The organism is Streptococcus sp. 4886, from assembly GCF_013276485.1.
In the GTDB taxonomy this organism is placed as follows: domain Bacteria; phylum Bacillota; class Bacilli; order Lactobacillales; family Streptococcaceae; genus Streptococcus.
Genome location: NZ_VMLD01000009.1, coordinates 229,750 through 276,000, shown reverse-complemented (window position 1 = coordinate 276,000; position 46,251 = coordinate 229,750). Strand labels below are relative to the sequence as shown.

At 39.1% G+C, this 46,251-nt stretch carries 43 protein-coding genes and 1 other RNA gene (1 of these 44 only partly in view); 12 read left to right on the top strand and 32 right to left on the bottom strand.

The annotated features are described in order from the left end of the window. Positions 1 to 92: 92 nt before the first annotated feature. From HT679_RS05685 to HT679_RS05645, 9 genes are all read right to left on the bottom strand, one after another. Positions 93 to 2,378, bottom strand: coding sequence for an SHIRT domain-containing protein (locus tag HT679_RS05685; protein ID WP_173213444.1), 2,286 nt, complete (start codon positions 2,376 to 2,378; stop codon positions 93 to 95). Positions 2,379 to 2,763: 385 nt separating this feature from the next. After that, positions 2,764 to 3,681: an N-acetylmuramoyl-L-alanine amidase family protein gene (locus HT679_RS05680; protein WP_173213442.1), complete on the bottom strand. Its 918-nt coding sequence runs from the start codon at positions 3,679 to 3,681 to the stop codon at positions 2,764 to 2,766. Between the two features lie 98 nt (positions 3,682 to 3,779). Further along, entirely contained in the window at positions 3,780 to 4,469 is a 690-nt protein-coding gene (locus HT679_RS05675) for a response regulator transcription factor (protein WP_173213440.1), read from the bottom strand. Between the two features lie 11 nt (positions 4,470 to 4,480). Next, complete coding sequence (gene gndA, locus HT679_RS05670; protein WP_050219820.1) at positions 4,481 to 5,905, bottom strand: NADP-dependent phosphogluconate dehydrogenase; 1,425 nt, start codon at positions 5,903 to 5,905, stop codon at positions 4,481 to 4,483. A 75-nt stretch (positions 5,906 to 5,980) separates the two neighbouring features. After that, positions 5,981 to 7,423: a cell division site-positioning protein MapZ family protein gene (locus HT679_RS05665; RefSeq protein ID WP_173213439.1), complete on the bottom strand. Its 1,443-nt coding sequence runs from the start codon at positions 7,421 to 7,423 to the stop codon at positions 5,981 to 5,983. Positions 7,424 to 7,435: 12 nt separating this feature from the next. Further along, positions 7,436 to 8,593 carry a class I SAM-dependent RNA methyltransferase gene (locus HT679_RS05660; protein ID WP_000711397.1) on the bottom strand — a complete coding sequence of 386 codons (1,158 nt, stop codon included), beginning with the start codon at positions 8,591 to 8,593 and terminating at the stop codon, positions 7,436 to 7,438. 84 nt (positions 8,594 to 8,677) lie between these two features. Next, positions 8,678 to 9,058: RNase P RNA component class B (gene rnpB, locus HT679_RS05655), an RNA gene on the bottom strand. Between the two features lie 20 nt (positions 9,059 to 9,078). After that, positions 9,079 to 9,420, bottom strand: a complete 342-nt coding sequence (gene gpsB, locus HT679_RS05650) for a cell division regulator GpsB (RefSeq protein WP_000146532.1) — start codon at positions 9,418 to 9,420, stop codon at positions 9,079 to 9,081. A 69-nt stretch (positions 9,421 to 9,489) separates the two neighbouring features. After that, the gene (locus tag HT679_RS05645; protein ID WP_050271159.1) at positions 9,490 to 10,017 is read right to left on the bottom strand and encodes a DUF1273 domain-containing protein; all 528 of its coding nucleotides are present in this window, start codon (positions 10,015 to 10,017) and stop codon (positions 9,490 to 9,492) included. Between the two features lie 66 nt (positions 10,018 to 10,083). Here HT679_RS05645 and recU point away from each other — a divergent pair, with 66 nt between their 5' ends. Further along, on the top strand, positions 10,084 to 10,680 hold the full coding sequence (recU, locus tag HT679_RS05640) for a Holliday junction resolvase RecU (RefSeq protein ID WP_000248777.1): 597 nt from the start codon (positions 10,084 to 10,086) through the stop codon (positions 10,678 to 10,680). After that, positions 10,677 to 12,833 carry a penicillin-binding protein PBP1A gene (gene pbp1a, locus HT679_RS05635; protein WP_173213437.1) on the top strand — a complete coding sequence of 719 codons (2,157 nt, stop codon included), beginning with the start codon at positions 10,677 to 10,679 and terminating at the stop codon, positions 12,831 to 12,833. The genes recU and pbp1a overlap by 4 nt, the downstream gene beginning before the upstream one ends. A gap of 163 nt (positions 12,834 to 12,996) precedes the next feature. On the opposite strand, the gene HT679_RS05630 is transcribed toward pbp1a, so the two are convergent. The 5 genes from HT679_RS05630 to HT679_RS05610 all read right to left on the bottom strand — a co-directional run bounded on the left by HT679_RS05630 (position 12,997) and on the right by HT679_RS05610 (position 22,532). Then, a complete protein-coding gene (locus HT679_RS05630; protein WP_173213435.1) occupies positions 12,997 to 14,976 on the bottom strand; it encodes a peptide ABC transporter substrate-binding protein in 1,980 nt (659 codons plus the stop codon). 234 nt (positions 14,977 to 15,210) lie between these two features. After that, positions 15,211 to 16,311 carry a UDP-galactopyranose mutase gene (gene glf, locus HT679_RS05625; protein WP_173213432.1) on the bottom strand — a complete coding sequence of 367 codons (1,101 nt, stop codon included), beginning with the start codon at positions 16,309 to 16,311 and terminating at the stop codon, positions 15,211 to 15,213. Positions 16,312 to 16,493: 182 nt separating this feature from the next. After that, positions 16,494 to 18,452 carry a peptide ABC transporter substrate-binding protein gene (locus HT679_RS05620; RefSeq protein ID WP_173213430.1) on the bottom strand — a complete coding sequence of 653 codons (1,959 nt, stop codon included), beginning with the start codon at positions 18,450 to 18,452 and terminating at the stop codon, positions 16,494 to 16,496. A 226-nt stretch (positions 18,453 to 18,678) separates the two neighbouring features. Continuing rightward, complete coding sequence (locus HT679_RS05615; protein WP_050222427.1) at positions 18,679 to 20,646, bottom strand: peptide ABC transporter substrate-binding protein; 1,968 nt, start codon at positions 20,644 to 20,646, stop codon at positions 18,679 to 18,681. Positions 20,647 to 20,921: 275 nt separating this feature from the next. Then, entirely contained in the window at positions 20,922 to 22,532 is a 1,611-nt protein-coding gene (locus tag HT679_RS05610) for an alpha-glucosidase (RefSeq protein WP_173213428.1), read from the bottom strand. A gap of 152 nt (positions 22,533 to 22,684) precedes the next feature. Here HT679_RS05610 and HT679_RS05605 point away from each other — a divergent pair, with 152 nt between their 5' ends. Further along, entirely contained in the window at positions 22,685 to 24,169 is a 1,485-nt protein-coding gene (locus tag HT679_RS05605) for a DUF1846 domain-containing protein (protein ID WP_173213426.1), read from the top strand. Between the two features lie 94 nt (positions 24,170 to 24,263). Beyond that, on the top strand, positions 24,264 to 24,746 hold the full coding sequence (locus HT679_RS05600; RefSeq protein ID WP_000032562.1) for an S-ribosylhomocysteine lyase: 483 nt from the start codon (positions 24,264 to 24,266) through the stop codon (positions 24,744 to 24,746). Between the two features lie 182 nt (positions 24,747 to 24,928). Here HT679_RS05600 and HT679_RS11305 read toward each other — a convergent pair whose 3' ends face one another. Then, a complete protein-coding gene (locus HT679_RS11305) occupies positions 24,929 to 25,273 on the bottom strand; it encodes a DUF6287 domain-containing protein (RefSeq protein ID WP_260662054.1) in 345 nt (114 codons plus the stop codon). A 24-nt stretch (positions 25,274 to 25,297) separates the two neighbouring features. Further along, positions 25,298 to 25,900, bottom strand: a complete 603-nt coding sequence (locus tag HT679_RS11300; protein ID WP_050568743.1) for a hypothetical protein — start codon at positions 25,898 to 25,900, stop codon at positions 25,298 to 25,300. A 183-nt stretch (positions 25,901 to 26,083) separates the two neighbouring features. Here HT679_RS11300 and HT679_RS05590 point away from each other — a divergent pair, with 183 nt between their 5' ends. Then, positions 26,084 to 26,410, top strand: coding sequence for a helix-turn-helix transcriptional regulator (locus HT679_RS05590; protein ID WP_173213424.1), 327 nt, complete (start codon positions 26,084 to 26,086; stop codon positions 26,408 to 26,410). A gap of 213 nt (positions 26,411 to 26,623) precedes the next feature. Here the strand turns inward: HT679_RS05590 and HT679_RS05585 are convergent, their stop codons facing one another. The 3 genes from HT679_RS05585 to HT679_RS05575 form a co-directional block, all read right to left on the bottom strand. After that, a complete protein-coding gene (locus HT679_RS05585; RefSeq protein ID WP_173213422.1) occupies positions 26,624 to 27,037 on the bottom strand; it encodes a hypothetical protein in 414 nt (137 codons plus the stop codon). Positions 27,038 to 27,045: 8 nt separating this feature from the next. Then, entirely contained in the window at positions 27,046 to 28,026 is a 981-nt protein-coding gene (locus tag HT679_RS05580) for a hypothetical protein (RefSeq protein WP_173213420.1), read from the bottom strand. Between the two features lie 291 nt (positions 28,027 to 28,317). After that, positions 28,318 to 28,764 carry a hypothetical protein gene (locus tag HT679_RS05575; RefSeq protein ID WP_173213419.1) on the bottom strand — a complete coding sequence of 149 codons (447 nt, stop codon included), beginning with the start codon at positions 28,762 to 28,764 and terminating at the stop codon, positions 28,318 to 28,320. 176 nt (positions 28,765 to 28,940) lie between these two features. On the opposite strand from HT679_RS05575, the gene HT679_RS11560 reads away from it, so the two are divergent. After that, positions 28,941 to 29,075, top strand: a complete 135-nt coding sequence (locus HT679_RS11560; protein WP_265327171.1) for a hypothetical protein — start codon at positions 28,941 to 28,943, stop codon at positions 29,073 to 29,075. A gap of 206 nt (positions 29,076 to 29,281) precedes the next feature. On the opposite strand, the gene HT679_RS05565 is transcribed toward HT679_RS11560, so the two are convergent. The 5 genes from HT679_RS05565 to rsmH form a co-directional block, all read right to left on the bottom strand. Continuing rightward, positions 29,282 to 31,387 carry an ATP-dependent Clp protease ATP-binding subunit gene (locus tag HT679_RS05565; RefSeq protein ID WP_173213418.1) on the bottom strand — a complete coding sequence of 702 codons (2,106 nt, stop codon included), beginning with the start codon at positions 31,385 to 31,387 and terminating at the stop codon, positions 29,282 to 29,284. A gap of 549 nt (positions 31,388 to 31,936) precedes the next feature. Further along, a complete protein-coding gene (mraY, locus tag HT679_RS05560; RefSeq protein WP_173213417.1) occupies positions 31,937 to 32,917 on the bottom strand; it encodes a phospho-N-acetylmuramoyl-pentapeptide-transferase in 981 nt (326 codons plus the stop codon). A gap of 1 nt (position 32,918) precedes the next feature. Then, entirely contained in the window at positions 32,919 to 35,171 is a 2,253-nt protein-coding gene (pbp2X, locus tag HT679_RS05555; RefSeq protein WP_173213416.1) for a penicillin-binding protein PBP2X, read from the bottom strand. A gap of 3 nt (positions 35,172 to 35,174) precedes the next feature. Then, positions 35,175 to 35,492 carry a cell division protein FtsL gene (gene ftsL / locus HT679_RS05550; RefSeq protein WP_000840840.1) on the bottom strand — a complete coding sequence of 106 codons (318 nt, stop codon included), beginning with the start codon at positions 35,490 to 35,492 and terminating at the stop codon, positions 35,175 to 35,177. A gap of 11 nt (positions 35,493 to 35,503) precedes the next feature. After that, positions 35,504 to 36,454, bottom strand: a complete 951-nt coding sequence (gene rsmH / locus HT679_RS05545) for a 16S rRNA (cytosine(1402)-N(4))-methyltransferase RsmH (RefSeq protein WP_173213415.1) — start codon at positions 36,452 to 36,454, stop codon at positions 35,504 to 35,506. A gap of 165 nt (positions 36,455 to 36,619) precedes the next feature. On the opposite strand from rsmH, the gene HT679_RS05540 reads away from it, so the two are divergent. The 5 genes from HT679_RS05540 to HT679_RS05525 are packed head-to-tail and all read left to right on the top strand — an operon-like array spanning position 36,620 to position 38,556. After that, entirely contained in the window at positions 36,620 to 36,814 is a 195-nt protein-coding gene (locus HT679_RS05540) for a helix-turn-helix transcriptional regulator (RefSeq protein WP_001082472.1), read from the top strand. Between the two features lie 15 nt (positions 36,815 to 36,829). Next, complete coding sequence (locus HT679_RS05535; protein WP_173213414.1) at positions 36,830 to 37,372, top strand: DUF3278 domain-containing protein; 543 nt, start codon at positions 36,830 to 36,832, stop codon at positions 37,370 to 37,372. A 10-nt stretch (positions 37,373 to 37,382) separates the two neighbouring features. Continuing rightward, positions 37,383 to 37,613, top strand: coding sequence for a hypothetical protein (locus HT679_RS05530; protein ID WP_088814955.1), 231 nt, complete (start codon positions 37,383 to 37,385; stop codon positions 37,611 to 37,613). 10 nt (positions 37,614 to 37,623) lie between these two features. Continuing rightward, entirely contained in the window at positions 37,624 to 37,965 is a 342-nt protein-coding gene (locus HT679_RS11295) for a hypothetical protein (protein ID WP_240149576.1), read from the top strand. Positions 37,966 to 37,977: 12 nt separating this feature from the next. Beyond that, positions 37,978 to 38,556, top strand: a complete 579-nt coding sequence (locus HT679_RS05525; protein ID WP_173213413.1) for a DUF3278 domain-containing protein — start codon at positions 37,978 to 37,980, stop codon at positions 38,554 to 38,556. Positions 38,557 to 38,826: 270 nt separating this feature from the next. Here the strand turns inward: HT679_RS05525 and HT679_RS05520 are convergent, their stop codons facing one another. From HT679_RS05520 to HT679_RS05485, 8 genes are read right to left on the bottom strand one after another with little or no spacing between them, the layout of a single operon-like run. Next, on the bottom strand, positions 38,827 to 39,828 hold the full coding sequence (locus HT679_RS05520) for a LacI family DNA-binding transcriptional regulator (protein ID WP_050086638.1): 1,002 nt from the start codon (positions 39,826 to 39,828) through the stop codon (positions 38,827 to 38,829). Positions 39,829 to 39,887: 59 nt separating this feature from the next. Then, complete coding sequence (locus HT679_RS05515; RefSeq protein ID WP_173213411.1) at positions 39,888 to 41,789, bottom strand: alginate lyase family protein; 1,902 nt, start codon at positions 41,787 to 41,789, stop codon at positions 39,888 to 39,890. A gap of 21 nt (positions 41,790 to 41,810) precedes the next feature. Next, on the bottom strand, positions 41,811 to 42,104 hold the full coding sequence (gene yajC, locus HT679_RS05510; RefSeq protein ID WP_000381733.1) for a preprotein translocase subunit YajC: 294 nt from the start codon (positions 42,102 to 42,104) through the stop codon (positions 41,811 to 41,813). After that, positions 42,104 to 42,922, bottom strand: a complete 819-nt coding sequence (locus HT679_RS05505; protein ID WP_000148015.1) for a PTS system mannose/fructose/sorbose family transporter subunit IID — start codon at positions 42,920 to 42,922, stop codon at positions 42,104 to 42,106. The genes yajC and HT679_RS05505 overlap by 1 nt, the downstream gene beginning before the upstream one ends. Then, positions 42,909 to 43,688, bottom strand: coding sequence for a PTS mannose/fructose/sorbose/N-acetylgalactosamine transporter subunit IIC (locus HT679_RS05500; protein ID WP_000026611.1), 780 nt, complete (start codon positions 43,686 to 43,688; stop codon positions 42,909 to 42,911). Before HT679_RS05500 ends, HT679_RS05505 begins: the two co-directional genes overlap by 14 nt. A gap of 14 nt (positions 43,689 to 43,702) precedes the next feature. Further along, complete coding sequence (locus tag HT679_RS05495) at positions 43,703 to 44,194, bottom strand: PTS system mannose/fructose/N-acetylgalactosamine-transporter subunit IIB (RefSeq protein WP_173213409.1); 492 nt, start codon at positions 44,192 to 44,194, stop codon at positions 43,703 to 43,705. 10 nt (positions 44,195 to 44,204) lie between these two features. Then, positions 44,205 to 45,395 carry a glycoside hydrolase family 88 protein gene (locus tag HT679_RS05490; protein ID WP_000592923.1) on the bottom strand — a complete coding sequence of 397 codons (1,191 nt, stop codon included), beginning with the start codon at positions 45,393 to 45,395 and terminating at the stop codon, positions 44,205 to 44,207. Between the two features lie 11 nt (positions 45,396 to 45,406). Further along, entirely contained in the window at positions 45,407 to 45,841 is a 435-nt protein-coding gene (locus HT679_RS05485; protein ID WP_000706828.1) for a PTS sugar transporter subunit IIA, read from the bottom strand. Between the two features lie 272 nt (positions 45,842 to 46,113). Between HT679_RS05485 and HT679_RS05480 the strand changes: the two genes are divergently transcribed. Beyond that, positions 46,114 to 46,251, top strand: partial view of a gluconate 5-dehydrogenase gene (locus HT679_RS05480; RefSeq protein WP_000185889.1) — the start only. It continues 678 nt past the right edge of the window; 138 of the gene's 816 nt are visible here — the first part of the coding sequence; the start codon lies at positions 46,114 to 46,116; its stop codon lies off the right edge, out of view.

Here is a 46,251-nt window from a genome sequence, read left to right as displayed (position 1 = left end):
TCGCATTTACTTTTGCTGTATTTTCATTCTTTTTTTGGTCTTTTGGTTTATATCCTTCTATTTCTGCTGGTAATGCTTTACCTTCTGTTCCACTAACTAATTTTTATGTTTCCTCCTTCCTTATTAGCTTCGAATACCCATGTTCCAATGAACTCCACATCTGCTTCATTTACTGCTTTATTTTCTGCATCGTATTTTTTAAATACCCATTTTCCATCTTCTTCTGCAACTGGGTACTCTTTTGTAGTTGGTTGAATCGCAGTTACATTAGCTGTATTTTCATACGTTTTTGGGTCTTTTGGTTTATATCCTTCTATTACTGCTGGTAATGCTTTACCTTCTGTTCCACTAACGAATTTGTATGTTACACCATACTTATTAGCTTCGAATACCCATGTTCCAATGAACTCCACATCTGCTTTGTTTACTTGTTTTTTAGCTTCATCATAACCTTTGAAGACCCATTTTCCATCGTTTTCTGCATCTATATACTCTGTAGTTGTCGGTTGTGTTGGTGTTACATTCGCTTCATTTTCGTAAGTAGCTGTATCTTTTGGCTTATAGTTTTCGATTACTGCTGGTAATACTTTTCCCTCTGTTCCACTTTGGAATCGGTAGGATACATTATAAAATGTAACATAACCTAGTTCTAAAACGTTAGCTTCTACTTTGTTAATAGGTAAATTTGTAGCTGAATCCAGGCTTAACCAGCCACTACCGATTCTACCTGCACTTGGATGAACATTACCCTCAACAGAACCTGTTACTTTTAGTACTGTATTTCCATTTGTATCTGCTAACTCTTTGGCTTTATCTTGATTAATACGAACAACCATCTGATTGATTTCTTCATCACTCTTATTAGGGAACAAGGCTTTAAGTTCTGTTGATGTAAGAGATCGAAGTATCATATTGCGCATAATTGTTTCAGCAATAGACTTACCTTCATCCGGTTTTACTACACTTTCAGCTATACGCTCATTTCGTTCATTTTCCGGTCTATTACTATCATATCCGTTTAAAGATCTAAGAATCATTCTAAATGTTATATTATGGTTACCTTTAGTTTCAACACCAAATGTGACTCTAGGGTCCGTATTACTAACGATTGAATTAAAGCTATCTTTTGTATTTCCTAAGGCTGTCCCTTCTTTTGAATACACATTTAGGATTTCCTTCGTTCCATCTTCCTTAATTCCAAGAGCATACAATGGTCTCCATGAGTAACCATTAAACTCTGCATATAATTTTTCCGGAACAACTAAATCTTTGTCTAAATTCACATTTAAGTCTACATAGGTGTAAGTTTTTTTCTTTTCATCTAATTTAAAGTTATTATCCTTGTATGTGTTGGATAAAACCGGACCAACATATCCTACATGAGGATTTCTATACACAGTCATCGCTGTAGTTTTATCCATTTCAAACTCAGCTTTTAAAACCACTTCATTCACTTTTGTAGTATCATTATTGTCCGGTTTATACTCATCAATGATACGGCGGGTATTTTTTTCTTTGTCTTTTGTTTCTTTATTTAAATTAGTATTAGGTAATACTTCTTCTGATTCTACATTCGTATCAATATGAACCTTATTATCATTAATGGCAAATTTATTCATTCCACCTATAACCGCAAATCCCATAGAAAATTTATCAGCAGGGAAAGGTGTATCTTGGTCATTTAGACTGGCATAAACACCATATAGCTTAGAATCAGCTGACAAGCCATTCGGAAAGGCTGTAGCTATAGTGTCTTCTGCCGAGAACAGTCTTGCACCATCTGCAATTTTCCCATTTACTGGCGGCATATCAGACCAACCAAGAAAAGTTTTTGCAGCGCCACGGAAAAGACCTGGATTAGACAAGGGACTCCCTAATTTATCTGTAGCATTCTTATATGTATTTTCAGTATCTTTTTTTTCGTGTGATTCACTTGTCCATTGACCAATAAGACTTACTTTACCATCATAATTTGCTGGTTCTGTTGCTCTTTCAAGCCCTCTAGGTTTCTCATTATTATTTCTTGCTTCAACATTATCTTCTGGCTTAATAGGCCCATTTTCTGTTAATGCAGCTCTATTATTTCCATTACTCTCAGTTGATGCAGATGTATTTGTATCTATATTTGTATTTTCTATTTCTGCATCACCAGTATTAGCACCAGAAGTGCCTAGTGTGCTTGTTGTACTTGGTGGGGCTGGTGTGCCTGATACTGGTTCGTCTGCTCCTGGTCCATCCGCTTGAACAGTCGCCACACCAGTTGCAAAAAATAATACGGAAGCCACTGCCACACTGGCTACTCCCAAATGATGTTTTCTAATAGAATAGCGTAAAACTTTTTTCCCGTTTTCTTCACATTTTCTTGACTTAAAGTTCATTTTCAACCTCATTTCTTTTTTACAAATGGGTACTTATACCCCCCCTTAAATATTTAAGTATTTAAAGAAGGTTCGATTTTTAAGCCTAAAATTGTAATTGTTATGGTGCTTTCAAAAAAACACTTGATATTACACTAACATTATATACCTTTTTCTAAAACATGTCATGTAAAACTGGGCAAAAACTCAATTTTGTTAAAAATAAGTAAATAAGTAAATAAGTAAATCTTTTCACAATAAACCGCATATTATCAAGTTTTTGCCAATTTTTTTGACGCCTGATAATATGCGGTTTTCTGATTTTAAAAACTTTTTATCCAGTACCACTTCGTGAAGCTGCACTCTTACTTAAAATTTATCTCAAATTACAAAATACTATCATTATTTATCGAACCCATTCGCCATTATAATTGACGGAATAGCCATCTACGGTCGTATTCACTGCCAAGGCACCTGAGCTATAAGTATAGTACCATTTACTACCGATCTGGAACCAACCTGTTGCCATAGCTCCTGATGAACGAAGATAGTACCACTTGTTACCAAGGTATTGCCAACCAGTTTTCATATCGCCATTTGACTGGTCTAAGTAGTACCAAGTTGAACCTTCCTGATACCAACCAGTTGCCATAGCTCCTGATGAACGGAGGTAGTACCACTTATTACCAAGGTATTTCCAACCTGTTTGCATTGCAGCACTTGTTGGATCCAGATAGTACCAAGTTGAATTATCATTGATCCAACCAGCACGTCTTTCACCCCCAAGGTAGTCTTTCCCTGAATAACCTATTTTTGCTAAGTAATACCAGTTAGACTGATCATAAAGCCAACCTGTTTTTAAAGAATGGTCTTGATCAAAGTAATAATTTGCTAATTTAAGAACTTCTGAGCCTTCAAAGCCTTCACCATATTTTTTGCCAACATTTAACGAATCCTTAACTTCTAATTGTTTCCATCCAACAAATTCTTGAAGAACCCCATCTTGGTTAAAGTAGTACCACTTCGGTTGAAGGGCAATTTCGAAAACTGGTCGATTATCAAATAAATCATCACGATAACCTGTCCCAGGGATTTCTAAGTATTGCCAACCGACTACCATTTCTCCACTATCACCGAAATAGTAGGTTTTACCGTCTATTTTATGCCAATAGATTGCTTTATGGTCATCTTTTATATAATATTTTCTATTATCCTTATCAACAAACTGTCCACCTGTAGTATCCGCCAATACTGCACTTGTTGCTAGCAAACCGAAGAAAAAGACTGCTAATGCGATTGGCATCAATTTTTTTATTATTTTCATTAGACCTATCCTCCATAACTGATTGTAGCAAAGACCCGACTGCATGTCAATATATAGAAGTCTTTCAAAAAAAGCAGTTACATAACTGCAACTGCTTTCTATTCTTGCATGGTGTAACCGACACCACGAACGGTTTTAATATAGCTTTTCTGACCTTTTACATCAAGCTTGCTACGTAGATAACGGATATAGACATCCACGATATTGGTTTCGGTCGCACTTTCATACTTCCAAACACTTTCCAACAATTGCTCACGAGTCAAGACCTTCTTGCTTCCCATGAGAGTAGCCAGAAGGTCATACTCACGACGGGTCAGAGCAATCATCTCCTCGCCACGATAAACGGTATGATGCTCTACATCCATACGCAGATTGCGGTAAGAGGTTGGAACCTTCATCTGACTACAGTGTTGGTCGATGAAGTCCCGACCTCGGAAAATCGCTGAAATACGAGCTACCAGATTCTCAATAATAACTGGCTTATAGATGTAAGAAACGGCAAAGCGTTGGATTGTCTCAATCTGATCTTGCAAATCTTCACGATGGTCCAAGACCATGATGACTGAAGCTGGCTTAGTCCGACTCAGCTTATCTGCAAAATCCTGGGCTGTCATATCCCCCAGATGAGCATTCAATAAAATCAAGTCATAGTCTGTCTGAAGAGCCATGGAGAGGGCTTTTTGCCCCTCCTCAACCTGATCAACTCGGTATTGCTCTTTTTGGAGTTCCAAACTTAAAAAATGAGCTAGATTTCGTTCTTTCTCAAGTAATAAAATCCGTTTCCCCATGGCAGACCTACTTATTTTTCGTCATACCAAGAGTAGTGGAAGGTTCCTTCTTTGTCTTTACGTTGGTAAGTGTGGGCACCAAAGTAATCACGTTGTGCTTGGATCAAGTTAGCTGGAAGGTCAGCTGAACGGTAGCTATCAAAGTAAGTAATCGCTGCTGAGAAAGTTGGCACTGGCACACCAGCTTGAACAGCAAGAGCTACGATATCACGCACTGCTTGTTGGTACTTAGCAGTAACATCCAAGAAGTACTCATCCAAAAGAAGGTTAGCAAGGTCTGCATCACGGTTGTAGGCATCTGTAATCTTTTGCAAGAAACGAGAACGGATAATACAACCATCACGCCAGATAGAGGCGATGTCTGCAAATGGCAAGTTCCAGTTGTTTTCTTTAGAAGCTACACGCAATTGAGCAAAACCTTGTGCATATGAAATGATTTTTGAGAAGTAAAGGGCTTGACGAATCTTTTCAATCAACTCAGCCTTGTCTCCTTCAAATTTGAAGGTAGCTGGTTTTGGAAGAACCTTGCTAGCATGCACACGTTCTTCTTTGTAAGTAGAGATGTAACGTGCAAATACTGACTCAGTGATGAGTGACAATGGCACACCAAGGTCAAGTGATGATTGGCTAGTCCATTTACCAGTTCCCTTGTTACCTGCAGCATCAAGGATGTAGTCTACGATTGGTCCATCTTGACCTTCATCGTCTTTACGGCTCAAGATATCAGCTGTGATTTCGATCAAGTAGCTGTCCAATTCACCCTTGTTCCACTCAGTAAAGATTTCAGCCATATCTTCTGCTGAAAGACCTAGCAAGTGTTGCATCAAGTCATAGCTTTCTGCGATCAATTGCATATCACCATACTCGATACCATTGTGAACCATTTTCACATAGTGACCAGCTCCATCAGGACCGATGTAAGTCACACATGGTTTGCCATCTTCTGGTGCTTTAGCTGAGATTTCTTCAAGAACATCCGCAACCAATTCGTAGGCTTCTTTTTGTCCACCAGGCATGATAGAAGGACCTTCAAGGGCACCTTTTTCACCACCAGAAACTCCAGTACCGATAAAGTTGATACCTGAGTTTGCCAATTCTTCATTACGACGGATTGTATCTTTGTAGAAAGTGTTTCCACCGTCAATCAAGATATCACCCTTGTCAAGGTGTGGAAGAAGGGCTTGAATTGTAGCATCTGTACCAGGTCCTGCTTGAACCATCAACATGATACGACGAGGTTTTTCGATTGAGTTTACAAAACTTTCAACATCATAGCTTGGTACAAAGTTCTTTTCAGGATGGCAAGCAATTACATCTTCAGTTTTTTCTTTACTACGGTTGTAAATAGCAACTGTGTAACCACGAGATTCAATATTAAGGGCAAGGTTACGACCCATTACGGCCATACCTACGACACCAAAGTTAGCTTTTGTCATTTGACACTCCTCTTGTTTGATTTGTTTTATTTTATCATTTTTACTTTTGAAAAGAAAGAATTTTGTAACGACTGCTTAGTAGTCCAAGTCATCCGCATGACCAGCGCCATTTCCGACAAAGTAGCCTGTCTTACAGTTAAGGGTAAAGAGATAGGTTCCATCTGGCTTGTAGAGGTTGTAATAACCATTGCCATTAACGATATTGACACGTTCAAGGATATATTGGTCTCCAGTGATATAGCCACGTGAACGTGAAGTCGCTAGAATTTGTTCCAAGACACCATCCGCAAAATCCCAAGCAGAGTTGTTACTATCATCAATAGCAGACTGATTATAGGCAACACGACTAGCACTTCTTTGAACAGCAACCCCTGCACTTGATACGCCCATATTGACTTCGCTACGAGAACTTCTAGTCTCATTTGAGGCAGCATTTGAACTACTTGGGCTTGTCTCACTAGTCGTATTTGAGCTTGCTTGACTTGAACTTGAGCTACTAGTTTGACTTGAACTTGAACTTGAGCTAGAAGTACTTGTTTGCTGACTCTTACCAAGGCTAATAGCCTTATCTAGCACTTTGTCAATCTCAGTATTGCCAGTTTTAATCTCTGTAAATTTAGCGTCCGATTTGGCTTTGGCATTGGTATCCAATACACCATTCACAATAGCTGGTTTTTCAAATTGTGCATTGACATCTTGAATGGCCTTGATTTGCGTTGCTAGACTATCATACTTCGATTTGGCAAGCGTATGTTCACGACTACCTTCCAGCTTATCAAGCAAGGTCTTAAGTTGACTCAGTTTATCAAACTGGCTATTTTTCAAAGCTGTTTTATTGCTGTCTGTGTAGAAGGCGTCGTATTGACTATTAAAATCTTCTAAAATAGGCTGAACATTCTGCTCGCTAGACGATGATTGAGAAGTTTGGATTTCCTGTGTTGAGCGATTCACTTGACGATAGACATAATATGCACTGACACAGATAATTACTGATACAAGCGCCAAAACGGTCAAAACAAAGCCTTTTTTGCTTTTCTTTTCTGAGTCTTCTTGTTCCAGACGAGAAAGACTCTGCTCCTCTTCCACTTCTTCAGTCATTTCTGTTGGATTTTCATCCTCTAGCAATAGAGGATCCAAGTCTTGCTCCTCATCGTCCAGAGGCAAGGGTGGTAAGATGTCTTCAGAAGATGGAACTTCCTCCGAAGAAGCTTCTGACTCTTCTACAGCCTCACGCACTTCTTGGATTAAATCATCCAGACTCTGAGTTTCAACTAGCTCCTCTTTTTTGTATTGACGAGTCGCAAACTTATCCGCCTCAATTTCATCTCTGTGTTGCTTAACATACTTGTCCAAAATGGAATCCTCAGGCAAGACTCCTGCTTCCACTTCTTCATTTTTACGAATAGCTTGACCAACTGTTAGCTCTTTTGCTTCATCAAAATCAAATCGCGGTTCTTGGTTTTCTTTTTGCGGTTCTTGGTTTTCTTTTTTATGACGATTTCGTCTTTTCTTACTCATGAGTATCCCTTTCTATTTTACCTCTTGGCGTTTAACACGCTGACCAAAATATTGATACAGATCCACTTTCAAGGTTCCGTTGTATAACTTACGCTTCTTATCTGCTTGGCTACCATACTTGCTTTCAAAGGCTTCATCACTAGTCAGGATAAATTTGCTCCAAGTTTTCAGTGGTGCAAATACTTGCCCCATCTCAGCATAGAGCTTGGTCACCCCTGCATCATCTGATAAACGCTCCCCGTAAGGCGGATTGGAAATAATCACACCATTGATTTTATCGGAACGCAAATCCTGCACGCGCATCTGCTTAAAGGTAATATCCCCTGCAACCCCTGCTGCCTGAGCATTGGCCTTAGCAATTTCCACCATACGTGCATCGATATCACAGCCCATGATATCCAGTTCCAGTTCACGATCCACTTTCTTAGCTGCTTCTGTACGCACTTCCTGAATCAAGCGATCGCTGACCCAGTTCCACTCCTCAAAGGCAAAAGAGCGACGAAGTCCTGGTGCCATCTTTCGAGCAATCATAACTGCCTCAATACAGAAAGTCCCCGAACCACAGGTCGGATCAATCAAAGGCTTATCTGGATACCAGTTAGAGAGTTGTAAAATGGCTGCTGCCATATTTTCCTTGATAGGAGCGCCTCCTTTTTCGGTACGATAGCCACGTTTAAAGAGACTGGAGCCTGTCGTATCAATCATGACAGTTGCCACATCTTTGAGAATAGAGACCTCAATCTTAAACTCTGGGCCATTCTCCATCAGTGGAACCCCTTCTGGGCGAGCATAGTGTTTCTGTAATTTCTTGACAACAGCTTTCTTAGAAATAGCCTGAACACTGGGTTCATTGTGAAGTTTAGATTTAACACATTTGGCTTTTGAAATCGGGAACCGAGCTCCAAGTGGTAAATAATTTTCCCAATCTAAAGCGAAAACTCCCTGAAACAGTTCCTCAAAAGTCTTAGCTGGGAACGTTCCTACGATGATCTTGATACGATCTGCTGCCCGAAGCCAGAGGTTGGTTTCGATAATAGCTCTCACGTCTCCTTGAAAACGAACACGACCATTTTCAACCTGACAATCGTAGCCCAACTCTCGCACTTCTCGTCCTACAACAGCTTCAAGACCTGCTGCCACAGTTGCAATTAAATTAAATTCTTTTTTCATGTTACAGTCTTGCAAGACCTTTCTATATGTCCACTTTAAAAAATGAGGTTGAGAAAATTTCTCAGCCCCAACCTATATGCAATTTTCTATAAGCCATGTTTTGTTCCAGAAGTGACTAGGACCACTTCCTTCGATAATCATCTGTCTACCACTAACAGCTCTAGCTGATAGCAGTCAGAATACTACGTTCGTTTCCGCGTACTCCATGCCCCGACCAAAATTTGGGTTGCTAGCTTGAGGGGTTTACCGCGTTCCACTCTCTCTGTTTCCAGAAAGACTCCGTCACTGTGGCACTTTCAAGCCTACTCTGACCTATCCAAGGACTTAGCCATTTCAACTGCCGTAACGATTTCTCGTCCCTAGGCTTATGGTTTCGCCTAGCACAAACACTACAGGCATCACAGCCTGTGCTAGCATGGACTTTCCTCATGAGAAGCAATTCTCCTCACGCGATTATCCAAAAATTGCATGTAACAAGACCTGAATTACAAATCAGTATTGTCTAAAATTTGTTTACCGAATACTTCTTTTTCAAGACGATTCAAGCGTTTCAAAATATCAAAATTCGTCATAGAAGATGAAGCAGCCACATCAATTGGATCTGGGTGACTAGGACTTGGAGCCGAACTCACTTGCGGTTTACGAGTTAATTCTTCCTTCAAATCCGCAATCTCCTGACGAAGTGACTTGACCAAGGCAGCATAGGTTTCATAATCCTTGATGACATCGTCTAAAAACTCATCAACTTCTACCTTGCTATACCCACGGACTTCACGTCCAAACTCTTGTTCAAAAATATCTTTCGCTGAAAAAATAATACTTGCCATGTCTCTCTCCATTCTCGCTTGCTAGTATTATTATATAAAAAAAGGCAAACAAAAATCAAGGTCAAAGCTTCAATTTTCGGAAAAATTTTCAGCCAGTTCATTTAATTGATCAAATGTTAATCTCTTTATAAAATAGTCCTCTTGATTTTTCATCTTTTGGTAAAAATAAGCTAGTTTCGTTTCATTTTCTTCATCATAAAAAAGATAGGAACTGTTCGTATTTTCCAGTAAAAACTGCTGGTAATCTCTTAACTGCCCCTTGTGTTCATAGCGAGGATAGGCATATTTGACAAAGTCTACCTGCTTAAAGCGGCTCAGTTTCATCTGATTGCTTTCATTCCAATTTTCCCCATGGGTTTCAAAAGCAAAAATGGTCGCCAACTGGAAACCGTACTCGGTTTTCATCTCCTGAGCAACCTCTAAAACCCAATATTCAAAGCCCAAAGTCCCTGTAAATACAAGCCAAGACACCCCATCTGCTGCCATTGCCTCTAAATCTTTACGTATCGCTTTTTTAATCAATTTAAGACGAGGATCCTTGTCAGAAAACAAACCTAAATCAAAAGCAGAATAGCCTAAAACCAAAGCTGTAGCCATTTTTAACCCTTTCTGTGCAAATTTATGGTATAATAGAGTGATGTTATTGTACCAATAAGGAGAATTATGGTCAACTATCCACATAAACTTTCATCACAAAAAAGACAAACATCTCTTTCTCAACCCAAAAATTTCGCAAATCGAGGAATGTCTTTTGAAAAGATGATCAATGCTACCAACGACTACTATTTGTCTCAGGGCTTGGCTGTTATACACAAGAAACCAACCCCTATTCAAATTGTACGAGTGGACTATCCACAGCGAAGTCGTGCCAAGATTGTTGAAGCCTATTTTCGACAAGCTTCAACGACGGACTATTCTGGCGTTTATAATGGATATTACATCGACTTTGAAGCCAAGGAAACAAAACAAAAACGTGCGATTCCGATGAAAAATTTTCATCCACATCAGATTCAGCATATGGAACAAGTCCTTGCCCAACAAGGAATCTGCTTTGTCCTTCTTCACTTTTCTTCTCAGCAAGAAACCTACTTATTGCCGGCATTCGATTTGATTCGCTTCTATCATCAAGATAAGGGACAAAAATCAATGCCACTTGGATATATTCGAGAATATGGATATGAAATCAAGGCTGGTGCCTTCCCTCAAATTCCTTATCTCAATGTTATCAAAGAACATTTATTAGGTGGTAAAACAAGATGAACAAACCAACGATTCTGCGCCTAATCAAGTATCTGAGCATTAGCTTCTTAAGCTTGGTTATCGCAGCCATTGTCTTAGGCGGAGGAGTTTTTTTCTACTACGTTAGCAAGGCTCCTAGCCTATCCGAGAGTAAACTAGTTGCAACAACTTCTAGTAAAATCTACGACAATAAAAATCAACTCATTGCTGACTTGGGTTCTGAACGCCGCGTCAATGCCCAAGCTAATGATATTCCCACAGATTTGGTTAAGGCAATCGTTTCTATCGAAGACCATCGCTTCTTCGACCACAGGGGGATTGATACCATCCGTATCCTGGGAGCTTTCTTGCGCAATCTGCAAAGCAATTCCCTCCAAGGTGGATCAACTCTCACCCAACAGTTGATTAAGTTGACTTACTTTTCAACCTCGACTTCCGACCAGACTATTTCTCGTAAGGCTCAGGAAGCTTGGTTAGCGATTCAGTTAGAACAAAAAGCAACCAAGCAAGAAATCTTGACCTACTATATAAATAAGGTCTACATGTCTAATGGCAACTATGGAATGCAGACAGCAGCTCAAAACTACTATGGTAAAGACCTCAATAATTTAAGTTTACCTCAGTTAGCCTTGCTGGCTGGAATGCCTCAGGCACCAAACCAATATGACCCCTATTCACATCCAGAAGAAGCCCAAGGCCGCCGAAACTTGGTCTTATCTGAAATGAAAAATCAAGGCTACATCTCTGCTGAACAGTATGAGAAAGCAGTCAATACACCAATTACTGATGGACTACAAAGTCTCAAATCAGCAAGTAATTACCCTGCTTACATGGATAATTACCTCAAGGAAGTCATCAATCAAGTTGAAGAAGAAACAGGCTATAACCTGCTCACAACTGGGATGGATGTCTACACAAATGTAGACCAAGAAGCTCAAAAACATCTGTGGAATATTTACAACACAGACGAGTACGTTGCCTATCCAGACGATGAATTGCAAGTAGCTTCCACTATCGTGGATGTAACAAATGGTAAAGTCATTGCTCAGTTAGGCGCCCGTCACCAATCAAGTAATGTATCTTTCGGAATTAACCAAGCCGTTGAAACCAACCGTGACTGGGGATCAACTATGAAACCGATCACAGACTATGCTCCTGCCTTGGAATACGGTGTCTACGATTCAACTGCTACTATCGTTCACGATGAGCCATATAACTATCCTGGCACAGATATCCCTGTCTATAACTGGGATAGGGGCTACTTTGGCAACATTACCTTGCAATACGCCCTGCAACAATCGCGAAATGTTCCAGCCGTGGAAACGCTAAATAAGGTCGGACTCAACCGCGCCAAGACTTTCCTAAATGGTCTCGGAATCGACTACCCAAGTCTTCACTACTCAAATGCCATTTCAAGTAACACAACCGAATCAGACCAAAAATATGGAGCAAGTAGTGAAAAGATGGCTGCTGCTTACGCTGCCTTTGCAAATGGTGGAACTTACTATAAACCAATGTATATCCATAAAGTCGTCTTTAGTGATGGAAGTGAAAAAGAGTTCTCTAATGTCGGAACTCGTGCCATGAAGGAAACAACAGCCTATATGATGACCGACATGATGAAAACAGTCTTGACTTATGGAACTGGACGAAATGCCTATCTTGCTTGGCTCCCTCAGGCTGGTAAAACAGGAACCTCTAACTATACAGACGAGGAAATTGAAAACCACATCAAGACCTCTCAATTTGTAGCACCTGATGAACTATTTGCTGGCTATACGCGTAAATATTCAATGGCTGTATGGACAGGCTATTCTAACCGTCTGACACCACTTGTAGGCGATGGCCTTACGGTCGCTGCTAAAGTTTACCGCTCTATGATGACCTACCTGTCTGAAGGAAGCAACCCAGAGGACTGGAATATGCCAGATGGCATCTATCGAAATGGGCAGTTTGTTTTCCAAAATGGAGCAAGACCGACTTGGACTGAAACAACATCCCAATCATCTTCAACCGAAAGCTCCTCAACAAGTACAGAAGGCTCTGCTAGCCAAGCACCAGCAACAAGTCCTGATGCTAGTCCTAATGGTCAAAACCAAGCACCAAATGCACCCGGAGCCAATCAAAATCCAGCTCCACAGACTCCTCAAGTTCAACCACAACCACAACAGTAAACGAAAAAATCCTGAGTTTAGAGTTCTCAGGATTTTGTCATTTTCAAAATGAAATACAGAGGTCAAGTACATTTTCCCACAATAAAACGCATACGATCAAGGCTTCATCACCTGACAATATGCGTTTTGCTTTTAAGGACTTTTTGCTCAGTCTCTTTTTGTTTTATTTCACATGTTTTGCAAGTTCTTCTTGCGCTTTTTTATTGGATTCTGCTTTTTCTTTCATCCATTTATCTTGAGCTTTTTGATATTCATCTGCTGTGACTGCCTTGTCTTGAAGTTCAAGGTATTTATACAAGACTGGGTCACTTGTACCTTTATTTCCTGACAATGCAAATGGTATTGTAAATGGTACCATCTTAGACAAGATTGGACGACCAGTTTTAGAAGTTGTTGGGATGATCAAAGCACTGTCGGTCAACCAAGCTTGGGCTGCAGCGTATTTATTATATCGTTTAGCAACATCTATAGTCTCATCACCAGCCTCAGTAACCAATTTTTCGTAGTCATATAGACCTACTTTTTTAGCAGCTACATTATCTTCCCCTGAGTCAAATCCTAAATATGTTTTAGTGCTTTCTCCTACAGATGGTTTGATAATATCAAGGTAGGTTGATGGATCGGCAAAGTCTGGACCCCAACCGACATTATCTGATAAATCCCAGTCTTCGCCAGCAGCATTTTCGGCAAATAGAGTTACATTAAGCAATTCATCTTTTTGCAATTGTTGGATATCAATAATGACATTATCAGTTCCTAAAGTTGCTTCCAAGGATTGTTTCATAGATTGGACACGTTGAACTTTTGTAGTTGCTGTCTGGTCAACTGGCATATCCAAATGAATTGGGAAAGTCACACCTTCTGCTTGTAAAGCTGATTTAGCTTTAGCAAATTCAGCCTTGGCTTTTTCTGGATTGTAGAGACCATCTTGTGAATCTGCAAGATTGACATCCTTCCATTCATCCCCATAAGTCACTAATTTCTCTTTGACCATATCGCCAAAGTTTTTCCCATCTGCTTGAACAAATGTTGGTGGAACAAAGAGATTACGCAAGATTTTGCTTGCTCCAGTTTCTCCATTCAACTGAGAGGCATAGGCTGTACGGTCAAAACCAAAGGCAATAGCCTGACGGAAATCCTTGTTTAAGAGAGCCTTTTTAGTTGAAGTCTTTTGTTCTTCGCTAGTCTTAGATGTGTGTTTATAAGATTGACGGTCAATATTTGTCCCTACTAGATAAGTCGTAGAGTCTTGTTGCGTATAGACGATATTGTCTTTCATACTCTTCTCAAGCTCTGCGAAACTTGCACTTGTTGGATAAAGACGAGCTGCTGTAAGGCTACCATCTTTAAAGTTTTCTGCTGGTTTGCTGGTATCTTGCCCATCCCAGAATGACAATTTGACCTTGTCAATATGCACATTGTCCTTATCCCAGTAGTTCGGATTTTTCGCAAATTCAACAGAGGATTTAGTCACAATGGATTTCAACAAATAAGGGCCGTTATACAAGAGACTACTTGGATCCGTAGCTTTGGCAAAATCATCCCCTTTTGAGTTCAAAAACTCTTCATTGACTGGCGCAAGCACACCCATGGTTGTTTTAGAATTCCAAAAAGTTTCAGGCTTGTTCAAGGTGTATTGGATTGTTTGGTCGTCAAGGGCTTTAATCCCGACTTGAGCGAAGTCTGTGATTTCACCTTTGGCATAGGCATCCAGACCTTTGATTGAATCCTGTACCAAGTAAAGGGCTTCTGCTTTCTTATCTGTTGCATATTTAAGTCCTGTTACAAAGTCCTGAGCCTTAACAGGAGCATACTCTTCTCCCTCAGATGTATACCACTTGGCATCCTGACGAATCTTATAAGTATAAGTCAAGCCATCCTTAGAAACTGACCAGTCTTCTGCCAATGAAGGAACAAGGTTCCCGTATTTATCATTTTCAAGCAATCCATCAATGACATTACTAGTAATCTCAGAAGTTGCTGCCTTACCAGTTGTCAAATAGTTGAGATTATCTGGATGTGTCTCGTAGGTAAAGGCAAAGGTTTTTTCACCTTGAGCACCTGAACCCCCAGAACAAGCAGCTAAAACACCAGCTGCTAATAAGGTTACTCCCGCAAGAGCCAATACTTTTCTTGTTTTCATAGTATTCTCCTTTGTTTTTTTATTCATTATAGACTCTTTTTCAAGTCCTGTCAATAGAATTTTCTGAATTTTAAGAGTTATTTGTTATATTTGATATATTCTGAAAAATAAAATTGTTCATTTATGCCAAAAAAGCCAACAGAGATTCTCTTCTGATAACCAGAAAAGAATCTTGTTGACCTTACTTCTAAAAATCTTAAGTAGCAAAGATTCTAAAATAACGGAATCCTTGCATCATTGTCCCAACTCTTCCTCGACTACTTCCAAAGCCCGTTCGATGACCACATGCATGTCATAGTATTTATAATCAGCCAAACGTCCACAGAAAATGACCTTATCATTCTGTGCTGCTTCTTCTTGATATTTAGCAAACAGGACATTGTTTCTCTCGTCATTGATTGGATAATAAGGCTCATCTCCTCGTTTCCAATCAGCTGGGTATTCACGAGTAATGACCGTTTTAGCTTGTGTACCATACTCAAAGTGTTTATGCTCAATAATGCGAGTATAAGGAATTTCTCGTTCTGTATAGTTGACAACAGCATTTCCTTGATAGTTTTCTTCATCAAGAACTTCATGCTCAAAACGAAGACTACGGTATTCTAACTCACCATGTTTATAATCAAAGTATTGATCAATCATCCCTGTAAAGACAACTTTTTCAGCAGAAGCTTCTAATTCCTGACGATTTGCAAAAAAGTCAACTCCAAGTTCTACTTCAACATCTTTCAGCATATTTTCGATGATAACGTTATACCCCCCAATCGGAATACCTTGGTAACGGTCATTGAAGTAGTTATTATCAAAAGTCAAACGAACTGGTAGACGTTTAATAATAAACGGTGGAAGGTCAGTCGCAGAACGTCCCCATTGCTTTTCAGTATATCCTTTAATCAACTTTTCATAAATATCTGGACCGATCAACTTGATAGCCTGCTCTTCCAAGTTTTTCGGTTCAACGTCCTTCATGTGAGCCGTTTGCTCAGCAATCTTATCTTTCACTTCTTGAGGAGTTTTTGTCCCCCACATAGCATAGAAAGTATTCATATTGAAAGGTAGATTATAAAGGCTACCCTTGTAATTAGCTACAGGCGAGTTGATATAGTTGTTAAATTCAGCAAATTGATTCACATAATCCCAGACTTTCTTATTAGAAGTATGGAAGATATGGGCACCATATTTATGAACATTAACTCCTTCTACATTCTCACAGTAGATATTTCCACCAATGTGGTCACGTTTATCAATTACTTTTACTTTTTTTCCACGCTTAGTCGCCTCATAAGCAAAAATTGCTCCAGACAAACCAGCACCAACGATTAGATAGTCGTACATAGTCTCTTCCTTATCATTTACCTCTCATCTCCTTAACTACAGTAAAAGAGAGGATCTTAGTTTCAATCTATTTTAGCACAAAACAAATCATTTCTTAGTTTTCAATAGCCGAGTGATTTAAAAAGACAAGCACCAAAACTGATGTTTGTCTTTATGATTTTGCTTGAAAAGGCTATTTCTAACTATTTAACATGTTTTTCTGCTTCTTTTTGAGCTTTTTCAATTGCTTTTTTGCTTTCTTGTTCCCATTTACTTTTAGCTTCTTCAAACTGTTTGGTCGTCACAGTGTCTTTTTGCAGTTTCATGTACTTGTAGTTATTGCCATCACCCTTGATACCAACCAATGAATAGCCTCTTGTAAATGGCGTCACTTTGGTTACAGATGCTGTGCCACCACTTGACATAGCTGACATAATGAGAGAATTGTCAATCATCCAAGCCTGTGCTTCAGCGTATTTTTCATAACGCTTGGCTACATCTTTGTTTTCACTATCTGCATCTTTGAGCATCTTAGTGTAGGTATCAAGACCTAGGCTAGTGATTTTTTCCTTGTCTTCCTTGGCATCTAGTCCAAAAATCTTAAGGTAGAATCCATCCTCTGCATTGAAAGGATTGAGATAAGTTGATGGATCTTGGTAGTCACCTACCCAACCATCAAAGTTCAAATCGTAGTCACGATCAGCTGCTGTTGGCGCTAAGAAGGCTACGTTATTAAAATCATCTGTTGAAAGTTGCTGAACGTCAATGACAATGTTATCAGCACCCAAAACTGACTCAAGGGTCTGCTTAACTGAGTTCATGCCTGTCACGGCATTTTTACTTGTCTGATCAACCGCCACATCCAAGTGAATAGGGAAAGTCACACCTTGACTTGTCAATTCTTTTTTAGCTTCCGCAAATTTTGCTTGGGCTTTTTCTTTGTTGAAATAGGCATCCTGAGCATCTGCTAGGTTCATACTTGCCCACTCTGTTCCATAGTTGACCAATTTAGAAGCGACTACTTCTCCAAAGGTCTTGTCTCCAACTTGGACAAATGTAGGAGGCACCAATGTGTTACGAAGGGTCTTGCTAGCCGCTTCTTCCCCATTTGACTGGGCAGAATAGGCTGTGCGGTCCAAGGCAAAGTTCACTGCTTGGCGGAAGTTCTTGTTCAAGACAGCTGTCTCAGTTGACTTCTTCTGCTCATCTGTCGTTTTAGCAGTGTGGTTATAGGCCTTACGATTGACGTTGAAATTGAAGTACCAAGAAGTCTTGTCCTGCAAGCTATAGACGATATTATCCTTATATTTCTCCTTGGTCTTGGCGAAGTTAGAACTATTTGGATAAACCCCAGCGATTGAATAAGCGCCACTTTCAAAGTTACGGATGGTCAATTCTTGGTCTGAGCCATCAAAATAAGCCAATTTCACATGTTCAATTGATACTTTATCATGATCATAGTAATGCGGGTTCTTCACATACTCGATCGATGATTTTGATGTGAAATCTTTTAACAAATAAGGTCCGCTGTAGAGAATACTATCTGGAGATAGGGTCCCAAAATCTTTCCCTTTTGAGTTTAAAAACTCTTCATTCACTGGGAAAAGAATACTGTTGGTTGTTTTTGAATTCCAGTAAGGTTCTGGGCGTACCAAAGTATACTCAACAGTCTGGTCGTCAATAGCCTTCACCCCAACCTTAGAGAAATCAGAATCCGCTCCTGTAATATAATCATTCAAGCCCTTGATCGAGTTTTGAATCAAGTCAATGGCCTGTGATTTATTGTCCACTGCATACTTGATACCTGTCACAAAATCTTGTGCCTTGACTGGGGCATATTCTTCACCGTCAGCCGTGAACCATTTGGCATCTTTTCTCAATTTATAGGTATAAGTCAGACCGTCGCTCGAAACAGACCAGTCTTCCGCCAAAGACGGAACTAGGTTTCCATGGTTGTCATTTTCAAGCAAACCATCAACTAGGTTGGTTATAATCGATGTATTATCGGCGTAGTAGTCTAGTAAATAGTTAAATGTAGTTGGATTTCCACTAAAGGTTGATGAGTAAGTTTTTGTATCTGAACCTGATTGTCCGCAAGCAGCTAAAAGCAAGGTAGCCGCAAAAGTCAGGCCTGCACTAAGGACACGCTTTTTTGTAGTCATCTTCTTTCTCCTTTATGTTAGTTTTTATAACATAAGTTTATTTTACCAAAATAGTGGGAATTTGTAAAGTTAATTGAATTTTGAGAATGAAAGTTTATAAACTTTAGTCATAAAAAAACAAAGGATTTCTATCTTTCATACAGTTCTCCCTTGTTTTTATACGATTTATCATTTAAATATCAATAAATTAACTGATAACCTAACGAAAGCAAGATTCTCATTCACATTATTTTATGTGCTTTTCTAAATCCTTTTGATACTGAGCATTCGATTCCAGTTTTTCCTTTTGCCACTTTTTGAAGGCCGCATCATACTCTTTAGTTGTCACAATATCATTTTGAAGTTCCATTCCTTTAAAAATAAATGGATCCCCCTTAATACCGACCTGTGAATAAGCTTTGGTAAATGGAACAGTACGACTAACCATAGGAGAGCCCCCTGAAGAAGCAACTGGAATAAGAAGTGAACTATCAGTAACCCAAGCCTGTGCTTTGGCATACTTTTCGTATCGTTTATCAAGATTACTTGTCTCAGAAGCCGCATCATCCAAGAGCTTCTTGTATTCATCCAAGCCAACTTTCGCCACAACTTCAGGATCCTTGCCCTTTGTTATACCTAGATGTTTCAAGGCAGAACCCTTCTTAGCATCTAAAATATTGAGATAGGTTGCTGGATCTTGGTAATCTGGTCCCCAACCTGTTCCGTTCAAATCATAATCTTTTTGGGTTGGAACTTTAGCTTGAGAAGTAATACTTTCCTTCTCATTATCTGTCATTTGAAGAACATCTATAATGACATTCTCCGTTCCAAGCGTTTCTTCAATTGATTGTTTTAGCGAATTGGTTTGTTGAACCGCAACTACATCTGTCTGTTCTACTGGCACATCCAAATGAATCGGGAAACTCACTCCCTTAGCTTGCAATTCTGACTTCGCTTTTTCAAATGCAGATTTAGCCTTTGTTGGATTGTAAATTGTATCCTTACCATCTGTGAGAGTCACATCTTTCCACTGTTCTCCATATTTCAGTAGTTCGTCCTGAGCCAGTTGTCCGAAGGTCTTCCCTGCTACTTGAACATAATTATCTGGCACTAGACTATTACGAATAATCTTATCCGCACCCTCTTCACCGTTTAATTGAGCTGTATAGGCGTGGCGATTAAATGCAAAATTAAGAGCCTGACGGAAGTTCTTATTGAGAAGAGCTTCTTTTGTTGATGTTTTTTGTGACTCATCTGTTTTAGCTGTTTTATTGTAAGACTGGCGGTTTACGTTCACAGTGAGGTAGTAGCTTGTTGCCTCTTGTGGACTATAGACAATCTTATCACCGTATTCCTTTTTAGTTGATTCAAAGTTTGAGCTTGCTGGAAAGAGACGAGCAGTTGTATAGGCACCTTGTGTAAAGCTACGAATTAAGGATTCTTGATCTGAACCATCATAGAATGTCAATTTAACATTATCAATTTTGACATTGTCCTTATCCCAATAGTTAGGATTTTTTTCATATTCAATCACAGATTTAGAAATCAAAGATTTCAAAAAATATGGGCCATTGTAAAGAATACTTGATGGAGTTGGCGCTCCGTAATCCTTGCCTGTTGCATTCAAAAATTCTTCATTTACAGGAAGCATGGTTGCTGTGGTTACTTTAGAGTTCCAAAAACTTTCCGGGTTATTAAGGGTATATTCTACCGTATAATCATCAAGAGCCTTTACACCTACAGTTGAGAAGTCGTTTGTCTCACCACTAACATAAGCCTCTAATCCTTTGATGGATTTCTCAACCAAAGAAAGACCATCAGACTTTCCATCTGCTGCATGTTTCAGACCTGTAACAAAATCCTGAGCCTTAACTTCTGCATACTCCTCTCCTTCAGAAGTATACCACTTCACCCCCTTACGAAGTTTGTAAGTGTAAGTCAAACCATCTTTAGAAACTGACCAATCCTCTGCTAGAGAAGGAATGAGATTCCCATATTTATCATTCTCTAAAAGACCGTCGACGACATTACCTATTACGTCAGAAGTTGAACTTTTACTTGTAAGGCTATAATCCAAGGATGATGGATCAACTGCATAAACATAAGAAAATGTTTTGGGAGCATCTGCATTCTTTTCACTTTTCCCACAAGCTGTTAAAAGGATGGCTGTGCTCAAGGTCACTCCTGCTCCTAAGAGCCACTTTTTTGATTGCATAAATAATCTCCTTCAAAATAGTATTTTCACTATTATACCCTATTTTTTTATAAATGCAAGAGTTCTTGTAGAATTTGTTAGAAAATTCTAACAAATATTTTTAAAAGAGTTTTTTATACAACTTTTAGCAAAAAGAGGCTGGAAAAAAAGTCTTTAAAACAAAAAACGCATAATATCAGGTCAGTACAATAAAAACCTTGGTACTATGCGTTTTATTGTGGGAAGATTTACTTCATTTTCTCCTGAAGTCGAGTTTTTGCCCACTCTCTCTCATTTTAGTCAGTCAATTCCACACAGAAAGCATCCCATGGAGCTAAGATTTGTTTTTCAAAGACTTCTTGAGCCGTGGTGTTTTCAATCAAGACAGATTTGACTGTTCCTTCTACTGTTAAGTCTTGCTCTTCATTGGACAAGTTGGCCACAACTAGAAAACGACGGTCGCCATCTTTACGGATATAAGCAAAGACCTTGTCAGCCGTATCAAGCAATTCAAAGTCAGCTCGAATCAGCCAGCTGTTCTCCTTACGGATTTGGACCAACTTCTGATAAGTATAGAAAATAGAATCTGGATTTGCCAGTGCTTCTTGAACGTTGATTGCTTGATAGTTTGGATTCACTGCTAACCAAGGTTGACCTGTTGAGAAACCAGCGTTTTTGCTCTCGTCCCATTGCATAGGGGTACGGGCATTGTCACGTCCAATGACACGGATACTGTCCATGATTTCTTCCAGCGGAACACCTTTTTCAAGAGCCTCACGCGCATAGTTAAGGGATTCAATATCTTCTACTTGGTCCAGCGTTTCAAATGGATAGTTGGTCATCCCAATCTCCTCACCTTGGTAGATATAAGGAGTTCCTCTCATGAGATGAAGTAAAATTGCAAAGGCTTTGGCAGATTTTTCGCGGTATTCCTGGTCATTTCCCCAGATTGAGACGATACGAGGAAGGTCATGATTGTTCCAGAAGAGCGAATTCCAACCGTCCTCAACTCCTAACTCTGTCTGCCATTTGTTGAAAATCTCTTTTAACTTAGCAATATTCAATTCTTTTTGATAGTGCCATTTAGGCTGACCTTCCTGATACTGAAGACCGATATGTTCAAAATGGAAGACCATAGACAATTCTTGCCCCTTTGGATCAGAGTAGAGCTTGGCAATATCTGGCGTTGCCCCCCAGGTCTCCCCTACCGTCAAGAGATTCTTATCTCCAAAGGTCGCTTGATTCATCTCCTTGAGATAAGGGTGGAGCATAGGACCATTATTGACTACTTTCTCGTCAGGAATTTTCCCAATCATGTCAATGACATCCATACGGAAACCACCAATCCCTTTATCAATCCAGAAGTTCATCATCTCATAAATTTTCTGGCGAAGTTTTTCATTTTCCCAGTTGAGATCAGGCTGTTTCTTGCTGAAAAAGTGGAGATAGTATTGACCTGACTTTTCATCGTATTCCCAGGCAGACCCACTAAAGATAGACTCCAAATCATTGGGCTCATCCCGCCAGATATAGTAATCTCGCTCAGGGCTGTCAGGATTTTCACAGGCCTCAACAAACCAAGCATGTTCATCTGAGGTATGATTGACCACCAAGTCCATGATGATACGGATATCACGCTTCTTGGCTTCCGCGATCAGTTGATCCATGTCCTCCATAGTCCCGAAAATAGCTGCAATCGCTTGATAATCGGCAATATCATAGCCATTATCATCCATCGGACTGTCATAAACGGGAGAAAGCCAAATCGCTGTAATTCCTAACTTAGCTAGATAGTCTAACTTACTGGTAATTCCTGGCAAATCGCCAATTCCATCTCCATTGCTATCCATAAAGCTCTTAGGATAAACTTGATAAACTACGGCATTGTGCCACCATTTTTCTTGCATCTTCTTACCTCATTATTTTCATAATCTATAGTCTATGATAGCGCTTTTTAGAATTTTGTGCAAGCGTTTGCCTAATCTTTTTGATTTCTTTTTTGACTCCATAGTTTCCTAACTTCCAATTTTTTATTATAATAGAAGTCAGAGGTAAAAAAATGAAAAAACAAGCTTTTAGTTCTGAACAATATTTGAATCTACAGCGCGACCACATTTTGGAGCGCATTAACCAATTTGACGGCAAGCTCTACTTGGAGTTTGGGGGCAAAATGTTAGAAGATTTCCACGCTGCTCGTGTTCTTCCTGGCTATGAGCCAGACAACAAAATCAAGCTCTTGCAAGAATTGAAAGAGCAAGTTGAGGTTGTGATCGCCATTAACGCTAGCAACATCGAACATTCCAAAGCACGTGGTGACTTGGGCATTTCTTATGACCAAGAAGTTCTTCGTTTGATTGACAAATTCAATGAACTGGGAATTTTTGTTGGCTCCGTGGTCATTACACAATACGCTGGGCAACCAGCTGCAGATGCCTTCCGCAATCAACTCGAGAAAAACGGAATTGATTCTTATCTTCACTATCCAATCAAAGGATATCCGACAGATATGGACCACATTATTTCTCCTGAAGGTATGGGGAAAAACGACTACATCAAAACCAGTCGCAACTTGATCGTCGTAACTGCTCCTGGACCTGGTTCTGGAAAATTGGCAACCTGTATGTCCAATATGTACCACGACCAAATCAATGGTATCAAGTCTGGCTACGCTAAATTTGAAACCTTCCCAGTTTGGAATCTTCCCCTTCATCACCCAGTCAATTTGGCCTACGAGGCTGCCACAGCTGACCTTGATGATGTCAACATGATCGACCCCTTCCATCTCCAAACTTACGGAGAGACCACTGTCAACTACAACCGTGATATTGAAATTTTCCCAGTTCTGAAACGCATGTTGGAACGTATCCTAGGAGAGTCCCCATACGCTTCTCCAACAGATATGGGAGTCAACATGGTTGGTTTTGCTATTACAGACAATGAAGCGGCTATTGAAGCCTCTAAACAAGAAATCATCCGTCGCTACTATCAAACAGTTCTTGACTTCAAAGCCGAAAAAGTTAGCCAAGCTGCTGTCAAGAAAATCGAGTTGCTTATGAACGACCTCGGTATCACACCTGCAGACCGTAAGGTTGCTGTCGTTGCCCGTCAAAAAGCAGAAGAAACTGGCGGACCAGCCCTAGCCCTTGAATTGCCAAATGGGGAAATCGTCACAGGTAAGAACTCAGAACTCTTTGGCCCTACAGCAGCTGCTCTTATCAACGCTATCAAGAAATCAGCTGACATCGCTAAAGAAGTAAAACTAATCGAACCTGAAGTTGTTAAGCCAATCCAAGGTCTTAAAATCGATCATCTCGGTAGCCGCAATCCACGCCTTCATTCAAATGAAATACTGATTGCACTTGCTATCACAGCTACAGAAAATCCTGATGCTGCTCGTGCTATGGAAGAACTTGGCAACCTCAAAGGAAGCGAAGCCCACTCAACCATCATCTTGACTGATGAAGACAAGAATGTCCTTCGTAAACTGGGTATCAATGTAACCTTTGACCCTTACTACCAATACGACCGCTTGTATCGTAAGTAACGATTTGAACCTCTCCACCCTCGGAGAGGTTTTCTCTCTGTCTCAGGAGCCAGCTTTATGTTATAATGAAGGAAGAAAACTGAAAGGATTTACCATGTCAAAAGAAGTTATTGTTGAAAGTTTTGAACTTGACCACACTATTGTTAAAGCACCCTATGTTCGCTTGATTGGGGAAGAAACAGGACCAAAGGGAGATGTCATCTCCAATTATGATATTCGCTTGGTACAGCCAAATGAAGACTCGATTCCTACTGCTGGCCTTCACACTATCGAGCACCTCTTGGCAAAACTCATCCGTACTCGCATTGACGGTATGATTGACTGCTCACCATTTGGTTGCCGCACTGGTTTCCACATGATTATGTGGGGGCGCCATACCAGCGCTGAAATTGCAGCAGTTATCAAGGATTCGCTCAAGGAAATAGCTGAGACTACTACTTGGGAAGATGTCCCTGGAACAACCATCGAATCTTGCGGTAACTACAAGGATCACAGCCTCTTTTCTGCTAAAGAATGGGCAAAACTCATCTTGGAACAAGGGATTTCAGATGATGCCTTTGAGCGTCATGTGATTTAAACGTAAAAAAGATACTGGAAAAAAGGCTTTAAAACCAGAAAAACGCATAGTATCAAGTGTTAAAACCTTGATATTATGCGTTTTATTGTGGGAAGATTTTCTAAATAAAGAACTAAACAAATCTAAACCACTTCATCTAATCCTCTTTTATGCCATTATTTTCAATCAAAGTTAATTTTGATTTAATCTGTTTTATAGTATACAGCTTTTTCATCAGATGGATGTGTTTGAGTAATGATAATTCTAGTTTTACTTTTATCAGTTGGGTCTTCGATTGATACCATTTGGTTATTCTCAAATCGTTTCATAGGTATACTTGTTCCAGGGGGATATATTCCCATTGCAGCTCCTATAGGTCCTGAGCTAACACTAAAACCTATGTGTCCATCGCTTCCCATGCCTGACTGAGCTATCTGTCCTCCTTTTATTAACCCATTCTTATTAAACACTATTTCATGTCCTAATTCATTCCTCCAAGTAGCAGCTATACTAGAGAAGTTGCCTTTTAGTATTGCCTGTGTATCAATTTCTTGTGTTACATTTTCTGTGTGCTATTCTTCTGTGGGAGTCGTGATAAGTGTGGCATCAGTAGCAACCCAGAATTGAAATTTTTCAGAGTCTTCCATGATTTTGATTGTGAAAGTAACGGTTGCTCCTTCTTGCCATCCCTTAATCATAGATTTCTTAATTTGTACTTGTACACCAGTTATAGGAGCATTATTAGCTTGTACCCAAATAGTATGGTATGTATCTAGAGCTTTAAAATGTCCTACGTACGATTCCCAAAACTTTTGGCGTGTTAGTTCTGCTGTGAAGCGGTATAGTTGACCAGTCTTTAATCTACCATCATTCTCCATATCTCGAAGCTCTTCGGCTGTCGTATCTATTATACTATCTTCAGTTGAGCTAGAGCTTGTGGTAGATGTGCTGGATGAAGTGCTGGATGAAGAACTGGATGATGAAGTAGAGGAAGAAGAACTAGACTGTTTAACTTGTGAAGACTGTTTGACGGAATCATTAGCCTTAGTTTGAACTTGTGAGTGTTTAGTGCTACCGCTAGTTAATAGTGTGAAGAACAAAATGAGGATAAGCAATAGTACAATACTACCTATAATCTTTTGTTCTTTGCTCAATTCCTTAAGCTTTTTAAGCATATATAACCTCCTGATATTTAACTTTATTTAATGAAATAAAAGAAATGTTTTCTAATAGTTATAATTATATCACACAAACTTTAACAATAGAATATATTTTTAACAAATATTAAACTATAGAGAATGTAAACCTGATTGTTTAATCTATAAGATAGATAGTAGATTTAACTTAGGGGTGAAGGAATGGATGATATATTAGAAAATATAAGTAATCAGATACGAGACTTACGAGCTTCAAAGAAGATTACACAGCAAGAATTAGCAGAAAAAACAAATCTAAGCGTTCCTTATATCAGTCAGATAGAAAATAATCACAGAAATATCTCTTTGGAAACTTTTGTGAAGATTGTTGATGCTTTAGAAGTTTCATTGAGTGATTTTTTCTTACCTTATTCTGTGCCACAAGATACCGAAATGATGGAACTGTTATTGAAGATTCAGAAACACCCACAGCATAGGATGATTGTTCATAAGGTGATGGAAATACTTGATTTAAGCCAAGATAGCTAGTGTAAAACAAAAAGCACCTAAAGTGTAATTTATACTAAATCTATCTAATCGTAGACGGTTACGTTATTCAGATAAGGAATGAGGTATAGGTTGTAATTTTAGAATGTTTTTTCTTTGTTGAAGAGGTCGATTAAAAAACAAAAAGAAAAAAGAAAGCACTGAATCTGAGTATCCAGTGCTTATCTATTTTCTTAAAAAACATGTTACCTCTTATCAGAACGTTAGAAGTACTCTAACGATTATTGATAGGAGTATAGCAAATATTGTTGCTCCTAATATCAAAGTAGCACTATCTTTCTCTCCTTTTTCTTTTAGAAGGCGATACATTACTGAAGGGATAACAGCAAAAACAGGGTGCCATACCAATATAGCAAAAACTCCAAGCCACGCATAAAGCTTAATATTTTTAACTGTCAGAAATCCTTTTTCTTCTTTTTTCTGTTCTGTGGAAACTTCACTAGACTTTTTAGTTATGATATAGGTTCCTTCAGATTGATATACCTCTACTATATCCCCTAGTTGTGGTACAAAATTAAAAGAAGTCTGTTCAACTTTCAGCAAAGTTCCGTCATCTTTACCTAAATAGATTAGAGTTTCTTCGATTTTAATAACTTTATAAGTATTCATAACTTCTCCTAATTGTCATACATGTAAGCCACCATATAAGGCAGTGTTTTTGTAGCTTTAAAGACCGTTTCATAACTTTGTCTTCCTTGTGCTAGTCCGTACAATGTTATATGGTCATCTTCAGCTATAACTCTATTATTGTACTCCGAAGGAATAGAAACTAAGATAATTTTATCATAGTCATCATTTATAGCTACACGAAGAGTATAGGCTTTCCTATCTTCCATAGCTTGTAAAACTTTCCCATATACTCTTACTTTAGTATTTACGGCTACTTCATCATGATTCCAACTATTATAATCCACTTCACCATAATTTGCTTTATCATTGTCTACAGTAATCTTAGGTTTTGATGGTGCTGAGGAAGATGAACTAGGGCTACTCTCTTTAGATGATGAAGGTGTAGTAGAGCTACTTGCCTTTGAAGATGATGAAGAGCTAGAACTATTCTTAGATGACGACGTAGAGGACTTAGAAGTGCTCTGTGATGTAGTCTTCTTTGAATTTGAAGGGGTATTATTTACATACTGAGCAAAAGCAATGGATAAAATAACAGTTAAAATACCTACAATAAAATACTTGATAGAACTTTCTTTATTAATTTCACTCTTCTTAATAGATGAAATAATAATAAATATAAGATTTAATACAATCATCAATACCGAAACTACAAAAAACAATATTGCTGTAGCTTTCAACATGCTTTCTCCCACATAGAAAGCAGCACTTAGGATTATCATAGCCAAAACTACAAATAAAATCAGGTTTATCTTGCTAACTAATGAAATTTTTTTAGCCTCTGATTTTTTAACTGGGCTACTCTCTTTACTACCTTCAACCTTTATAGCAATATCACCATAAACCTCTACATAATCCCCCATTCTAGGCTCAAATTCACAAGATTCAATGGCAATTTCCTTTAAACTTCCATCTTCATAACCTATGTACACTGTGTTCTCAGTTATCTTTAAAATTTTTCCTTTATTCATACTTTACCTTTTATCAGTGAAATTTGTCTTTATCTATCTGGTAAGGTCTTATATCTCCTTGTAGTCTCACTATATAATAATCTTCATATTCAACTACCTGTGAGACTATCCCTGTAACCTTAACAGATTCAAATTCTTCAGTATCTAAATTCTGTTCTACAGTCCAAAAATAGATTTCATCTCCAATTTCAATACGGTTTAGAGAACTTCTACATCCTGACAGCAAAATAAAAAATGTGATTACTAAAAGAAATTTTAATAACCTCTTAGCTTTTCCTAACTGTACTAACATTATTTATTTTGTATTCTAACTCCTGAATACTCTTTATATAGTGATTTTCTATGACTCTTGTTTAATGTATAAGTCATAGTAATAGTTATAGAGTCAACTTTTTTAGTTTTATCACTAGCTGTCCATTGTATCTTGTAAATAGATTTATCTTCAAGACCAATAGCAACAATAGCTTCATTTTCTTTTAATTCATTTTTATCAGCATTGTTTTGGAAATAATACTCCAGCTCACTTTTATTAAATTTGTCAGCGTCTTCTTTGAAATCTATATAACCAAACCCCTCAAAACCAACTAGTTTTTTATCTTTATCTATAGTTATAAGTCCTAAATCTGTATTATAGCTTCCCTCAATCATTTCAATTTTACTTAATTCTTTCTTGCTACAACCAGCCAACACAAAAAGAATAGACAATAATATAACTCCCAATATTTTCTTTTTATTCATAAAAAGCCTCCTGTTTTATATTTATGTTTAAAATATTGTTAAACACTACCCTAATTATACCACAAATAAATATACTTTAGTTAATCTTTTTTAAATTATTTTTAACTAAAGTAAATAAAAATATGTCCCCTTAACCTATAAGATAAATAGCGAGACTTATCACAGAGGTTAAAGCTATGGGAGATATTCTACATTCTGTGCCACAAGATACAGAAATGATGGAACTGTTATTGAAGATTCAGAAACACCCACAGCATAAGATGATTGTTCATAAGGTGATGGAAATACTTGAATTAAGCCAAGATAGATAAGCGTAAATAAAAAAACGAATAAACTAGTTTTCTGAAAATCAGAATTCTGTTTTATTCGCTTTTTTGTTTTATCTATTTATGCCCATTATTCTCAAAAATTGAAATTTCTATAATGGAGTCACTCTCTAGTTCTTATTTTGTTTTTATTGAGTATAAAATCCAAAATCTTTTATCCAGTCTCTTCTCTTTATCCTCAAAATCTTGATTTAGGCTTTTTCACGAATGACTAAAACGCCATCTTCCATATCTGCTTCCAGATGTTTAGCATCTAGGTGATCCAAGTGGAAGTCTGTGACTTTGTCACGGATTTGTTGTTCAACCACACGACGGAGTGGACGAACACCCATGACTTCATCGTAGCCTTCCTCAGTCATGTATTCTTTAGCAGCTTCGCTCACTGCCAAGTCAATGTCTTTCTTAGAAAGCGTCTTGTTAACTTCAACCAACATAAGGTCTACAATCTTAGAAAGATCTTCTTTGCTCAAGTGTGAGAATTCGATGACAGCATTGAAACGGTTAAGGAATTCTGGACGGAAGTAAGGTTTCAAACAATCCATCAATTCTGGTTTATCCGCATCTTCTGTCAAGTTAACTTCATAACCAAAGCCTGCGTTTGAAGTTGCGATAATCACCGTATTCTTGAAGTTGACAGTATTACCTTGACCATCTGTCAAACGACCATCATCCAAAACTTGAAGGAGAAGGGTGATGACTTGAGGGTCAGCCTTTTCAATTTCGTCGAGAAGGACGATTGAGTATGGATTGCGACGGACGCGTTCTGTCAAGGTATTGTTGTTGTCATCGTAACCAACATAACCTGCAGTTGTACCAATCAATTTAGATACGGCTGTGCGGTCGCTGTATTCTGACATGTCCAAACGGATGATAGCGTCCTTGGTTCCAAACATATCAAGAGCCAATTGTTTAGCAAGCTCCGTCTTACCAACCCCAGTAGGACCTACAAAGAGGAAGCTACCGATTGGACGGTTACCTTCATCAAAACCAGCACGGTTACGACGGATAGCTTTTGCTACTGCTTCAACGGCCTTATCTTGACCAATAACTTTCGTCTGCAAACGATGACCCATATCTTTCAAACGTTCGATGTCCGTAGCCCCCATTTGAGATACTGGAATACCGGTCATTCGTTCTACAGATTCAGCCACATCGTTAATACTTGCAGTCACTTTCATATCTTCTGTATGGTTTTCGATTTTCTTTTCCAATTCTGCGATGCGTGTTTTATAGTTTAGAGCTGCTTCAAAATCTTCTGACTCAACAGCTTTTTCTTGCTTGTCTTTTTCTACCTCAATTTCACGTTCAACAGCATGCACATCTGTTACAGGATGCTGAGCTGCCAAGTGAGCCGCCGTAACATCGACAAGGTCGATAGCCTTATCTGGCAAGCTACGTTGAGGAATGTATTGTACAGAATAATCCACTGCTGCTTTCAAAACTTCGTCTGGCAAGATGACATTGTGGTGTTGTTGATAGAGGTCACGAATTCCTTGAAGGATTTTATATGTATCCTCTGCTGAAGGAGCATTGACCTTGACTTCGTTGAAACGACGAGCAAGAGCTGCATTTTTCAAGATAGTATTACGGTATTCATCTTGAGTCGTTGCCCCAATCACTGTCAATTCTCCACGAGAGAGAGCTGGCTTGAGAATATCCGCAAGCCCTTTAGAACCACTGTCTCCACCAGTGCTACCAGCACCGAGAATTTGATGAATTTCATCAAAGAAGAGAATGATATTTCCCGCTTCTTTTACTTCATTGACTAAGTTTTGAACGTTTTCTTCAAAGCTACCACGATATTGAGTGCCAGCCTCAAGACCTGAGATATCAATGGAAATAATTTCCTTGTTCTTAATAGCAGCTGGAACATCACCGTTCACAATAGCTTGTGCCAAGCCTTCGACAACTGCTGTCTTACCAACACCTGCGTCTCCGACTAAAACAGGATTGTTCTTGGTACGGCGTGAAAGAATTTCAGATGTTTCTTGAATTTCCTTGTTTCGTCCGATAACTGGATCCAGCTTGCCCTCACGCGCTTCTGCAGTCAAGTTTCGACCTAGTTTAGCAAGGACACCGTCTTGTTTCATACCTGATGCCGGTTGTTTCATTTGTCCATCAGCTTCTGCATTTCCTGGCAATTGACCAGTTGCACGATAATGAGCAAATTCCTCAGGTGTGACTTCACGTCCATTAATCAAGTAACGACGATTTTCAGAACTGTATCCGCGCATACCACCCATCAATTGGTTAAATAAATCATCCATGTTGTTAAAATTATTAAAGTTGTTGTTCATATTCTTTACCTCTTTTTGTTTACTTAGTTATGATTACTGATATTGACTATCTTTGACCTTTGTTTTAAAAAATTTAGACTAGCTAAATCGCTACTCTAAGTACTATTTCTGGTTTTTCTTTTTCAAGCAGGAGTAGACTATCTTTACTTCTGAAGATTTCTAGATTAAACATAGACCCCACCTCTTTCTATTTTACTTTAAATAAGTGTTCGAGTAAGGCTTTCATTTACCTTACGTTCATAATATACTACATTGGTCAGAAAAGGTCAATAGATTTGACTTTGATTGATCAATATTTTTTATACTCTTCAAAAACCTCTTCAAACCACGTCAGCTCTATCTGCAACCTCAAAACCGTGTTTTGAGCAGCCTAAAGCTAGCTTCCTAGTTTGTTCTTGATTTTCATTGAGTATAAGTGTTCACGTAAGGTTTTCATTTACCTTACGTTCATAATATACCACATTGGTCAGAAAAGGTCAATAGATTTGACTTTGATTGATCAATATTTTTAAAAAAGCAAAAACACCCTGAAACATCAGGGTACCATCTTTACATCAAATATAAAATTGCTAGGGTCAGGAGACTTGCTAGAAGCCCAACTCCCCAAAAGAAGAAGTCAACCTTCCACTCGCTCCAAGGATTTCCTTTACCAGAAAATCCCCCAAGCTCAAAATGGTGATGGACAGGCGTCATACGGAAAATACGTTTACCACCTGTCAGTTTGAAATAGCCGACTTGCATCATAACCGAAGTTGTTTCAAAGACATAAATAATTCCGATAATCAAGAGAGTCCATTCTTGGTGGAGAGCCATTGAAATAGCTGCCAGCATTCCACCGAGAGCCAAACTTCCCACATCTCCCATAAAGACCTTAGCAGGCTTATGGTTAAAGACAAAGAAACCGAGCAAACCACCAATCATGGCAAGAATCACTAGAAGGATATCCATCTGACCTTGCACATAGGCAATAACGCCATAGGCAGACAAACTAATCACAACGGAAATACTAGCCAGACCGTCAATACCATCTGTCAAGTTCACTGCGTTTGAAAAACCAACTAGCCAGAAAAGAGCGAAGACAATATAGAAAATCCCTAGATGTACTTGATAACCAAAGACAGAAAGCATATCGCCACCACGCTCATAGAAAAGGTAGAAAATGACGCCACCTAGAAGCTGAAGAGCCAATTTCTGTTTGGGATTAAGGCCCTCATTGATTTTACGGAAGACCTTGAGGAAGTCATCTAAAAATCCGATTAAACCATAAAGAACCAAGATAAATAAAATCATACCAACATTATTGCTGAGTTGATTACTAAATAGGGCGAAAAAGAAAGCAACTAAAACAGAAGCAATTAAGAAAACCAAACCTCCCATGGTAGGAGTCCCAGCTTTTGCCTGGTGCTGTTTAACATCCTCATGCATCTGCTGGCCTGTAATTTGCGCCTTTCTATAAAATTGGATAAAGGCTGGAATTCCTACTAAAGTTAGCAAAAATGTCACAATTCCAGCACTGATAGAAATAAACATATTAGTCTCCTAAAGTTAATTTAATTTTTTTAATGTTTTTGATAGCTGTATTAGTCCGAACATCCTGCTTCTGAACGACGGAACCTGAACCTTCAAATTCCAGCTCGATATCCAACCATTTAGCAAAGGTCTCGGCAGTCTCTTTTTTCCAGCCATACATGTCTGGAATTTCTTCTACCTTATCCGATAAAAGGAGAACTTGTTGGTTTGGTGCAAGATTGGTCCCTTCTTCTACAGAAGTCTCTTTAATCTTTGTTCCAGTACCTACAACGATTGGTTGCACAATATTTCGACGTAAGGCTTCCGCCAAATCACCAGGTGAAATATCCTTGATGCTAGGCATTGCATACGAAGATTCTGTCGTCACTTGATCTAAATTCTTAGCTGGAGATTGAAGATTGAGAGATTCTTTCATAGCTGAAGCCCGCTCCAAGATTGGATTGGCAAATTCCCCCAACTGAATACCTGAATAATGCTCAGGCTGTTGAACCGTCACATAGAGGATAAAATCAGGATTTTCAGCAGGGTTCATTGATACAGCCGAAAAAATGTAATTGGTCGTACCAACCAAGTAGCCTCCATTTTTCTCGTCAGCGATTTCGGCTGTACCAGACTTGAGGGCTACATTTTGACCAGGAACAGTTACAGTTGGCTTGCCTGTGCTGTGATTATACATAGTTCCATATCTAGGATCCGTTCCTACCAAGACCATGTGAGTACGAGTTTGGCTAGCTGCATCTTTCGAAACGGGATTTCCTACGATTTCTTTTTGAGATTTACGAACGGTTTGATCATTTGGATCATAAAGGGCACTGATAAATTTTGGTTCCAACATAACCCCATCGTTGGCAATGGCTGTAAAAGCACGTAGCATCTGGGTCTGCGTTACAGAAATCCCCTGACCAAATGCACTCATGGCAATATTAACAATATTATCTGCAGGCAATTGACCTGAATACTCATCAGTCAGACCAAAACGCGTCGGCACCCCAAACTTAAAGCGATTGAGATAATCGAGCCAAGTCGCATCTCCCATTTTTTGTTCAAGTAGACTCATTCCAACATTACTGGAGTAAGCGAAACCTTGAGAAAAAGTCATCATACCACCGACGGTCAAACCTTCATTAACGTCCCAATCTCGAATCGTGGCATCTGCAATTTTTAACTCACTACTATTGAAGACTTCTCCTCCTGGAAAGGTATTATTATCAATAGCAGCAGCCAACATCATCACTTTCATAGTGGAACCTGGCTCATAGTTACTCTGGTAAAGGATATCACGCCAAACAAAGTCCTCTGTAATGCCTTCTTTTGTATCTGCATCAAAGGTCGGTCGTTGTGTCGTTGCCAGTATCTCTCCCGTTTTAGCACTGACCAAAGTCGCTGTCATGTACTTTCCTTTTACCTTCTCTTGAAAAGCATCCATCTGGGTTTCCATAAAGGACTGGAGGGGGCTGGAAATGGTTGTGTAAACATCCTTACCATCCACCGTTTGTTGGGAAACTTGCTCAGTACCTGGGACAATATTTCCCAGACGATCCTTTTCATAGGTAATAATGCCGTCTGTCCCTGCAAGAATACTGTTCAAGGAACTCTCCATTCCAGAGGTTCCCAGCAAGCTCTTGCTGCCATCTTCATTTTCATGGAGCTGAGCTAGTCCGATAAAACTAGAAGCAAATTGTCCGTTTGGGTAACTACGATTGGGACTGGTTGTAAAATCAATCCCCTTGACCTCTGCAGTTTCCAACTCTTTTTTGATAGCCATCATATTGGCATAGGTAATCCCATTGCCCTTCGAACCAAAGGAAACTTGCTTGAGATTAGGTTGCGAGAGTTGCTCTCTTACATAGGATTCTTCCATGTCCAGATACTTATGAAAGACCTCTGCCACCTTGTTAAATTGTGTTTTTTCTACGTAGAGAATCTTACCCGTTGCTGACTTATAGTTCTCATCAATGACCGCATAGACATTATAAGATGTCGCATCCTCAGCAATCGGGACTCCATTTCGGTCATAAATAGTCCCACGTTTGGCAGGAACTGTACGGGTGGTTTGATGAACCTTCTTAGCTTCCTTCGCTAAATCTGTTCCAAAGCGAGTGCCCGTCCCAATAATGACCGCAAAATTGACTAAAAAAACGGCAAAAACAAAGACAGATAATAAACTCAGACTTTTTCCAACTCTGCGTCTGTTTTCAGCCGGCGATTTCCGATTTTTCGTCGCATAACGGATTACTCTTTTTGTCCACTTCATATCTTACTCCGCTATTCGAATATTTTCATTGTTTAATTGCAAATCGTGTGAATTGGCAATTTCTTTCAAACGTTCTGCACGTAATAGTTCATTGACCTCTTGCTTGGCATCGTCCAATTCGGTCTTCTTTTCCTCTATCTGCGCATTGATTTTTGTCAAATCATTCTGCACTTGCAAGAGCTTGGTCTGCATAAAAATAATACTAATGGCTACAATAAGAGTGGTCACAGCAATGGAAAAGTAAAAAGCTTTTTCCACACGCGAAAACCGTTTAAGTTGCATCTGTAGTATTTGACCTGTTTTTTCCATTCTTTCTGCCATCTTTTTCCCTCTTACTTGTGAATTTTTCTGGCCACGCGCAACTTAGCTGAGTGCGAGCGGTTATTGGCTTCTAATTCTTCTGCACTTGGCAAGATTGGCTTGCGGGATACCAATTCCATCTTGGGCTTGAGATCATCTGGGATGAAGGGCAAGCCTTTGGGAACTTCCACTGTTGAAGCTTCCTTGAATAACTGCTTAGTCAAGCGGTCTTCTAGCGAATGGAAGGTAATCACTGAAATTCTACCATCCAGAGCCAACATATCCATAGCCTGCTGGATGGACTCATCTGCCGCCCCCAGCTCATCGTTAACTTCAATTCGAATAGCTTGGAAAATCTGCTTGGCAGGGTGACCCTTCTTCTTGAGCTCCTTGGCAGGCTTAGCCGACTTGATAATCTCTGCTAACTCAGTCGTTGTCTCAATCGGCTTCACTTCACGCGCTTGTTCAATCTTACGCGCAATCTGTTTAGAGAATTTATCCTCACCATACTTGAAGAAAATACGAACCAAGTCATGATAGTCATAGTGGTTCACCACTTCATAGGCTGTCAGACTAGCTTCCTGATTCATCCGCATGTCCAGTGGCGCATCCTTTTTATAAGAAAAACCACGCTCACGCTGGTCCAATTGAGGACTAGACACTCCCAAGTCATAACAAATTCCATCAATTTCCTGAACACCAGCTTCGCGCAAACGTGCCTGTAAATGACGGAAGTTATCCTTTATAAAAGTCACCATCCCCTTTTCAATGTAAGGTGCCAAACGTTTTTGCGCATTGTCAATGGCATTCTGGTCCTGGTCAAAGGCATAGAGATGGCCGTTTTCACTTAATTTGCTTAATAAATATTCGCTATGGCCCGCTCCACCCAAAGTCGCATCAACGTAGATACCGTCGGGCTTTACGTCAAGCATATCAATCGTTTCGTGGAGTAAGACCGTTACATGATGAAATTCTTTTGTCATATCTTATCTATTTTACCACAAATCCGACCAGCTTGCACTAGTCAGACAAATCAGACAAGAGCGCTACTATTTCTTCAAAAAATATGTCAAAAATACTTGACACTTTATGTTTAAAAGACTATAATATAGTCAAATATATACGACACACTTCAGAAAGGAGACCAGATGAATCGTGTGAAAGAATTTCGCAAGGAATTGGGTATTTCCCAGCTCGAACTCGCCAAGGACATCGGTGTCTCGAGACAGACCATCAATATGATTGAAAACGACAAGTACAATCCAACCCTGGAACTCTGTCTCAATCTCGCCCGCAGCCTCCAAACTGACCTCAACAGTCTCTTTTGGGAGGAAGATTTTTAAAAAAGGAGCAAACTTATGAAAAAAGAAACCTTCACGGAAAAACTCATCAAACGCATTTATGGCATTTCAGGACCACTTGATGAACACAAACGACGCGAGGCTGATCGTATTGGTAATCAAGTCTTTATCATCCTCTTTTATCTGATGACATTTGGAAATCTCATCCCCGTCGTCCTCGCTTATAAATACCCACAAATTGTCGCTATCGGCTATCCTCTTGTGGTATTCGGCATTTCGATGATTTCTGCTCTCTATGTGCTCTCCCAAACCAAAAAAACAGGGATTACAGCTATTGATCCAGATATGCTGAGCGAGAAAGAAAGTAAGCAACTACACTACCCTGGTATGAAAGCAGGTCTACTCTATGGATTAATGAGTTTTTTTTCAACCCCTCTTCTCCATATACTGCTAGGTGAGAGTCAGGATTATCTTCAGTCACTTCTCGCTTTTGAAAATATTTTTTCAAGTATTCTCCAGTCTTTCTTCTTCGGAGTGGTTATACAAATTATCATCTCCCGTCGCATTGCAAAAACTAAGAAAGAGCAAGATGAGGATTAGGAGCCAACTAATGAAAAAAGAAAAGAAACAGTTACGTTATCCTGGTATGAAAGCAGGTTCGATTTATGGAACAGTGATATTTTTTATAATTCCACTAACAAGTGAAAATCCAAATTTTATCAGTTCTCTTCTAAATACAAAACATATTTTTAAAACTATATTGGGAGCTTTCTTTTTCGGAGTGATGATACATATTGTCGACTCACTTCGTATTGCAAGAGCTAAAAAAGACCAGGATTAGGAGGTGCCCTATGAAATCACTAGTAACTTTACTTACCTATCATCTTTTGTTCAGTTCTCTGCTCATCTTCATCATCGTTTCAGGGGACTTGCCAATCAGAGAGATATTCCTCGTGCTAGTCTTTTTTCCAGGACTTAATAAAGGACTAACTTATCTAAAGATTAACTCCCCAAAAACACGCATACTCAACTTAACACTATACTTTATAATTCTATCTTTTCCACAACTGATGCTCGTCTCAGGCAATTGGAACTATTATTTACTGCTGACTATCGCTATCCTTTCTTCTATTACTTATCTTTATTATCTCTATCAACTCGTTAAAGAAGTCAATCAAAAACCGCTCATTTAGGAGGTTATCAGCATGAAAAAAGAAGACTTCACCACTCGCCTACTTCGAAATTTCTTTCATATCCAAGGGCCTTTTGATGAATGCCGTCAAGAGCTTATCTACAAGGCTTGCGCCCGTTCCATGATCCAAATCTTTTACTCTTCCTTCATTCTCTTCCTATTCTATATTTTGTTCGGAAGCTTTATAGAAATTGTTCGAAATGTTATGCCCTACATCTATCTTGGACTCATTTTGTTCATGAGTATAAAAGCTCAAAAAGCCGTCCAAGAGCTTCATCTTGAAAAGGATGACAAATCAGAAATCATCCTCAAGACCTACAGCAAAGCCCAAATCAAATTTCGAAGCTGGGTTGTGTTTATCGGTATTCAGATCAGCTTCTTTACCTTACTCATCTTTCATAAAGTCTTCGTTCAGCAGATATCCCTTTCAGATTTTGTGAAATTGCTCATGCAATTTGATAAAAGTGGTCCTTTCCTAATGTACGGCCTGATTATCGGTAGTATTTTCGGAACCCTGACCTACGGATTTCTATCATTACAGAAGGAGAAAACTCCTAAAAATACCAAACAGAAGGAGAAAAGCAATCAATGACTTCACTATACGATTTTTCAGTCTTGAATCAAGACAATCAAGAAACCCCATCCAATGGAAATTTCCAATATTCCTAGTCGTAACCATCATCTCAAGTTTGGTCTACTTCTATAACTTTTATCAAGTAGTTAAAGAAGTAAATCAAAAACAGTTGATTTAGGAGATTACTCCCATAATTTCTCATTTTATAGACAAATAATCCCATCCAGCTCATGCTAGATGGGATTATTTTATTTCTTAACAGAGGTTGCCAGTTATTTCCCTTTCATCTTAGAAAGTCGACTCTTTCCAACTCACACTACAATCCAAGACTTGTTGCCTTTCTTCTTGATTGAGGCCTTCAATCTGGTCAATCAAAATCTTTGTAGCCTGTTGTCCTTCTTCAAAGGCGGGCTGAACCAACGTCGAAACACTTGGAGAAGAAAAGCAAGTCCACTCCGTATTGTCAAAACCAATCAACCCAACTTGTGGCAAGTTATAATTCAACTCTTTGATAACGGTAAAGACTGGAGGTAGGGCCCAACAGTTAGGAACAAATACCAGAGTTTTTTCATCGGGATTGATTTCTTTTTGTAAAAATTCCTTAATTTGTTCCAAATTCGTATGCTTATCTTCAATGGTTAGCCTAGCGTGGCGCATATTAGCATCTGTTAAAGCATCCACAAAACCACTTGCCCGCTCAATCCGAGTACTCAAACGACTCGTATCCGCTGTAATCAAGAGAAAATGCTCATAACCTTTTTCGATACAGGACTGGGTCATATCATAAACGGCATCATAGTTATTGGTTTTGACCCAGCTAGTCCGGTGTTCATAGAGCCGACTATCAAAAAAGACCATTTTCTTCTTTTTCTCATCGATGATACGAGAATATTTTCGGAAATTAGAGGTCGGCTGAATAATAAAGCCGTCTACTCCCAAGAGAAGCATGCTTTCAATATACCTGTCCTCACTCTCTTGGCTGTAGTTACTATTTCCTATCATTACCTGGTAGCCATTCTGGCTGGCGATATCCTCAATTCCCTTAACAATTTGGGTTGAGAAACTGTTGGTAATATCACCAATCAAAACACCAATTAATTTTGTTCGTTTGGAGTTTAAGCTACGCGCAACAATGCTCGGTTTGTAATTTGTTTCATGAATAACTTTTTTAATCTTTTCACGTGTCTCTCGGGACATTTTTTCATATTTCCCGTTTAGGTAAAATGACACGGTTGTTTTCGAGGTCTGAGCCATTTCTGCAATATCTTTTATGGTCAGTTTCTTCTCCAATCTAAAACACCTCCCACTAATACTCATTATAACATATTCACTATTCAAAAAGCTTATTTCTAGCACTGCAAGCGAATTATTCTCTCATTTATTTTATCATATACTAGACATTTTCCACGCATTTTTGTTCCGTCAACGAGGCATAATTTTTCACCTACACAAATATCCTCGCTTAATAACAGAATCAGCTTGTCTGTTTCGTCATTTTTCACTTCAAAAGCCAGAGCATTTTCTACTTGATGACCATCTGTCTGGTAGACAGAATGACGGATGATTTCAAAACTCTCATGCGCAATGATTGTATAATCCAGCATCTGATTCTCAAAGAATTGGTGTTTGATGAGTTTGCTACTTTTTTCAAGCTCGTTGTATTTAGGAGAAATGATCGTAGCTTCCAAATCAAAATCAACTTCACTCCATAGTTTCAACTGATTGATTTTCCCATCTTGATAGGTCACATCCTTGTCAAGGATAAACTGAGTCAACGCCTCATGCTGACCTTGACACCTGATATCATCTACCAAGAGCCATACATCCTCCGCTAACATGAGGATTTTTCTCCTGTGAAGATAAGGCAAATCAAGTTCTGCTGACAAATAAGCCCCCTCAATATAATGCACTCCCTCTCTTTCTTTGTGGTGACAAAACAGGGAGTGAGGATAGTATTCATATTCCCAGGATCCCGCGATCCTTTCTGGAGCTTTCCCATCTACCATACAGGTCGAATGACTCCAAGCACTCTTTAAGAGATAACGTTCATCTACCTCCCGATAAGAATAACGCCCAGCATCTATGAAAATCGGTTGGCCTTGATACTGTAAGCAAAAACTATTCTCGTCACTATGGCTATGGGCACTTCCCAGCGGACCGTTTTTAAAAAATAGATAACGATGTTCATCCTTAATGCAAACATGCCCAGAATCTTCAAAGTTCCTGAACTTAGGCTGCCAAGCTCTCTTTTCAAATTCCTGCAGTCGCTTGACCTTTTCTCGCCCCAGGAACAGGAGGCTAAGTAAATCGACTTTAACATCCAGACCGTTAAGAAGGTCTTCCTTGTTCAAAACCATAGCAGACAGGCTCAAAATCTCTGTCGTTTCTGTAGAATCGCTATCACCAAAAGCCAAGGTCCGTCCATCTAGACCTGTCACCATTTGAATGTAAGTCGCCATCTTTTCCAGCAGCTCTTGAAAGCTATCTTGCAAGTCCGGAAGCAAGAGACACAAGTCCAGCAAGGCTTTATAAACCTCTACATGATAGAGAATCGACTGTTCAAACTGGCTTCCATCTTCTAAAATCTGCGTCTCGATCTGCTGTTTCAACTCCTTTGAAGCAAAATGGTAAGCTTCTTCTAGGTCCATCTTATCTGAAAAGAAATGATAGGTTGCAAGTATCGGAATCGTTTGTAAAATCCCCCAGTTACTAAGGGTATACTTGGCACGATAATGGCTTTTCATAAAGTCAATCTGCTTTTCTAGACTGACCAAAATGTTCTCTAGTTCTTCCTCCTCTAGCAAGTCAAATTTCAAGAGGAGCAAGAGTAGTTTCAACCAAGTAAAGGAACGAATACCCGTATCCAAGGTTCTAGTCATCAAAGATTGAGGACGAAATTCTCTCACCTGATCAATCCAGTCAAATAGAAAGAACTTGCACTTTTGAATATAGCCCTTATCTCCTTCTACCAGATACCCTATCATAAACTGCAAGAGATATTCTTGTCGATTGAGCATATAAGCCCATTCTGGATCATCTTCAAATACTTGATCCCATACCATCGGCTGGATTTGATGGATTTTTGAACAAGGTTCCATATCCCAAGGACTATCAAACATAAAACGATTGTCCATCAAGCGCTCAAGGGAACTCTTGACTTTCTCATAGTCTTTTGAACAGTGGGACAAGATATAATCACGATATTGGTCCCCATCAATTCTTTCAAAAAATTGTCTTCTTTCTTCTTTCATTATCTATTACCAGAAAAAGAACTACTTAAAAAGCAGTTCTTTTGTCTTTCCCATTACACTTTCCTTTTCTACATAGATGACCACACCTTTTGCAATCTGCAAGGAGACCAAGTCATCTTTGATAGAAATGATTTTTCCATGAATTCCAGACAATAACAACACTTCATCACCAGATGTTAAAGAAGCTAAATACTCTTTTCGTTGCTCCATCTGTTTGCGAAGCAACTTTTGCTGACGAATAGAATGAAAGCTTGACAGTAAAAGGGGGCTCACTGCCAAGACAATCACTATTCCATAAAACAATGTTGTATCCATTAAGCTAGAATCTTAAGCCAGCTTCCGATAATTCCGATGATAACTGTTAAAATAACGAGTTTATATGTTGTCCATTTCTTTTCTTTGATCAAGTAGTAAACTAAAAGTGTAAATAGGGCTGGTAGAAGAGCTGGAGCAACCTTATCAAGCATTCCCTGAATACTTACGATACTTTGTTTGGTATCTGCTTTAACTTCCCCTGCAGCAAAGGTGATTGGCACCATAATCTTCACAGATGTCGCTGCCAAACCAGCAATTACGGTTACACCGATAATATTAGCAATACGAGAAATCGTTGCCATCTGTTCACTTAGTTTATCAATCACAGTCGTTCCTAGTTTGTATCCATAGAGACCAGTTGACAATTTAATCGCTGTCAAAATCGTATTCATCGCTAGGAAGAACAAGATTGGACCGACAACCAGGCCTTCTTGAGCAAAAGAAGCTGCGATGGTTGAGAACAATGGAGCTAAACAAAATTGTGAGAGAGAATCCCCAATACCTGCCAATGGCCCCATCAAGGCCATCTTGATGCTACGTGTCTCTTTTGCCGGACGGCCATTTTCCAACATTACAAGGTGCAAACTGGTAATAAAAGGCAGGAAGTGTGGGTTGGTATTATAGAATTCACAGTTTTCTTCCAAGGCTTGGTAGAAACCTTCCTGATCCTCTCCATAGTGTTTTTTCAAAGCAGGATACATCACATTGGCATATCCCAACCCTTGATAGTTACTATAGTTAAATCCATTTTGACAAAAGAATGCCCGCAAAGACGTTTTAAGATAATCACGTTTTGTTAATTTGTTAGATCCAGTCATCGTGTGCTTCCTCCTCTACCACATGATTCGCTGTTTTTGGCTTGTTATAAAATTCAATCAAAGCAAAGATAGTACCTACAATTGCAATACCAATTGTTGGGATGTTTAGATAAGCTGCACAAACATATCCCAACAAGACAAAGGGAATCAACTCTTTCTTAGCCATCACTGACAAGATCATCGCAAAACCGATAGCTGGGAGCATTTTACCAGCAACTGTCAAACCTGTAAGCAATACTGGTGGAATGTAGTCTACGAGTTTCAACAAGGTATCCATTGAAAGGGCACCCAAGCAACCCAAGGTAAATCCAATAAAGGCAAACAACCAAATTGTTGCATTTAGAGTGAACTTGAATTTCTTCAAATTATGGTTTTTCAAGTGCTTCATCGCCGTTTCAGGCGCACCAGCACGTACAGTGTAGGCGAAAGTTTGTAAGAATTGAATCGCCACAGCAATCGGAGTAGAGAGGGCAAGAGCCGCTTCTGGACTGACTTTACCAGCACTAGTGATAGCCATCAAGGTACCAAAGATACCAGGTCCGATTGGGTTTGGTGGAACAGTACCTCCAGCACCGACACCGAATCCCATATAAGCCAATTCACCAATAGCTCCCATTGCAAGAGCAGTAGGCAAATCACCTAGAATAATTCCGACACCAAATGACAGAACAATGCATCTATTGGTGTAAATTCCTAACAGCATTCCACTAAAACAGAAAGCTGTCCATAATCCAATTAAAATCGCTTGAAATACATTAATCGACATAACGATCTCCTCTTTTAAATATAGTCCATAATGTTGACTTCAACAGCTCCATCATTTCCTGTTGGAGTTGTTTTCGTATTAAATGTTACTTGATAAGCTTGGTTCAATTCCTTGAGAGCTGCCTTGTCCTCTCCACCCAGGAAGATAGAGCGTGTCACTTGCTCTTTACCAGGGGCATTGTGAATGTTCCCAATATTGATTTCTTTGATAGGGACACCACCTTCTACCAAGGTTAAAGCGTCCTTTACATCCTTTACAACGATAAAGATCGTTTGAGCAGGATTAGCCTTGTGAATGATATCAATCACCTTTTGCAAAGGGAAGAAACGCATGGCAACTGAGTCTGGCACAACTGTTTTCATCAGAGTTTGTTGCATCTTGTCCGTGCTTACTTCATCATTGGCAACAATGACCGTATTACAACCTAGGTATTTTACCCAAAGTTGTCCTTGTCCATGAATCAACCGTTCATCGATACGGGTCATAATAATATTTGGCATTGTCATATTTCTCCTCCTACCAATATAGGTTCCAATCCTTGTAGAAACGGATAAGGGCTTCTAGGTAATAGTAGTCACCCCAGATATTGCCTTCGTCCACTCCTTTACCTGAATGCCATGAGTACACACCGTGGAGGAGACTTGTCCCACCAGGGGTAAATTGATCATTTGCATAATGTTCGATCAAAGAACGAAGCATGGCATGCATAGCATGTTTATAAATATCTTTGTCAGCATCCACCTCTGGGAGATGTTTTAGCATTTCATGAATCCCACAGACAGCGATAGCTGTTGCTGAAGAATCTCGTGATTGATCACTACCATCATTAAAAATCAAATCCCAATAAGAAACATGATCTTTTGGCAGACGATTCAAGAAATAATTGGTTACACCCTTAAACAAGTCAAAGCAGGACTCGTCTTTCAGGTGACGATAAGTCAAAGGAATACCATAGACTCCCCATGATTGACCACGTGCCCAGCATGAATCATCACTATACCCTTGTCTCGTTACACCTTTAAGGGGTTGACCTGTCTCAGGATCAAAGTAGAAGGTGTGGAAGGACGAAGCGTCATCACGGATTACATTATTAGCTGAAACATAGAAATGGCTTTCTGCAATATCGTAGTATTTTTGATCGCCTGTTTCTTGATAAGCAAAGAATAAGAGTTGGATGTTGAGCAAGCAGTCGATAATCAAACGGTAATGCTCTTTCTTGCCCAAGTCTCCCCAAGCTTGAATAAAACCACCTTTTTCTTGATAGCGTTCAATCAACTTATCTGCAGCTTTCAAGGCTGCCTCTCTGGCCTCTCCATCTCCATTTATCTTATATTCAGCCATACAAGACGGTGTGTACAAGAAGCCGAGATCATGGTGATCCAATTCTACTCTCTTATTGACACGATCCAGGAAAGAAAGAACATTTTTATGAGCGATGTTTTTAAATTCATCCTGTTGACTGTATTCATAAGCCAACCACAGTTCTCCTGTCCAGAAACCATTGGTCCATTCCGTATTATCCATGATTGGATAGACATTATCAAAGGTAGCTGGCGTCGGGAAATCTTCCTTGAAATAGTCAAGGTTGAGTTCTAACTGCCGAATAACCTTATCGATTGCCTGGCCGACTTCTTCTTTCGTCAGAAGTGGTACTTCTAAGAAGCGCTCAGGCGATTTTATTTCTTCAATCGTAACCTTTTTTATCATTCTTTTACCCTTTAAATACCCGATTCGAAATCTTCTTCCTCTTCCTCTGCATCCGTTGAAAACAATTCTTTACCATTTACGACTCCGCCCTGAGCCGCCACTACTGATTTATTAACAACCTCATCAAAGCTATGAGTCATTCTAGCAAAGACTGCTTCCATTAACATAGCTAAGTTCAAACCCGAGAGAACATTCATTGTTTTGGCTGGATTTTCTCCCATTATGGTAGAAGAAACCTTGAATGGCGATCCTCCCAAGAGATCACTTAGGATTAAAACTTCTTCTTCATTTGAAATTGCAAGTAAGATTTTTTGCTTGAGTTCATCTGCTGACATTCCTTCCACAAAGTCAATCGCCTCCACATTTTCTTGATTGCCTGCAATCAATTGTAAAGAACTATAAATCCCTGTGGCAAAATGTCCATGCCCTACAAGTACAATTTTCATCTTTTCTCCTTTCTTTTTTGAGTTTACCGGTTTACTCTATATTTTACATTGTAGACCTTTATTTTTATCTTGTCAATAGTTTTTTCAAAAAAATATTAGCGCTTTCATTGCTTATTTAACCATTACAATAGACAGAAACTTCAAAATCTTCCGTTTTTTTTAGGAAAACAAAGATTTTCAGAAATAAAAATATTTAATTATTGACAAAACCGGTTTACTAGAATATAATTTGGTTATAGAGAAGTCTTAACAAATTTGAAAGGAAGTATCAAATGACAAATACATCATTCTCAATTGAGCAGTTTTCTTTAAAAGGAAAAATTGCTCTCATCACCGGCGCTTCTTATGGAATTGGATTTGCTATTGCCAAATCCTACGCTGAGGTCGGCGCTACTATTGTCTTTAATGAT

Excerpts from the sequence above, each read along its gene's own strand:
- HT679_RS05685 (WP_173213444.1), bottom strand. The coding sequence starts at position 2,378 with ATGAACTTTAAGTCAAGAAAATGTGAAGAAAACGGGAAAAAAGTTTTA.
- HT679_RS05680 (WP_173213442.1), bottom strand. The coding sequence starts at position 3,681 with ATGAAAATAATAAAAAAATTGATGCCAATCGCATTAGCAGTCTTTTTC.
- HT679_RS05675 (WP_173213440.1), bottom strand. The coding sequence starts at position 4,469 with ATGGGGAAACGGATTTTATTACTTGAGAAAGAACGAAATCTAGCTCAT.
- gndA (WP_050219820.1), bottom strand. The coding sequence starts at position 5,905 with ATGACAAAAGCTAACTTTGGTGTCGTAGGTATGGCCGTAATGGGTCGT.
- HT679_RS05665 (WP_173213439.1), bottom strand. The coding sequence starts at position 7,423 with ATGAGTAAGAAAAGACGAAATCGTCATAAAAAAGAAAACCAAGAACCG.
- HT679_RS05660 (WP_000711397.1), bottom strand. The coding sequence starts at position 8,593 with ATGAAAAAAGAATTTAATTTAATTGCAACTGTGGCAGCAGGTCTTGAA.
- gpsB (WP_000146532.1), bottom strand. The coding sequence starts at position 9,420 with ATGGCAAGTATTATTTTTTCAGCGAAAGATATTTTTGAACAAGAGTTT.
- HT679_RS05645 (WP_050271159.1), bottom strand. The coding sequence starts at position 10,017 with ATGGCTACAGCTTTGGTTTTAGGCTATTCTGCTTTTGATTTAGGTTTG.
- recU (WP_000248777.1), top strand. The coding sequence starts at position 10,084 with ATGGTCAACTATCCACATAAACTTTCATCACAAAAAAGACAAACATCT.
- pbp1a (WP_173213437.1), top strand. The coding sequence starts at position 10,677 with ATGAACAAACCAACGATTCTGCGCCTAATCAAGTATCTGAGCATTAGC.
- HT679_RS05630 (WP_173213435.1), bottom strand. The coding sequence starts at position 14,976 with ATGAAAACAAGAAAAGTATTGGCTCTTGCGGGAGTAACCTTATTAGCA.
- glf (WP_173213432.1), bottom strand. The coding sequence starts at position 16,311 with ATGTACGACTATCTAATCGTTGGTGCTGGTTTGTCTGGAGCAATTTTT.
- HT679_RS05620 (WP_173213430.1), bottom strand. The coding sequence starts at position 18,452 with ATGACTACAAAAAAGCGTGTCCTTAGTGCAGGCCTGACTTTTGCGGCT.
- HT679_RS05615 (WP_050222427.1), bottom strand. The coding sequence starts at position 20,646 with ATGCAATCAAAAAAGTGGCTCTTAGGAGCAGGAGTGACCTTGAGCACA.
- HT679_RS05610 (WP_173213428.1), bottom strand. The coding sequence starts at position 22,532 with ATGCAAGAAAAATGGTGGCACAATGCCGTAGTTTATCAAGTTTATCCT.
- HT679_RS05605 (WP_173213426.1), top strand. The coding sequence starts at position 22,685 with ATGAAAAAACAAGCTTTTAGTTCTGAACAATATTTGAATCTACAGCGC.
- HT679_RS05600 (WP_000032562.1), top strand. The coding sequence starts at position 24,264 with ATGTCAAAAGAAGTTATTGTTGAAAGTTTTGAACTTGACCACACTATT.
- HT679_RS11300 (WP_050568743.1), bottom strand. The coding sequence starts at position 25,900 with ATGCTTAAAAAGCTTAAGGAATTGAGCAAAGAACAAAAGATTATAGGT.
- HT679_RS05590 (WP_173213424.1), top strand. The coding sequence starts at position 26,084 with ATGGATGATATATTAGAAAATATAAGTAATCAGATACGAGACTTACGA.
- HT679_RS05585 (WP_173213422.1), bottom strand. The coding sequence starts at position 27,037 with ATGAATACTTATAAAGTTATTAAAATCGAAGAAACTCTAATCTATTTA.
- HT679_RS05580 (WP_173213420.1), bottom strand. The coding sequence starts at position 28,026 with ATGAATAAAGGAAAAATTTTAAAGATAACTGAGAACACAGTGTACATA.
- HT679_RS05575 (WP_173213419.1), bottom strand. The coding sequence starts at position 28,764 with ATGAATAAAAAGAAAATATTGGGAGTTATATTATTGTCTATTCTTTTT.
- HT679_RS11560 (WP_265327171.1), top strand. The coding sequence starts at position 28,941 with ATGGGAGATATTCTACATTCTGTGCCACAAGATACAGAAATGATGGAA.
- HT679_RS05565 (WP_173213418.1), bottom strand. The coding sequence starts at position 31,387 with ATGAACAACAACTTTAATAATTTTAACAACATGGATGATTTATTTAAC.
- mraY (WP_173213417.1), bottom strand. The coding sequence starts at position 32,917 with ATGTTTATTTCTATCAGTGCTGGAATTGTGACATTTTTGCTAACTTTA.
- pbp2X (WP_173213416.1), bottom strand. The coding sequence starts at position 35,171 with ATGAAGTGGACAAAAAGAGTAATCCGTTATGCGACGAAAAATCGGAAA.
- ftsL (WP_000840840.1), bottom strand. The coding sequence starts at position 35,492 with ATGGCAGAAAGAATGGAAAAAACAGGTCAAATACTACAGATGCAACTT.
- rsmH (WP_173213415.1), bottom strand. The coding sequence starts at position 36,454 with ATGACAAAAGAATTTCATCATGTAACGGTCTTACTCCACGAAACGATT.
- HT679_RS05540 (WP_001082472.1), top strand. The coding sequence starts at position 36,620 with ATGAATCGTGTGAAAGAATTTCGCAAGGAATTGGGTATTTCCCAGCTC.
- HT679_RS05535 (WP_173213414.1), top strand. The coding sequence starts at position 36,830 with ATGAAAAAAGAAACCTTCACGGAAAAACTCATCAAACGCATTTATGGC.
- HT679_RS05530 (WP_088814955.1), top strand. The coding sequence starts at position 37,383 with ATGAAAAAAGAAAAGAAACAGTTACGTTATCCTGGTATGAAAGCAGGT.
- HT679_RS11295 (WP_240149576.1), top strand. The coding sequence starts at position 37,624 with ATGAAATCACTAGTAACTTTACTTACCTATCATCTTTTGTTCAGTTCT.
- HT679_RS05525 (WP_173213413.1), top strand. The coding sequence starts at position 37,978 with ATGAAAAAAGAAGACTTCACCACTCGCCTACTTCGAAATTTCTTTCAT.
- HT679_RS05515 (WP_173213411.1), bottom strand. The coding sequence starts at position 41,789 with ATGAAAGAAGAAAGAAGACAATTTTTTGAAAGAATTGATGGGGACCAA.
- yajC (WP_000381733.1), bottom strand. The coding sequence starts at position 42,104 with ATGGATACAACATTGTTTTATGGAATAGTGATTGTCTTGGCAGTGAGC.
- HT679_RS05505 (WP_000148015.1), bottom strand. The coding sequence starts at position 42,922 with ATGACTGGATCTAACAAATTAACAAAACGTGATTATCTTAAAACGTCT.
- HT679_RS05500 (WP_000026611.1), bottom strand. The coding sequence starts at position 43,688 with ATGTCGATTAATGTATTTCAAGCGATTTTAATTGGATTATGGACAGCT.
- HT679_RS05495 (WP_173213409.1), bottom strand. The coding sequence starts at position 44,194 with ATGACAATGCCAAATATTATTATGACCCGTATCGATGAACGGTTGATT.
- HT679_RS05490 (WP_000592923.1), bottom strand. The coding sequence starts at position 45,395 with ATGATAAAAAAGGTTACGATTGAAGAAATAAAATCGCCTGAGCGCTTC.
- HT679_RS05485 (WP_000706828.1), bottom strand. The coding sequence starts at position 45,841 with ATGAAAATTGTACTTGTAGGGCATGGACATTTTGCCACAGGGATTTAT.